Origin of the sequence: Paenibacillus apis (genome assembly GCF_018333295.1) — a bacterium.
Taxonomy (GTDB): Bacteria; Bacillota; Bacilli; order Paenibacillales; family Paenibacillaceae; genus Fontibacillus; species Fontibacillus antibioticophila.
Window position 1 is genome coordinate 1 of sequence record NZ_BORS01000020.1, and the last position, 57671, is coordinate 57671.

Annotated in this window: 56 protein-coding genes, 1 riboswitch and 1 other annotated feature (1 of these 58 running past the window's edge); of the genes, 17 read left to right on the plus strand and 39 right to left on the minus strand. The window is 49.8% G+C overall.

Annotation, left to right across the window (positions count from 1 at the left end; genetic code table 11):
* The 13 genes from KI362_RS21820 to KI362_RS21880 form a co-directional block, all read right to left on the minus strand.
* Positions 1-181 (minus strand): hypothetical protein (locus KI362_RS21820; protein ID WP_301630478.1); only part of this gene is annotated, 181 nt, incomplete at its 3' end.
* A 14-nt stretch (positions 182-195) separates the two neighbouring features.
* A complete protein-coding gene (locus tag KI362_RS21825; protein WP_301630480.1) occupies positions 196-681 on the minus strand; it encodes a nitroreductase family protein in 486 nt (161 codons plus the stop codon).
* A 126-nt stretch (positions 682-807) separates the two neighbouring features.
* Positions 808-1347, minus strand: coding sequence for a CueP family metal-binding protein (locus tag KI362_RS21830; RefSeq protein ID WP_301630482.1), 540 nt, complete (start codon positions 1345-1347; stop codon positions 808-810).
* Positions 1348-1407: 60 nt separating this feature from the next.
* Positions 1408-2493, minus strand: coding sequence for an aspartate-semialdehyde dehydrogenase (gene asd, locus KI362_RS21835; RefSeq protein WP_301630484.1), 1086 nt, complete (start codon positions 2491-2493; stop codon positions 1408-1410).
* A 176-nt stretch (positions 2494-2669) separates the two neighbouring features.
* Positions 2670-2936: a binding site (T-box leader), on the minus strand.
* A gap of 47 nt (positions 2937-2983) precedes the next feature.
* On the minus strand, positions 2984-3898 hold the full coding sequence (locus KI362_RS21840) for a DNA-3-methyladenine glycosylase family protein (RefSeq protein WP_301630486.1): 915 nt from the start codon (positions 3896-3898) through the stop codon (positions 2984-2986).
* The gene (locus KI362_RS21845; RefSeq protein WP_301630488.1) at positions 3864-4424 is read right to left on the minus strand and encodes a methylated-DNA--[protein]-cysteine S-methyltransferase; all 561 of its coding nucleotides are present in this window, start codon (positions 4422-4424) and stop codon (positions 3864-3866) included. The genes KI362_RS21840 and KI362_RS21845 overlap by 35 nt, the downstream gene beginning before the upstream one ends.
* Positions 4424-4996 (minus strand): bifunctional transcriptional activator/DNA repair enzyme AdaA, encoded by a 573-nt coding sequence (locus KI362_RS21850; RefSeq protein ID WP_301630490.1) that lies wholly within the window; start codon positions 4994-4996, stop codon positions 4424-4426. The genes KI362_RS21845 and KI362_RS21850 overlap by 1 nt, the downstream gene beginning before the upstream one ends.
* Positions 4997-5144: 148 nt before the next feature.
* Positions 5145-5603 carry a GNAT family N-acetyltransferase gene (locus tag KI362_RS21855; RefSeq protein ID WP_301630492.1) on the minus strand — a complete coding sequence of 153 codons (459 nt, stop codon included), beginning with the start codon at positions 5601-5603 and terminating at the stop codon, positions 5145-5147.
* Positions 5604-5646: 43 nt separating this feature from the next.
* Complete coding sequence (locus tag KI362_RS21860) at positions 5647-6975, minus strand: hemolysin family protein (protein ID WP_301630494.1); 1329 nt, start codon at positions 6973-6975, stop codon at positions 5647-5649.
* Between the two features lie 255 nt (positions 6976-7230).
* Positions 7231-7410, minus strand: a complete 180-nt coding sequence (locus KI362_RS21865; RefSeq protein WP_212939768.1) for a transcriptional regulator — start codon at positions 7408-7410, stop codon at positions 7231-7233.
* A 91-nt stretch (positions 7411-7501) separates the two neighbouring features.
* The gene (locus tag KI362_RS21870; protein ID WP_301630496.1) at positions 7502-7987 is read right to left on the minus strand and encodes a DMT family transporter; all 486 of its coding nucleotides are present in this window, start codon (positions 7985-7987) and stop codon (positions 7502-7504) included.
* 24 nt (positions 7988-8011) lie between these two features.
* Positions 8012-8707, minus strand: a complete 696-nt coding sequence (locus KI362_RS21875) for a Crp/Fnr family transcriptional regulator (protein ID WP_301630497.1) — start codon at positions 8705-8707, stop codon at positions 8012-8014.
* A 7-nt stretch (positions 8708-8714) separates the two neighbouring features.
* Positions 8715-9143, minus strand: a complete 429-nt coding sequence (locus tag KI362_RS21880; protein WP_044478546.1) for a DMT family transporter — start codon at positions 9141-9143, stop codon at positions 8715-8717.
* A 256-nt stretch (positions 9144-9399) separates the two neighbouring features.
* Here KI362_RS21880 and KI362_RS21885 point away from each other — a divergent pair, with 256 nt between their 5' ends.
* The 3 genes from KI362_RS21885 (at position 9400) to KI362_RS21895 (ending at position 12817) form a co-directional block, all read left to right on the plus strand.
* Complete coding sequence (locus tag KI362_RS21885; protein ID WP_301630499.1) at positions 9400-10752, plus strand: ABC transporter substrate-binding protein; 1353 nt, start codon at positions 9400-9402, stop codon at positions 10750-10752.
* Positions 10753-11065: 313 nt separating this feature from the next.
* Positions 11066-11923 carry a carbohydrate ABC transporter permease gene (locus KI362_RS21890; RefSeq protein ID WP_306432853.1) on the plus strand — a complete coding sequence of 286 codons (858 nt, stop codon included), beginning with the start codon at positions 11066-11068 and terminating at the stop codon, positions 11921-11923.
* A 21-nt stretch (positions 11924-11944) separates the two neighbouring features.
* Positions 11945-12817 (plus strand): carbohydrate ABC transporter permease, encoded by an 873-nt coding sequence (locus KI362_RS21895; protein WP_301630503.1) that lies wholly within the window; start codon positions 11945-11947, stop codon positions 12815-12817.
* A 57-nt stretch (positions 12818-12874) separates the two neighbouring features.
* On the opposite strand, the gene KI362_RS21900 is transcribed toward KI362_RS21895, so the two are convergent.
* From KI362_RS21900 to KI362_RS21940, 9 genes are all read right to left on the minus strand, one after another.
* Positions 12875-14707: a UbiD family decarboxylase gene (locus tag KI362_RS21900; protein WP_301630505.1), complete on the minus strand. Its 1833-nt coding sequence runs from the start codon at positions 14705-14707 to the stop codon at positions 12875-12877.
* Positions 14708-14744: 37 nt separating this feature from the next.
* Entirely contained in the window at positions 14745-15467 is a 723-nt protein-coding gene (locus tag KI362_RS21905) for a YebC/PmpR family DNA-binding transcriptional regulator (protein WP_044478542.1), read from the minus strand.
* Between the two features lie 122 nt (positions 15468-15589).
* The gene (locus KI362_RS21910) at positions 15590-16015 is read right to left on the minus strand and encodes a hypothetical protein (RefSeq protein ID WP_301630507.1); all 426 of its coding nucleotides are present in this window, start codon (positions 16013-16015) and stop codon (positions 15590-15592) included.
* Between the two features lie 33 nt (positions 16016-16048).
* Entirely contained in the window at positions 16049-16735 is a 687-nt protein-coding gene (locus KI362_RS21915; RefSeq protein ID WP_301630509.1) for a YjjG family noncanonical pyrimidine nucleotidase, read from the minus strand.
* Between the two features lie 878 nt (positions 16736-17613).
* Entirely contained in the window at positions 17614-19164 is a 1551-nt protein-coding gene (locus tag KI362_RS21920; RefSeq protein ID WP_301630511.1) for a serine hydrolase domain-containing protein, read from the minus strand.
* A 201-nt stretch (positions 19165-19365) separates the two neighbouring features.
* Positions 19366-21297 carry an FtsX-like permease family protein gene (locus KI362_RS21925; RefSeq protein WP_301630513.1) on the minus strand — a complete coding sequence of 644 codons (1932 nt, stop codon included), beginning with the start codon at positions 21295-21297 and terminating at the stop codon, positions 19366-19368.
* A complete protein-coding gene (locus KI362_RS21930) occupies positions 21294-22049 on the minus strand; it encodes an ABC transporter ATP-binding protein (protein ID WP_301630515.1) in 756 nt (251 codons plus the stop codon). Before KI362_RS21930 ends, KI362_RS21925 begins: the two co-directional genes overlap by 4 nt.
* Positions 22050-22159: 110 nt before the next feature.
* Positions 22160-23167, minus strand: coding sequence for a sensor histidine kinase (locus KI362_RS21935; RefSeq protein WP_301630517.1), 1008 nt, complete (start codon positions 23165-23167; stop codon positions 22160-22162).
* A complete protein-coding gene (locus KI362_RS21940; RefSeq protein WP_301630519.1) occupies positions 23164-23853 on the minus strand; it encodes a response regulator transcription factor in 690 nt (229 codons plus the stop codon). The genes KI362_RS21935 and KI362_RS21940 overlap by 4 nt, the downstream gene beginning before the upstream one ends.
* Before the next feature lie 122 nt (positions 23854-23975).
* On the opposite strand from KI362_RS21940, the gene KI362_RS21945 reads away from it, so the two are divergent.
* Positions 23976-24848, plus strand: coding sequence for a YitT family protein (locus KI362_RS21945; protein ID WP_374705700.1), 873 nt, complete (start codon positions 23976-23978; stop codon positions 24846-24848).
* Positions 24849-24959: 111 nt separating this feature from the next.
* Here KI362_RS21945 and proS read toward each other — a convergent pair whose 3' ends face one another.
* The 5 genes from proS to KI362_RS21970 form a co-directional block, all read right to left on the minus strand.
* Positions 24960-26225: a proline--tRNA ligase gene (proS, locus tag KI362_RS21950; protein WP_301630522.1), complete on the minus strand. Its 1266-nt coding sequence runs from the start codon at positions 26223-26225 to the stop codon at positions 24960-24962.
* A 383-nt stretch (positions 26226-26608) separates the two neighbouring features.
* Positions 26609-28327, minus strand: coding sequence for an assimilatory sulfite reductase (NADPH) hemoprotein subunit (gene cysI, locus KI362_RS21955; protein ID WP_301630524.1), 1719 nt, complete (start codon positions 28325-28327; stop codon positions 26609-26611).
* 46 nt (positions 28328-28373) lie between these two features.
* Positions 28374-30215: an assimilatory sulfite reductase (NADPH) flavoprotein subunit gene (locus KI362_RS21960; protein WP_301630526.1), complete on the minus strand. Its 1842-nt coding sequence runs from the start codon at positions 30213-30215 to the stop codon at positions 28374-28376.
* 217 nt (positions 30216-30432) lie between these two features.
* A complete protein-coding gene (locus KI362_RS21965) occupies positions 30433-30867 on the minus strand; it encodes a VOC family protein (protein ID WP_044478529.1) in 435 nt (144 codons plus the stop codon).
* 38 nt (positions 30868-30905) lie between these two features.
* On the minus strand, positions 30906-31175 hold the full coding sequence (locus tag KI362_RS21970; RefSeq protein ID WP_301630528.1) for a hypothetical protein: 270 nt from the start codon (positions 31173-31175) through the stop codon (positions 30906-30908).
* Between the two features lie 344 nt (positions 31176-31519).
* Between KI362_RS21970 and KI362_RS21975 the strand changes: the two genes are divergently transcribed.
* Positions 31520-32752, plus strand: a complete 1233-nt coding sequence (locus tag KI362_RS21975; RefSeq protein WP_301630530.1) for an aminopeptidase — start codon at positions 31520-31522, stop codon at positions 32750-32752.
* Positions 32753-32869: 117 nt separating this feature from the next.
* On the opposite strand, the gene KI362_RS21980 is transcribed toward KI362_RS21975, so the two are convergent.
* The 3 genes from KI362_RS21980 to KI362_RS21990 all read right to left on the minus strand — a co-directional run bounded on the left by KI362_RS21980 (position 32870) and on the right by KI362_RS21990 (position 36421).
* Positions 32870-33637, minus strand: a complete 768-nt coding sequence (locus tag KI362_RS21980) for a GNAT family N-acetyltransferase (protein ID WP_301630532.1) — start codon at positions 33635-33637, stop codon at positions 32870-32872.
* Positions 33638-34112: 475 nt separating this feature from the next.
* The gene (hemG, locus tag KI362_RS21985; protein ID WP_301630534.1) at positions 34113-35522 is read right to left on the minus strand and encodes a protoporphyrinogen oxidase; all 1410 of its coding nucleotides are present in this window, start codon (positions 35520-35522) and stop codon (positions 34113-34115) included.
* A gap of 140 nt (positions 35523-35662) precedes the next feature.
* Entirely contained in the window at positions 35663-36421 is a 759-nt protein-coding gene (locus KI362_RS21990) for a MerR family transcriptional regulator (RefSeq protein WP_301630536.1), read from the minus strand.
* Between the two features lie 176 nt (positions 36422-36597).
* On the opposite strand from KI362_RS21990, the gene KI362_RS21995 reads away from it, so the two are divergent.
* The 3 genes from KI362_RS21995 (at position 36598) to KI362_RS22005 (ending at position 38240) form a co-directional block, all read left to right on the plus strand.
* The gene (locus KI362_RS21995) at positions 36598-36777 is read left to right on the plus strand and encodes a hypothetical protein (RefSeq protein WP_301630538.1); all 180 of its coding nucleotides are present in this window, start codon (positions 36598-36600) and stop codon (positions 36775-36777) included.
* 49 nt (positions 36778-36826) lie between these two features.
* Positions 36827-37744 (plus strand): helix-turn-helix transcriptional regulator, encoded by a 918-nt coding sequence (locus tag KI362_RS22000; RefSeq protein ID WP_301630540.1) that lies wholly within the window; start codon positions 36827-36829, stop codon positions 37742-37744.
* Positions 37745-37820: 76 nt separating this feature from the next.
* Positions 37821-38240 (plus strand): VOC family protein, encoded by a 420-nt coding sequence (locus tag KI362_RS22005; protein ID WP_044478520.1) that lies wholly within the window; start codon positions 37821-37823, stop codon positions 38238-38240.
* A gap of 487 nt (positions 38241-38727) precedes the next feature.
* Here KI362_RS22005 and KI362_RS22010 read toward each other — a convergent pair whose 3' ends face one another.
* On the minus strand, positions 38728-39708 hold the full coding sequence (locus KI362_RS22010; protein WP_301630541.1) for an aldo/keto reductase: 981 nt from the start codon (positions 39706-39708) through the stop codon (positions 38728-38730).
* Between the two features lie 187 nt (positions 39709-39895).
* Here KI362_RS22010 and KI362_RS22015 point away from each other — a divergent pair, with 187 nt between their 5' ends.
* Entirely contained in the window at positions 39896-43186 is a 3291-nt protein-coding gene (locus KI362_RS22015; protein WP_301630542.1) for a DEAD/DEAH box helicase, read from the plus strand.
* A 104-nt stretch (positions 43187-43290) separates the two neighbouring features.
* Positions 43291-43476, plus strand: coding sequence for a hypothetical protein (locus KI362_RS22020; RefSeq protein ID WP_301630543.1), 186 nt, complete (start codon positions 43291-43293; stop codon positions 43474-43476).
* Positions 43477-43512: 36 nt separating this feature from the next.
* On the opposite strand, the gene KI362_RS22025 is transcribed toward KI362_RS22020, so the two are convergent.
* On the minus strand, positions 43513-44223 hold the full coding sequence (locus KI362_RS22025; protein WP_306432852.1) for a succinylglutamate desuccinylase/aspartoacylase family protein: 711 nt from the start codon (positions 44221-44223) through the stop codon (positions 43513-43515).
* A gap of 153 nt (positions 44224-44376) precedes the next feature.
* Positions 44377-44973, minus strand: a complete 597-nt coding sequence (locus KI362_RS22030) for a nitroreductase family protein (protein ID WP_301630545.1) — start codon at positions 44971-44973, stop codon at positions 44377-44379.
* Positions 44974-45097: 124 nt separating this feature from the next.
* Between KI362_RS22030 and KI362_RS22035 the strand changes: the two genes are divergently transcribed.
* Together KI362_RS22035 and KI362_RS22040 are read left to right on the plus strand one after the other, a co-directional pair.
* Positions 45098-46252, plus strand: a complete 1155-nt coding sequence (locus tag KI362_RS22035) for a DUF4062 domain-containing protein (RefSeq protein ID WP_301630547.1) — start codon at positions 45098-45100, stop codon at positions 46250-46252.
* The gene (locus tag KI362_RS22040; protein ID WP_044478510.1) at positions 46249-46437 is read left to right on the plus strand and encodes a hypothetical protein; all 189 of its coding nucleotides are present in this window, start codon (positions 46249-46251) and stop codon (positions 46435-46437) included. Before KI362_RS22035 ends, KI362_RS22040 begins: the two co-directional genes overlap by 4 nt.
* Positions 46438-46705: 268 nt before the next feature.
* Here the strand turns inward: KI362_RS22040 and KI362_RS22045 are convergent, their stop codons facing one another.
* Positions 46706-47020 carry a DMT family transporter gene (locus KI362_RS22045; protein ID WP_301630550.1) on the minus strand — a complete coding sequence of 105 codons (315 nt, stop codon included), beginning with the start codon at positions 47018-47020 and terminating at the stop codon, positions 46706-46708.
* Positions 47020-47361 carry a DMT family transporter gene (locus KI362_RS22050; RefSeq protein WP_044478508.1) on the minus strand — a complete coding sequence of 114 codons (342 nt, stop codon included), beginning with the start codon at positions 47359-47361 and terminating at the stop codon, positions 47020-47022. The genes KI362_RS22045 and KI362_RS22050 overlap by 1 nt, the downstream gene beginning before the upstream one ends.
* Before the next feature lie 91 nt (positions 47362-47452).
* A riboswitch (guanidine-I (ykkC/yxkD leader) is annotated at positions 47453-47551 on the minus strand.
* Between the two features lie 135 nt (positions 47552-47686).
* Between KI362_RS22050 and namA the strand changes: the two genes are divergently transcribed.
* The 3 genes from namA to KI362_RS22065 are packed head-to-tail and all read left to right on the plus strand — an operon-like array spanning position 47687 to position 50272.
* Positions 47687-48697 (plus strand): NADPH dehydrogenase NamA, encoded by a 1011-nt coding sequence (namA, locus tag KI362_RS22055; RefSeq protein WP_301630553.1) that lies wholly within the window; start codon positions 47687-47689, stop codon positions 48695-48697.
* A 37-nt stretch (positions 48698-48734) separates the two neighbouring features.
* On the plus strand, positions 48735-49439 hold the full coding sequence (locus tag KI362_RS22060; protein ID WP_301630555.1) for a futalosine hydrolase: 705 nt from the start codon (positions 48735-48737) through the stop codon (positions 49437-49439).
* Positions 49436-50272, plus strand: a complete 837-nt coding sequence (locus tag KI362_RS22065) for a 1,4-dihydroxy-6-naphthoate synthase (RefSeq protein WP_301630557.1) — start codon at positions 49436-49438, stop codon at positions 50270-50272. Before KI362_RS22060 ends, KI362_RS22065 begins: the two co-directional genes overlap by 4 nt.
* A 106-nt stretch (positions 50273-50378) precedes the next feature.
* On the opposite strand, the gene KI362_RS22070 is transcribed toward KI362_RS22065, so the two are convergent.
* Positions 50379-51260: a radical SAM/SPASM domain-containing protein gene (locus tag KI362_RS22070; protein ID WP_044478503.1), complete on the minus strand. Its 882-nt coding sequence runs from the start codon at positions 51258-51260 to the stop codon at positions 50379-50381.
* A gap of 230 nt (positions 51261-51490) precedes the next feature.
* Between KI362_RS22070 and KI362_RS22075 the strand changes: the two genes are divergently transcribed.
* Positions 51491-51904: a DUF4183 domain-containing protein gene (locus KI362_RS22075; RefSeq protein ID WP_301630558.1), complete on the plus strand. Its 414-nt coding sequence runs from the start codon at positions 51491-51493 to the stop codon at positions 51902-51904.
* A gap of 71 nt (positions 51905-51975) precedes the next feature.
* On the opposite strand, the gene KI362_RS22080 is transcribed toward KI362_RS22075, so the two are convergent.
* Positions 51976-53310, minus strand: coding sequence for a voltage-gated chloride channel family protein (locus KI362_RS22080; protein ID WP_374705701.1), 1335 nt, complete (start codon positions 53308-53310; stop codon positions 51976-51978).
* Between the two features lie 84 nt (positions 53311-53394).
* Here KI362_RS22080 and KI362_RS22085 point away from each other — a divergent pair, with 84 nt between their 5' ends.
* Positions 53395-54492: a hypothetical protein gene (locus KI362_RS22085; protein ID WP_301630559.1), complete on the plus strand. Its 1098-nt coding sequence runs from the start codon at positions 53395-53397 to the stop codon at positions 54490-54492.
* Between the two features lie 44 nt (positions 54493-54536).
* Here the strand turns inward: KI362_RS22085 and rpoD are convergent, their stop codons facing one another.
* Both rpoD and KI362_RS22095 read right to left on the minus strand, forming a co-directional pair.
* Positions 54537-55433: an RNA polymerase sigma factor RpoD gene (rpoD, locus tag KI362_RS22090; RefSeq protein ID WP_044478500.1), complete on the minus strand. Its 897-nt coding sequence runs from the start codon at positions 55431-55433 to the stop codon at positions 54537-54539.
* A gap of 1784 nt (positions 55434-57217) precedes the next feature.
* A protein-coding gene (locus KI362_RS22095) for a bifunctional 4-hydroxy-2-oxoglutarate aldolase/2-dehydro-3-deoxy-phosphogluconate aldolase (protein WP_044478499.1) crosses the window boundary here: on the minus strand, positions 57218-57671 show its 3' portion. It continues 197 nt past the right edge of the window; only the last 454 of its 651 coding nucleotides appear in the window; its start codon lies beyond the right edge, outside the window; its stop codon occupies positions 57218-57220.

Consider the following 57671-nt stretch of genomic DNA (forward strand, 5'->3'; position numbering starts at 1 on the left):
CCTCCTGTTGTTCGATAAATTCGGTTGGCGAACCAAATTTATTGTAACATCGGGAGGAATTTTTTTGGTACATCGCTGGAAGCTCTCCTGAACCATACGCATAGCGTATGGTTTTCTTTTGACAAAAGAAAAGAAAGCGGAAGAATGGCTGCCCATTTTCCCGCTTTCTCTTCTTTTCCAATATCGAACTTAGTTTTACGGCATCTCAGTTACTTTGTCTGCAATGGGCGTTCTTGGCTTCAACGCCGGAATCTCAGCTGGATAACCGACTCCCAGCACGCCGATGACCTCCGCTCCGTCAACTGCGCCAAGCAGCTCACGGTTTTGCGGCTGAGCGCCGATCGAGCTCCAGAACACACCCGCTCCCGCCTCTTCGGCCAGCAGCATGAAATTCTGGATGAAGCACGACACCGCCATTACATTCTCGTCTCGCTCCAGCTGCTTGGAGGCAGGCTTCGAGAGCACCGCAAGCGCAATCGGGGCTCCGCCCAGATCTGTTTTATGATTCAGCTTGGCCCGGGTCTCCGGCCCGAGGAATAAAATCTCCCACGGCTCGTTCATTCGGTGATTTGGTGCATAGCTGGCTGCTTCCAGCCAACTCATTACGTCATCCCTATTGATGGTTTCCTTCTTGAAGGATTTGATTGTACGGCGTCGTTGAATCACTTCTTTTATGCTCATATGCGTATCTCCCCTCTAATCCTTGGTCACAACTCTACCATAATTAAAACCTATGCAGCAATTTGCAATACAATTATAGCAACAAAAAACCGCCATTCGATCTTCATCGGAATGACGGCATGCAGCTTACGAAAGCTGCATAGTCGAAATACAGGTATTGTCCCCTTCAAAGGTTGAGATTTCTTCCTTGCCGGATTTATCGCCGTGCCCGATCTCCACCTCATACTTACGATCGCGCGGCAGCCAAATATCAATAAATCCATTATTATGAGCCTGCAGCGTATCATCAATGATGACATTCCCGTCCTGATCCGTTACTTTGACTTCAAAGGACTCGCTGCTCATTTCTCCTTGACAGCCGGTCAGGCTATGAATCGCGCAGGGATGCGTCTCGTTGATGTAAGGGGCGATGGAGACAAAGAACTCGTCCTTAGGCAATTCATAAGTAGTCTTTGACTGATCCAAACTCGTTACAATCAACTGATGGGAAGTGATGGATGCACCTTCGGCAGACAGCTTGTCCGTACTGAAATCATTCACCATTTGCTTGATCTCTTCCGCGGATTGGGCAGCCCTCTCCTTGCCCTGCTTCCCGCCCGTACAGCCTGATAGCAGCAGACTTATCGAAGCGATCAATAACAGCCAGACTAAATATCTGTTTCTCATCGTTTACCTCCATATTATCCAAGACGCCCCGAAGGGCGTCTCGCATCTTGCCTGCAAATATTACTTGGATTGGATATAGCCCTCAGCTTTGAGCAACTCCGCGATCAGCACGGCTCCGCCGGCTGCGCCGCGCAGCGTGTTGTGTGACAATCCTACAAACTTGAAGTCATAGAGCGAATCCTCACGCAGACGTCCGACCGAAACTCCCATTCCGCCTTCGATATCCCGGTCCAGCTTCGTCTGCGGACGATTATCCTCTTCAAAATAAGTGATGAACTGCTTCGGCGCGCTCGGCAGCCCCAGCTCCTGCGGACGACCGGAAAATTGCTTCCAGCGTGCAAGAATCTCTTCCTTCGATGGCTTATTGTCAAAAGAAACAAAGACCGTTGCCAAGTGCCCGTCCGTTACAGGGACCCGGATACATTGAGTCGTAATGAGCGGGGATTCCGTCTTGATAATCTGGCCGTTCTCCACCGATCCCCAGATCCGCAGCGGCTCCTGCTCACTCTTCTCTTCCTCGCCGCCGATGTAAGGGATCACGTTGTCCAGCATTTCAGGCCAATCCGTAAAATTCTTCCCTGCTCCGGAAATGGCTTGATAGGTCGAGGCCACCACTTGCCGCGGCTTGAAATCCAGCAGAGCATGAAGTGCCGGGACATAGCTCTGGATCGAGCAGTTCGGTTTAACCGCAATAAAGCCTCTCTCCGTGCCGAGACGTTTTCTTTGCGCCGCGATAACTTCGATATGTCCCGGGTTGACCTCCGGAATCACCATCGGTACGTCCGGTGTCCAGCGATGAGCGGAGTTATTGGAGATAACCGGCGTGCCGGTCTTGGCATATGCCTCCTCCAGCGCTTGAATCTCATTCTTCTTCATGTCTACGGCGCAGAAAATGAAGTCAACGTCCTTCGCGACCTTTTCCACCTCGGAAGCATCCTGAACGACAATCTTCTTCACGCCCTCCGGAATGTCTCCCTCCAGCTTCCATCTTCCCTGAACCGCTTCTTCATAGGTCTTCCCTGCGGAATTGGCGCTGGCTGCGATCCCCGTTACCTCGAACCACGGATGGTTCTCCAGCAATTGAACAAAGCGCTGGCCCACCATTCCTGTTCCGCCAACAATACCTGCTCGTAATTTTTGTGCCATCGTATATTCAGATCCCTTCTCTTTATATTTATGTGAGATGAATTAATAATCGAGGTTGTTCAATAAGCCATCTTTCAATCACGCTGAAAAGCCGACTTTTTGAACTCGCAATAATAACGTATGTCAGTACAGCCTCTTAATGTAACAAAAAAATCCCACCCCCAAGACTACGTAGTCCTAGGGACGAGATTGCTTCTCGTGGTACCACCCTACATTTACTAATACGTCGCCGCACCAGCCTCTTCAAGTACGGCGCTGCCTTGGGCAGGCGCGTATACTCTAGCTCTGTAACAGGAGCTCCTGTCGTGCCATCTCCAGTAGATCAAGGTTCCGGCGCGCTGCTCGGAGTCTTTCTTCAATGAACGCTTCCTTACTCCCTTTCAGCAACCGGGAGCTCTCTGCAAAGGATCGCCGTCATTTACTTCTCTCGTCATCGCATTTGATATTGTAGCTATATTATCAAATAATCGCCGCAAGATAAACCCCAAATTTAATACAACGTCCGCCATAAGTAAAAAGTCGCATAAGCTTCCCAGCCTTGCCAGCTGTTGAACATTTCCCGCAGCATGTCAAGTGACGGCTTCTTCTCCATGCTTAGAAGGTTCTTGACGGCATTATGAAGACCGACATCTCCGATGGGAAAAGCTGTAGGATCGCCCAAGCAGCGCATCCTGACATAATGGGCCGTCCAGGGACCGATGCCCCGGATCGAGACCAGCCGCTCCTCCATGGCATCAAAGCTATCCATAGCCAGCAGCCCCTCCCGGGACAGCTTGCCCGCTGCCATCAATCCAGCCACTTCCAGAATCGTCGCACTTTTCATTCGGCTCAGCTTCAGGGCCCCGAGCTCGTCAGCGCTCACCGCCAGCATTTGCTCCGGGGTAGGAAAGCGCCGATATACGTTCCCTTCCCATTGCACGGAATCGCCGTAAGCGGATGTCAATCGCTCCTTTAAGGTATAGGCAAAGGCCAGATTCACCTGTTGTCCGAGAATCGCCCAGCAAAGCGCTTCAAACAGATCGGGTATGCCCATAAGTCGAAGTCCATTCAAATTCCGAACTACGCCAGCCAGCCTCGCATCACTCGATGCCAGTCTATAGAACGGATCCAGATCCCGGTTTAAGTCAAACCAGGTGGTTACGTAAGCCGCTGCTTCCAATTGCTCGGCCTCATTCAATGGTCCGCCGTAAAGCGCCGTAACCACAAGCTCAAGATCATCCTTACTGCTTACTTCGAGCAGCACGTCTCTCCCAGCCAGAGATACCAGCCTGCGAATGCGATCCTCATGCACCGCATACAGACATTCACTGTTTGAGCCTGACAGATAATCCAGACATAAACGAAAGGAAAAGGGTACGGGAGCAGGCAATTTAAAACTGAAACCGGGCATGTCCGGACATTTCAACCGGCTTCACTCCTTCCAGCCTGAGCAGCATGTCTTTGATTTTCAAGCCTCCCCGGTACCCGACCAGTGTCTGATTAGACCCGATCACCCGATGACAGGGAACAATAACTGGAACCGGATTGGCCCCGTTAGCCGTTCCAACAGCCCGTACCGCCTTAGGACGTCCAATCGCAGCAGCAATGTCACGATAAGTCTGCACCTCACCATAAGGGATCATCAGAAGGGCCGACCAAACCTCCTTTTGAAACGGTGTGCCGAACAAATCTAGCGGAACCCCTGAAAAATCAACTTGCTCTCCCAAAAAGTAGCCTTTAAGCTTCTCGACAACCCCCATGCCGTCAATCCATTCATCGTTCTCCTCCAAAGTCGTTCCCGGCCTGAACCGCTCAAGCCATGCGGCCGCACCCTCCAACGTATCCTGCGGATACATCAGCCGGCAGACCCCCTGCTCGGTAGCCAGTATTGTCCATACCAGACCTTCCCGACCGAACGCCTCCCTGCTCCAATAGACCCTTGAGTCATTCATTAGATTCTATCCCCTTTACTGTAAAGTGCTCTATAATCTCGCGGCGAGCATCCCGCTTCCCGTTTGAACCATACTGTAAAATGTGACGGGCTTCTGAATCCGACTACTCTGGAGATCATGCCCACGGTCGGTTCATCCTGCGCCAGCAGCTTCTTTGCTTCCTTCATACGAACCCCTTGCAAATATTCAGCAGGAGAATAGCCCTTCACCCGTTTATATACTTTTTGCAAATGAAATGGACTGACCGCTAACTGACCAGCCAGTATATTTAATGTCACCGGTCTGGACAGATCCTGTTCAATCAAGTGATCTACCCTGGCAGCCATCATCTCGTCAGGTCCAAGTTCCCCCGCTTCCTCCGGCTTGCAGCGTTTGCAGGGGCGAAATCCCAGCTTTATTGCTTCCTCTGGAGAGTTCACAAACCGCACATTTTGCGGATAAGGCGTTCTGGCCCGACAGGATGGACGACAGAAGATGCGGGTCGTCCGGACACAAGTATAATAGATTCCGTCATAGGTATGTTCCTTGGCGAGCACCGAAGCATAGATCAAATCAAAGAGCTTCTGTTCCACTGATTATCGCCTCCTATTGCAAGTATAACCCGAACACCCGTTTCCTTAAAGCCGTCTCGGCTACGATAGCAACAATTCGACATTCCGGTAACATGATGAGACCCAAAAAAAACAAGCCCCCGCAGATCGATCCGGGAGCTTGTCAGTATTATAAATCCAAGGTCATAAATACGCTATTAGGATCCTCGGAATAATCCGAGAAAGGTTCACAGTACTGAAAACCGAAAGCCTCATACAGTCTGCGGGCCGGGTTAAAGGCTGCCATCGAGCCTGTCTCAAGACTGAGCTTGTGATAACCCCGCTTGCGCGCCTCATCAATCAGGTATTGCAGCAGGCTTCGAGCCACCCCTTTTCGCAAATAGGCCGAGGAGGTCTTCATCGATTTGATCTCCGCATGTAAGGCATCCAGCTCCTTCAGCGCCCCGCAACCTGCCAATTCTTCACCGTTCCACGCGCTCCAGAACGTAATTCCCGGGCCCTTTAATTTGTCTAGATCGAGGGCATGCACGCTTTCAGGCGGCGAATGAAGATACATGCTATGCAAATGCTCTCCGATCAATGCTGCTATTTCACTTCCAGACAGGTCGTCCCTCTTGATCTCGTACATCATATCGTCTCCTTGCTCCCTAACTTATTTTTTCTCTAAGTTATTACTCCAGTATGGTATCAAGCTCCTCAGGAAGATCGGATTTTTTCGTCACCAATAGCCTATGAATCCGGTGATGGCCGACCTCTTTTACAGCAAACACATACCCGTTATATTCAAAAACCGGCTTCTCCTGAATCGTAGGAATCCGGTGAAGCATTCCGATCATAAACCCGCTAAGGGTCTCATATTCATCATCCGGCAGCGCAATCCCCAGCACTTCCCGCGCATCGTGCAAAGCCATCGTGCCTTTGAACAGATAACCGCCTTCCGGGGTCATTTCATATTCCTGTTCATCCTCGTCATGCTCGTCAAAGATATTGCCTACGATCTCCTCAAGCAAATCCTCCATCGTAACAATCCCCGCCGTACCTCCGTATTCATCCACGGCAATAGCCATGTGTACGCGGTTCTGTTGGAGCTCTTCAAATAAATCCCTGGCATTTTTCGAATCCGGCACGAAATAGGCCTTGTTCACATGATCTCTCAGATCCCAAGTCTCTGTGTCCGGCTTCCGGAAATAACCCAGCAAATCCTTGCTGTGGAAGATGCCGATGATATTGTCGATAGTATCTTCATACACCGGGAAACGCGTGTACTGTTCCTCGTCCGCCAGCTTGGCGACCGAGACCATATCCAGATTGACCGGGATCGCTACCACATTGAGACGATGAGTCATAATATCCGAGACCGTCCGGTTATCGAAATCAAAAATATTGTTGATCATCAGCTTCTCGCTGGCTTGAATCGTGCCGAGCTCTGTCCCTGTATCCAGCATCATGCGGATTTCTTCCTCTGACACCTCTTCATCATCGGAATTGGGATCCAGCCCGAAGGCCTTAACGAGCAGGTTTGTTGATACCGTAAGCAGCTTGACAAAAGGAGCTGTTATCTTCGACAACACCGACAGCACATCTGCTGCCAGCATGGCCATGCCCTCGGCCCGCTTCATGGCAATCCGCTTAGGCACGAGCTCCCCAAGCACCAGCTGGAAGTAAGACAGTACCAACGTAATCACGATGAGAGACAAGGTGCTTAACAGCGACGGGGACAAAGGAACGCCCCACTTAATCAGTAATGCCGCCAGGTCTCCGGCAAAGCTCTCGCCGGCAAAGGCACTGGCAAAAAAGCCTGCCAGCGTAATCCCGATCTGAATCGTTGCCAGAAAACGGCTTGGTTCTCCCAGCAAGCTGACCAGCAGCTTGGCCTTACGGTGTCCTTGCAGCGCCATGTTTCTAATTTTGTTATCGTTCAGGGAGATTAATGCAATTTCGGATGCTGCGAAAAAAGCATTAATTAGAATGAGTACAAGGATGATGAGCAATTCAAACATCGTTTTCGTCCTCTCTGCGGAAGATATGTACGTTGCCCTTAACCTCCCCCCCATTCGCGGCAGGAGTATGCATCTGACACTTTCGCATTCTATAAGTCAGGGCCGTCAATAAAAATATTATATCATCTGGCGGAGCATTCACAAAGGACGGCGGATGTCTTCTTCCTGCGCCAAAACCAAAAATAAGCCTCCGCTCCAGGTCCTATTGGCCTGAGTGGAGGCTTATCCTCTCTTTGCATTAATCATGCGCAGTGCTTAGCTTGCCGGCTCCCATTTACAACGAACCGGTGAAGTAATCGCTGCTTCCGCCTTCAATTCCTTGAACGCCTTGTCAATCTCCTTGCGGTCAAGCCCGCTCAGCTTCTCAACCTCTCCTGCGCTGACCGGCTTGCCGGCTTCCTTCATTGCAGCCAGAACTTGTTCCTTAATGCTCAAGCTTAAGTCACCTCATTTCCCGAATATTATCTTTACCATATCAGAACAATAAGAGGGATTACAGCTTGTTCAACAAATGTTCATCAACCGATTAGATAGGGTCATGAACCTGAACCTTTTCTGCCGTCTTCGCATTTCTGCCGCCCAGCTTGAACACCAAAATTCCGCCGATCAGAATCAACACTCCGGCCAGCTTATTCCAGGAGAATGGAACCTTTTCAAGGCCAAGCCAGCCCATCGTGTCCCAGATCATCGCCGTTACCAGTTGGGTAATCAGCACAATAGAGATCGCGAAGGTCGGTCCGAGACGTCTGACACCCTGCACCACACAAGTGACCACCCCTACCCCGATAATTCCGCTGAACCAATACCAAGTCTGCATAGAGCTCAAATCCAGACGGAACATATCTCCGCCTTCGAACACAACGCCCAGCAGCAAGGATGCCGCAAATCCCAATCCAAGCACCAGCGTCGTAGTCATCCATGACCCGGTATTCTCATTCACCTTGCTGTTGAATATATTTTGCAGCCCGACCAGCGCACCCGCTGCAATCGAGAATAACAGTCCCATTAGCATTTTGCTTTTCCTGCCTCTCTATCCTCAAGATTCATAGCTTCCATATTTGGACAGCTCCTTCAGCTCCTCCCGGTTCCGCAGTGTAATACCGTCCAGCTCGCGTTCGACAAGCCCCGCTTCCGTCCATTGCGACAATATCCGGTTCATGTGCCGGTAGCTGACGCCAATCATGCCTGCCGCATCCTTTAGAATCTCCAGCTTGATCCGGCTGTTCACCGCTTCTTCCGTGCCATCATCAACAACGGATAACAGATAGCTGGCTAACCGGACCTCCGCTGGATACAGCAAATTGAAGCTGAGCGAGCTTGACTTCATAAAGAACTTTTTCGTAATGATATCCAGCATGAATCTCAAAAATGCGGCATTCTGGTCCCCAAACCGATCCAGCCACCGGTATTGGACGGCAAGCATCTGAACCGGCGTCACGGCTTCGACCGTATTGAGCGTTTCGCAGCGCTGGATATACTCAATGTCTCCTACCAGATCAAGCGGGGTTTTAAAAGAGAGCACCAGTGTCTTTCCCTCGGATGAGGTGGTGTAAATTTTGATTTTTCCGTGGACCAGAAAATAAAGCGTATCGGCTGCTTCTCCCTGCGAGCAGACCCATTCTCCGGGCTGATAGCTCGAGAGTGACATATAAGGCAGAATCTCCTCCGGAACTACCTTGAGAAGTCCAAAATCCGTTAAATAATCCTTGATCGTTCTCTGCTTCTCTTCCATAAACGTCTTACCTCCATCCCATCACAACAACACCTGCGATCATCATGCCGATGCCGATAAATTGAGGCAGCTTCATCTGTTGCTTCGCCAGTCCGAACCAACCGAAGCTGTCTATCAGGAAGGTAACGAGCAATTGGGCGATTAAGACCGAAGAAGTGCTGAAGGTGACGCCGACCAGCTCAATCGCTTTTACATTGCTGAAAATAACGATTGCCGCGAAGGACCCGCCGGCTAAGTAAAGGGGCTTCACCCGCTTGAATTGACGAGGATGTCCATCCTTGAATGCCAACAATACAAGCAATGCAACCACAAATCCGGTGCATTGCGTTAGGGCTGCCGCCTGCCAGGTCCCAAGATCCTGACTGATCCGGGCATTGGCAACCCCTTGAAAAGTGATAAATGCTCCGCCAAGAATGGCAAATAAAATTCCTCTCATCCTCTATCGATCCTCCAAAAGTTCTGCTAAAGCTACTTTAAAGGCATATCGTCAAACTTGAAAGGACATATGTCCTTCATGTGATTAATTATTAATGATATTACTTCTCCTTATAGCCTGCTGACATGACATGGGAATTGGACTATTTTACCCCTCGTTTATAAGATAATCCCCCTATTTGAAACCCTTTTCTTACGTTACTATTTTGCTAACAGCCAGATTTCGCGCACAACAATCAAATTTGGGGGGAATTCTGTTGAAAAGAACTTCTATCGTTTTACTGAGCATCATGATGTTGTTCTCCATGTTTATCGCCGCCTGCGGAAATAGTAATAGCAATGCAGGCAACAATGCACCGGCATCCGGCAACACAGACACCAACACCAATCAGCCCGTTGCCGAAGAACCGGCAAAAGATGCCGAGAAGGTTACGCTGCGCGTATTCTCCACTTTTGGCGGAACCGACGCTGCACGCGATGCGTTCCAGGCGGTCATTGATGAATTTACAGCAAGCCACCCGAACGTAACGATTGAAAATGACACCATGTCGGCAAATGATGACGGATTCCGTACCAAGGTAAATACGGATATGACCAGCGGCAATGAGCCGGATCTCCTCTTCTACTTTATCGGCGCTGATGCCGAGGGCTTTGTCAATGCCGGTAAGGTCGTTCCATTAAACGAGATTCTGGACGCGAATGCGGACTGGAAGAACGGATTCATTCCAGATGCACTGGAACTGGCCAGACAGGCGGATGGAAACATCTATGCCGCTCCATTGACCGGCTTCTACGAAGGTCTGTTCGTGAACAAGAAGATCTTTGAGGATAACGGACTGGAATTACCTACGGATTGGACAAAGCTGACTACTGCCGTCAAGGCGCTTGCAGCAAAGGATATTATTCCTCTCTCCGTTCCATTCGATCAATCGCACTATTTGATCGAGCACACCATCCTTTCGGCTGCCGGACCGGCTGGACAGGACAAAGGACTGGCCGAAGGGATTGAACCGAATTGGGAGAAGGCCTATGCAGCAATGAAGGAGCTTTACGAGCTCGGCGCCTTTCCGAAGGATGCTGCGACCATCGACCTGAATATGACCGGCAACTATTATAGTGAAGGCCTTGCAGCCATGACCATTGAAGGCTCCTGGGCCATCGGCGGCTGGAGTGATGACACGCGTGCCAACACAACGGTAATACCTTTCCCTACTGTGCCTGGCGGTGCAGGCAGCGGTAACGATATTGTCGGCGGCTTCGGCTCCGGATTCTATCTGTCCAAGGCCACTTACGACAATGCAGCCAAGAAAGACACGGCGATTGAGCTGTTGAAACATCTGACATCACCAAACAGTATTAAGACTATTGCCAGTGCGAATGGCGGAACGCCTGCAGCCGATGTGGAGGTCACAGGTCTACAGCAGGTTCAGCTTGACGGCTTCGCAATGACAGCCAAGGCCGATTCAATCAGCGCACCTGTGGACAGCAAGGTAGCTCCTGAGACCTTCTCCGATCTTCGTGCCAGTGTTCAGCAGGTTGTAACAGGCAAGAAGACGCCAACCGAAGCGATTGAAAGTGCCAAAAAAGTTGAGGATGCCAATAAGAACTAAACTGTTCACTGGCGAACTTCACTGCTAGGAACGCTTGCGCCGCCCCCTTCTCTTCCATTCGGGCGGCGCACCCGTTTGCCTAAGCTATATAAGTTGAATGATTCTAAGCAGTACCCGGGCAAAAGTGTGAAATGAATCTTATGAAACGACAGTGGTCGCCTTTGTGAGCGGATTTCCCCCTTGTCATGGCTTAGTGCAATCAAAGAAATCCGCGAACAACAGCGATCGTAAGATCATTTCACACGGCTGCCCCATTACGCATAAGTATTTGTCCAATTTATATAGCCACTACTTTACAGCAAGGGTGATGATGATGAAGGGTGATCGGAAATACATCTTCCTGTTCCTCCTCCCGGCAGCAGTCCTGATGAGTGTATTCATGTACTACCCTTTCTTTAAGAGCTTGTACTTAAGCTTCTTCCGGACCAAGGGCTTTTTCGACAAAAAATTTATCGGCTGGGATAACTACACTCGGCTGTTTACGGACGATCTGCTCGGCGCTGCCACGCTGCACACACTTGAAATCATGCTGTATGTCATCTTGTTTCAAGTCGGAATCGCGCTTGTCCTTGCAGTCATGGTTGATCTGATCGGCAAGCTGAAGGGCTTTTACCGTACCGTCTTTTTCTTCCCTGTCGTCATTTCGGGAACGGCAATCTCGCTTTTATTTGTGCTTTTTTACAACTACAATTTCGGTCTGCTTAACAGCGTGCTTGCCAATTTCGGAATTGACAAGGTGTTGTGGCTGGATGAAGGCAACGCGCTCAAAGCCGTATCCGTGCCAACAGTATGGCATTATGTCGGGTTCTATTTCGTGCTGTTCCTGACAGCGATGTCCAAGATCCCTTCAGACTATTATGAGGCTGCCAAGCTCGAGGGCATTTCTGCCTTCAAACGAACGACGATGCTGACCATTCCGCTGATTATGAGCGATATTAAGGTCGTCATTACGCTTGCCATTACCGGGACATTGAAGGTGTTCGAGTTCATCTGGGTTATTACCAGCGGGCAGAACGGAACCGAGGTGCTCGGTACGTATATGTACAAAAAAGCGATGGTTGACCAGAACTTTGGATATGGCTCCGCGATTGCCATCTACATGGTCGTGTTCGGCGTTCTGCTGTCCCTGCTGGCCAATCGCCTGCTCAAGCGTGATGAGATTACATACTAAGCGATATAGGGGTGTACCGTTATGCAGCCAACAATATCTGTAGATCGTCGGGTTCAGCGGAGGGAATTCAGACGCTTCCGATGGAGCAGCGTATTGATCTATTTTTTTCTTAGCGCTTGGGCGATGACAACTATCTATCCGCTCTTCTGGATCGTGAACAACTCCTTCAAGGTGTCGAGGGATGTCATGAATAATTCCTTCGGACTTGCGCTAAATCCGGATCTGATCAATTACCAGAATGCCTTTGACCGGATGAATATCGGGAAGAGCTATATCAACAGTCTGATCATGTCGGGGGCCACCGTCCTGCTCGTGCTGATCTTTGGCGGGCTTGCTGCCTACGTGCTCTCCAGGTTCAGCTTTTCCGGTAAAAGAATTATCTTCTCCATCCTGTATGCGACGCTGCTTATTCCGGCCTTTGCCACCGTCGTTCCGGTCTATGAGCTGCTGATCAAGACCAGCTTGGTCAATACGTATTGGGGGCTCATTCTGCCGCATACGGCCGGTAATCTGACCTTTGCCATTCTAGTTATGGCAGGCTATATGCAGACGATTCCCAAGGAGCTTGAAGAAGCGGCATTCATGGACGGGTGCAACCGCCTGAATATGTTCAGCCGAATTTTCGTACCGATCTCCCAGCCTGTCTTCGCATCAGCCAGTATTTTCGTCTTTCTCTGGTCCTATAATGACTTGTTCTCGGCGTTAATCTTCGTGAATAAGGAAAATGTGCGCCCCATCGTTGCGCTCTTGAATGAGATCAGTTCACAGTACGGCACCGACTTCGGGTTAATGGCAACAGCCGTCTCCCTGACTGTCATTCCCGTGCTCATCGTCTACCTTTTCATTTCGAAATATATTCAGAAGGGCCTGACCGAAGGTGCCATCAAGGGGTAATCAAAAGAGCTTTCCCGTTCGTCTGCTTAGACGGATAGGAAAGCTCTTTTGCTCCATTTATAATCGGATCGAGCTGAGACTGCCATTTCGGGCAAACAGCTCATCCACTCGCTTCTCGACCTCGGGATCATGCAGAAGCGGGGGGGCCTGATGCGGCTTGGAACGAGCATCAATGATGACATTATCGCAAGACCAGTGCTTATGCTCCACATAGCTGTTTACACCATAAATATCATGAGAAGGATTGCTGCGGGTAAATGTGACCCACAAAAAATTGCTTAAGGATTCACTTAAGAAGAAGCTGTCATCGCATACCACCAGCATCGGACAGGATTCGATCGTTCCCTGCTCCCGGATAGCATCGCTGATCTCCTTCATTTGCCCGGCAGCTTGTTCATACGACTCAAATGTTCCGGCTTCAACAGCAACGACTCCCGGGAATACCAGACGCGGATTATCAAGTCCGCGAATATTCTTCAGCAGCTCGGGAACCTCTCGGCAGAGCTCCCGCTTCACATCGCCGTAAGCAGCAAATACAACCTTGCTCCCGGTATTTAGACCCGTACCGGAATAATCGAGGGTATCGATGGTCGTATTCGTCTGAAAATGAATGTCGCGCTTCAGATCCATCCGTTCCAGAATATACATCAGGAACTGCTCGATCTCATGCGTATCCAGCGGCTGCCGATCCTCTGCCGTAATGAACAGATACTTGGCAAGACTCAGTTGTCCGGTTCCAAGAATCCGGTTGGCAAGCGTCAGCAGCTCGGCAGGCTGCTTCACCTGCTGGTAAGGCGTATAGCGTTCACTGCCAATGGCGAATAGCAACGGATGAACCCCGGCCGCATCGACAGCATGAACCTCTTTAACCCCCGGAATTTCCTGCTTGATGGCATCCCCGGTCAATTCATGAATCAGTTCTCCGAACGCTGTATCCTCTTGAGGCGGTCGGCCGACCACCGTAAACGGCCAGATCGCATGTTCCCTGGCATACACCTTGCGCACCTTCATCACCGGGAAAGGATGAACCAGACTGTAATAGCCCAGATGATCCCCGAATGGCCCTTCCGGCTTCGTATCCTCAGGATAAATCTCGCCGGTAATGACAAAGTCAGCATCATGGCTTATACAGAAGCCATCCTCGTAGCTGTACCGGAACCGGCGGCCGCCAAGCATGCCGGCAACCGTCAACTCGCTCAGACCCTCCGGCAGCGGCATGACCGCGGCCAGCGTATGTGAAGGGGGCCCGCCGACAAAGATACTGACCTTGAGGGGCTCCCCCCGTTTCGTCGCTTTGGTCTGGTGAATCCCGATTCCGCGATGAATCTGGTAATGGACGCCTACCTCGCGATCCTGCTCATAGCTGTTGCCGTTGAGCTGAACCCGGTACATCCCCAGGTTGGAATTCATAATTCCCGGCTTGTCCGGATCCTCCGTATACACTTGGGGCAAGGTCACAAAGGCCCCGCCATCCATCGGCCAGTGCTTGATCAGCGGCAGATCGGAGATCGCGATCTCCTGCGCAGCAACCGGGCGAGAGCTCATCCCCTTCATCGGAAGCGCCGTCAGGGCCGCTAACCCGGTTCCGACGCTCTGCAGCGGATGCTTCAATGCAGAGAGCGGATTATTGCGCAAAGCGATAATTCGCTGGGTGACATCCCATGTGTTGCGAAAGATAAACTTGCTGCGTTCGATCGTTCCGAACAAATTGGAGACCGCACGGAATTTGGAGCCTTTTACCCTCTCAAATAACAGTGCAGGGCCGCCAGCCTCATACACTCTCAGGTGGATCGACGCCATCTCCAGATGGGGATCGACTTCCTCCCGAATCCGGACCAGATGTCCGTGCTTCTCCAAATCCATCAGACATTCTTCCATACTACGATACATAATGTAAGCTCCATTCTATGGGCATGGGGCCGCAATCTTATTCTTCGTCAAACTCCACGTTATGATAAACCTGCTGCACATCCTCCAGATCCTCCAGAGCGTCGATCAGCTTCTCGAATTGAGCAACAGAATCCGCAGGCAAGGTAATATAGTTCTGGGCAAGCATCGTCAGCTCGGCGACCGTAAACTCGGTAATTCCTGAGGCCCGGAATGCTTCCTGTACTTCATGGAACTGGTCCGGTTCAGCATAGACGATTACCGTGTCTTCTTCCTCCACAATATCGCGCACCTCGACGTCGGCCTCCATCAGCAGCTCAAACACTTCATCGAGGGTCTTTCCTGCCACACCGATCACGGCAGTAGAATCAAACATATAGGATACCGAGCCATTTACCCCCATGTTGCCGCCGTTTTTATTGAAAGCAGCGCGTACCGCCGAAGCTGTCCGGTTAACATTGTTGGTAAGCGAGTCTACGATGACCATCGAGCCGTTCGGTCCGAAGCCCTCGTACCGCAGATCCTCATAGGTTTCTTCTCCGCTCCCCTTGGCCTTGTCCAAAGCGCGGTCGATAATCGCCTTCGGGACATTGTATGTTTTCGCGCGCTCCAGCACGACCTTCAACGCACGGTTGGATTCCGGATCAGGCTCGCCTTTCTTGGCAGCGACATAAATTTCTACGCCAAACTTGGCATAAATCCGGCTTGTATTCGCATCCTTCGAAGCTTTCTTTTCCTTAATATTGTTCCATTTACGACCCATCGGTGTACCTGCTTTCTATTTGAAATTTTCGCACTCTATTATACCATCAATTCCTGATAGTAAAAATGGTCGATCAAGTGACCATACCGGGTGATTCTCTAAAGGCCTTCCGCCTCCTGCGTCTATTCCCCTCGAAGTACTGGCGGAGCAGTCACCCAGGCATCACTTAATCCGTAGTGTTCATTGAGGTCTTGAAGGTAAATCGAGAACCTGGTCAAGTCGCGGGAAGCCGTAATATTTGCTGTTGTAATCGGTGACTTGTCCTCTCCCCATTCCGTCATCGTGTAGGAATACATGGATCCGTCGAACTTCAGCGTAACGGGATAGATAAACTGTTCATCTATACTAAGGGTTCCTTTTATGACCGGCTTTCCGAGCAAATTGGGATACTCTTTTCCTGTTAGTAAAACTTTTGATGCCCGTTCAAAGTTCTTTTGTTCGGAATAGATCGCTCCCTGAAGCTCCTGCCGAATCTCTCTTGGTGTATGGTAGAGCACGCCTGCTGCAATCAAAAGAACAACCACAACAAGAAAAATCAGTTTCTTCATCAAAGTCCTCCCTCGTAATCGTTACTGCTCATATCATCCGATAATATCAAAAAGCTCGTGAAGCGCATGGATCTCGTATGTCGGTTGTATATTTGTCTTGTTGGCTGCCCGGCGGGGATTGAACCAGCAGGTTTCTATGCCGTACCGGTTGCCGCCCTGGATATCGCTGCTTAAAGAATCGCCGATCATGAGGACTCCATCTTTGGCTTGAAGGCCCAGCTTTGCAAATGCAACTTCAAATATTCCTGACTCCGGCTTCTGGGATCCAGCTTCCTCCGATACAATGACCTGCTCAAAGGTGTTGCTGAGCGGAGACCTCCGAATACGTTCATGCTGTACCTCTTTAATCCCGTTGGTGATGATTGCAAGGCGGTATCCTTGAGCGGACAATGCTGCACACAGTTCTTCTGCGCCATCCAGCAAATAAGCCCCTCTGCCCAAATTCACCAAATATTCGCCGCTAAAAGCGACAGGATCCAAATCCAGCTTGAACGCCTGGAACAGGCGGGAGAATCGTTCTGTACGCAGCAGTTGGCTGCTGATTAGTCCCGCTTCCAGCTCGCTCCACAGTTCATGGTTAATTTCTTTATATCGTTCGAAGTGCATCGGCAAGAACTCCATCTCATGGGCGAGAAAAGTATCCTCAAGCGCCGCTGTCTCCGTCCGGGAAAAGTCAAACAAGGTTTCATCCGCATCAAACAATAAAGTATGGTATTTCATCTCTCTAGACCTCCTTATGAACTACGTAAGTTGAACTAATGAGTTTACGTTCTGGGCAACGTATGAAGGGTGCTTACGATCACTGTTGAATTTCACTCACAAAGGCGAACGCTCTCGCTTTATGCTTCCGAAGTAGCTTTCTTACAGAAAGCTTTTAACCCTTCACACTTATGCCCTTTCTACGCAGCTTATTTAGCTCAACTTATATAGCTTCCTCTTGATTGTAGCGATTCAAACCGTCTTTGTCATGCGCGAATGTCCTGACAAGCAGATGCTACCGTAACCAGCGCTTTCGCAAAATCTGATTTGATAGGATTCTTTCTCCCAAAAAAAAGAACCGGTGTCCAACGGCGGACTGCCGGTTCTTAACAGCGTGGCTAGCCTATAAAACCAAAGGCGCCTGCAACAAGTACGATAATCGCGAAAACCATTCGATAGTACACAAAGAGGCAAGCGTTGACGGCAGGATGCTGGATTTGCTCTCCTTACTCCAACCAACGATCTAATGGGAGGTCTGCTGTGTTCACATCGGGTGATTGGGAAGCTTTTTGCGGGTTAAGCAGCCGTTGTCTTGCCTTTAGCATGGAATTTGCTCGTGAAGGAAGCGTGCCTTGGATGTTCTTTCGTACGGTTTGAACCGCTTCGACCACATAGCCGTGGACATGAGAACGATCTGCAACTCGAAGGGCTCAGGAAAACATTCTCTCACCCATGTGTGGTAATACGACGGCTTTAGGGCGTAACGAGCTAAAATCAGGGTGCTGGCGACACGGATCTCTGGTAAATCAAGCAAAATATCGGTATACAGGTTGTGCATCTGTCATTCCCTCAAGTTGGATTGGTTGCACAACCATCTTACGGAATGTACAGATGTTTTTCTATATTTTCGGCTTAAAGCCTATGAATTCGTTATTTTCAAGCACTACGTTTTGTATAGATCCACTTCTGATAATCCACATTTTTTTAATGCTAATTATTACCGATAAAATACAATTAATAGAAGTAAGCCCCATCCAAATTAACATTGAATACGACACCCACACCTTTATCATTAAATAATTATTGTCTAATAGATAAGGCAAGATCAGTACCAATACCAAAAGCATAATGCTTAGGACTAGTGCGATACTACTTCCTATCATTTTTCTGAGCCTTGTCTTTTCATCTTTAATATTTAGTTGTATTCCCTTAACGAGTTTTATTGCTTGGACACATAAGATAACGACGGCTATTATTACTAAGAATGAAAATACCAAATCAATGAATAGATACGCATCATCATAATTGAATTTATTCATAGGATTTCCATTCATATTCTCATAAATGTTATTAGCAATTAGCGATGATGCAGTTGAATTCAAATTAGCCAGAACAAATATGGCCTGCTGCTTTTCTAAATCAATAAGAACTTGTGAGGAGTAATTAGGATTAGATCCATTATGACTAATGACTCTATTTTTCGTATCAATACTCCATCCGAATGAATAGTATTTATTCTCAACTTCGTCTCCCGCCGTTTGGATGCCGACTTGATGAGATTGTTCGATCGCTTTCGATAAATGATCTGGCATATCTCCTATCCCCATTTGGGCATTAATCCAGCGTTCCAAGTCTTTTGAATTCGTGACCAAATATCCTGCAGCGATATTCCCATAATATCTAGGGGCATCATATTCTAAGCTTCTTCCAAAAAATACACGATATCCTTTGGTAAGTTTATCGGATTCCTTTTCCTGACCTGTTGAAAAATAACTATCGGTCATTCCTAAAGGAAGCAGTATATTTTCAGTCATGTAATCTTGATAACGTTTGCCTGTAACTTTTTCAATTATCATCGCTAAAATATCATAATTAACTGTAGCATAATTATAGGCTGTCCCAGGATATGTATCTAATACAATGTCAGACACATTATGTATCGTTTTTTCAAGCATATCGTCCGTGGTACCTTCAGGAATTAACCGAATACTCCACGGTGGAATTCCACTTGTATGGGCTAACAACTGATGAATCGTAATATTAGCTTTCTCACCCTTAATGGTTGGCTTAAACGTTGGAATATAGTCTGTAATAGAATCTGAAAGAGATAAGTAGCCCTCATTTTCTAATAAAATAACGGCCAAAGCCGTAAATGCCTTTGTCGTCGATCCCAACTCAAATAATGACTCTTCAGTTACCCTCTTCTTATTATTAACATCTGCATATCCGAAATTCATATATTTTGTCTTGCCCTGCTCTGATACTACTATAGCCACCCCTGGAGTCGCTGATTTAGCCATAATGGTCTCCACCATATGATCCGTATTATCATAATTCCCCGTCCTTATTAAACTCCCAAGTTCATCCCAACACGCAATAGTAGTAATAATTGCGATAAGTAGGATGACACATCCTGTTGATGCGCCTGTTCTACTTAGTATTTTCTTCATTGTGGTTCTCCCTATTATTAGTCTTCTAAAAAAAATAATGAAACCCTGAACTGCCTCTCTCGATGAACTTCACATTAAGCGGGCCGAGGCGGCTTGTCCAATGATGCAGGTGAACACATTGTTCACCTGCATCATTGGACTACTTTCAATTCAATTTTATATCCCTAGATACACCTTCTTCATACTCTCCATTTCCCATAATTAGATGGAATCCTTGACCACACGTTTGTAGTAGAGTACAGACAAAAGTCCGAAAATGGAATAGAGCACCGTGTAGAGCAGCATGACCAGCAGCATGGGGGCCAGCATTTCCGTACCGAATAAGAACCAGCCTGATTTTACAGCAAAATAACTATGGCTAAGCCCGATCACAAGCGGAATGCCGAAGTTGAATAGCTGCTTGTAGCGAATTCCTCCAACCAGATCATCCTGAGTAAAGCCCAGCTTACGGAGAATGGTATATCCCGGCCTTTCTTCTTCACTTTCATCCATTTGCTTGAAATAGAGAATACAACCCGAAGTGACTAAGAAGGTAAGCCCCAGGAATCCGACGATGAACATGATCAACCCAAAGTTTGCACGCTGCCCCATCTCATATTCGTATTGGGAATTTGCGCCATATTCATCTTTAAATGAATTCATGCCTGCGAATGCTTCGTTAGCGTTTTTCAGTTGGGAACGGTCTGTTATATCTACTCCGTAGTACACCGTGAATTCCTGATCCGGACTTCCCCCCACCTTAAGCTCCTGATAGATCGACTCGTCCACAATCACTACAGGGAAGCTAAAATTGAAGCGGGGCGGCAGCACCGTTTCTTTGTCCATGCCGACCACATCAAACGGGTATGACTTCTCGGCAGTTAACAGCGTGATGCTATCCAGCGTATCCATTTGAATAATACTCATGAATCTCTTGTCCAGACCGCGAAATAATGCCTCTCCGGCCTGAATATCCTCTCCGATAGCTGAATCGCCAAGCACGGCTACGTTTAGGGTATCGGATTGAATATCAAGCAAATCTTTATTGATGAATGATTCTGCGTCCATGCTGACCCAGACCGGTTCAAGCACATTCTCCTTATAAGCAATACCTTCCGATTCCAGAACTGCTGTAAACTTGTCGAGCAATTCGCTCTCATAGAAAGAGAAGTCGTTCGGGACATTATTTTTTGCCATGGAAGCGGCTGAGTAGTACGAAATGTAGCTAAGCGACAGCATCCCGATCGCCAGCGCGGATAGCGTCGTGATGACGGTAAGCAGCAGTGCGTTCGACTTCATCCGGAACATAATTGAAGACAGCGAGAGCACTTCCTTGATCGTTAAATATCCCCTCTTGCTTCTGCGGATCAGATTGAAGATAAAGCTCACGGAGCCTTTATAGAAGAAATACGTTCCCGCGATTACCGATCCTAGGATAAATAACATCGCCCCCATTAATTGGGCCATATCTGTGAATTTCCCGCTGAACAGCTGAGACGACACTTGATATCCCAGCAAAATAAGCGCGATCCCCGCGACCCCCATCAAAATGCTCCAGACCGAGAGCTTTTCCACCCGCTGCTGGGCCAGCGACACAACCCGGAACAGACTGAGAATACTCTGTCCTTTGATAAACAGATAGTTCATCAGCATAATCAACAGATAGATGCCTGAAAACACAATCACCGTCTGAACCAACGCTTGGGGAGAAAAGCTGAGACCGACTATGGCATCAACCTGAAGGATCTTGAGTAGTATCATCAGTATGAGCCTTGATACCGCGAAGCCTGCAAAAATCCCGACGGCCATAGAGCCGAAATACAGCATCAAATTTTCGAAGGTGAGAATCTGGAAGATCTTCCCCTTTGTCAGACCGACCAACTGAAATAACCCGATCTCCTTGCTGCGCCGCTTGATGAAAATGGTATTCGCATACAGCAGAAAGACAGCGACGATCACGACCAGCAGGACGGAGGAAGCGCCGATAGCTGCTCCTCCTTTGATGGTCCCTTCCAGGACGTCAATCGAAGGATTAAATTGCAGGGTCACGAACGAGAAATATAAGGCCACACTAAAAATCAAGGCGAAGACATACAGATAATAATTTTTAATATTCTTCTTCAGATTCCTTAAAATGATCACTCGCAAACTCATGGCTGCACCCCGCCCAGCACACTTTGTGTTCGGATAATATCATTGTAAAATGCCTGACGGCTCTCATCGCCCTTATTCAGTTGGGAATAAATCTGTCCGTCCCGAATGAAAATAACCCGGCTGCAATAGCTTGCCGCTGCGGCATCGTGCGTCACCATCACAATCGTTGAGGCGAGCTTGTTATTCATTTCACTGAGCTTCCCCAACAGATCACTCGCCGATTTCGAATCCAGCGCCCCGGTGGGCTCGTCCGCAAATATAATGCTCGGCCGATGAATGAATGCACGCGCAGCGGAGGTTCGCTGCTTCTGCCCGCCGGAGATCTCCGCAGGATACTTGTCCGCAAGCTCATAAATGCCCAGCTCGGAGGATACCCGCTGATATCTGTTTTGTGCTTCCTGCCGGCTTACACCGGTAATGGACAGCGGGAGTAATACATTCTCCTTCACCGTCAATGTGTCCAGCAAATTATAATCCTGAAAAATAAATCCGAGATGCTGTTTGCGGAACTCGGCCAGTTCCTTTTCCTTCATGCCCGTAAAGTCCTTGCCTTCGATGAGGATCGAGCCCTGACTGACCCGGTCGATCGTCGAAAGTACATTTAAGAGCGTTGTTTTGCCTGAGCCCGACGGCCCCATGATCCCTACAAACTCTCCCTTTTCCACCTTCAGATCAATCCCCTTGAGGACCTCCTGACGATTGAATTTGTTCCCGTATACTTTAACTATTTTAGCTGCTTCCAAAATGGTCAAGACGACTCACTCCTCCATGTATCCTTGTTTATGGCATTATTATACCCTGCCTGAGAAGCTGCCTTCCTGCGAATCAACGAACAAAAGCAAACCGGCATGTGACATTCCTGTCACATGCCGGTAAGATGCTGCAGCTCATTTTCCCGGGGGAAAATAAGGGTAAATGTCGAGCCGGCTCCAGGCACAGAAGCTGCCTTCAGTTGAATACTCAAGGAGTCTGCGGCCTGCTTGGCCAGATAGAGTCCCATTCCTGTCGCCGCGCTGGACTGATGGTTTTGCGTGGAGGTAAAGCCCTTTTCGAAGATTCTTGGTAAATCTCTGGCCGTGATTCCCTCCCCCGAATCCTTGATCGAAAGCATCAGATGCCCCTCTGCCTCGCCGCTGATAATCTCAACGTCTGAGCCTTCACGATTGTATTTAACCGCATTCGTTAACAGCTGACGAAGAATGAACGCCGTCCATTTGGCATCCGATACGACGAGCTTCTCTTCCAGCATCAGGTCGAATCCAATGCCTTTACGAATACACCAGGATTGCAATGCTTTGATCTCGCCGTGAAGAATGGCTTCCAGATCGAGCTGCTCAAAATACAGGTCCTTCTCCATAAAGGGAATGCGCTTCTGATGCAGCTGGCGATCAAGCAGGTGGTGAATACGAAGCCACTCGTACATCATCTGCTGCCTCAAGGCTTCCTCCGGCAACCGTTCAATCATCAGCTTCATCGCGGTCAGAGGTGTCTTCATCTCGTGAATCCAGGCCAGCATATCGTCCTTTTCCTGCTCCAGAAGCAAGAAATGCTCATCCGTCTCCTTGCGGAAGCGTTCACTCTGGCGGGTAACCGCACTCTGTACTCTCTGCTCCAGCGGGCTGCCAGCCTCCTTTAAACCAGTCAGGTCATAAGCATGATCCCAGGCATCGAGCTCCCGATAAAACGAGGTCTCCCGCGAATATCTTAATATAACGAAACCAATGCACAGAAGTGTATTCAGGCCGACAGCATACAACACGGGCAGAAATGGAATCGCGGAGTCTACAAAGGCTATAAGCAGCAGCATGAGCTGCATGCTCAGCAATAACAGCAGCCAGCTTCGTCTCTCTCTTATAAAATCCCTGATCATAAGTCAACCTCTTCCGTGGCAATATATCCCTGTCCTGTCCGGGTCTCGATATATTTCTCCAGCCCCAGCGGCTCCAGCTTCTTGCGCAGCCGGTTCACATTGACGGTGAGCGTATTATCGCTGACAAAATGCTCGTTGTCCCAAAGACTGCGGATCAGCTCCTCCCGGCTAACAATCGTATTTTTATGCTCGATCAGAATTTTCAAAATCAGCATCTCATTCTTGGTCAACAGGACACTGGAGTCTTGAAGGGTAACAAGGTTTTTAACGAATTCAATCGTTGCGCCTTGCCATGAGCGAAGCTCGACCCGCTCTGTACTGTAGTCGTACACCCGGCGAAGAATCGCCTGGATTTTGGCGATCAATACTTCAAAATGAAACGGCTTTTGGACGAAATCATCGCCCCCAAGCTGCATAGCCATGACCATATCCATGGGATGGTCGCGGGAGGAGAGAAAGATGATCGGCACATTGGAATGAGCCCGAATTTGTCTGCACCAATGGAAGCCGTCGTATTGCGGAAGCTGGATGTCAATCAAAATCAGCTCGGGCCCAAGCTCGTGAACCTCTTGAAGCACCCGGCCGAAATCAGACACTCCATACACCTCATACGACCATTGCGACAAGCGGGTCTTGATCTCCCCGAATAAGGTTGTATCGTCCTCAATGAGCATAATTTTAAACATGATTCCACCTCGCAAAGGTCAAAAAATTTAATTGGTGATCATTATCATTGTCGGATATACTGATAGAAAAGATAATTTAAGCCGATAAACAATTTTTATTACTACGGAAAGCAGGCGCAGTCATGAAAGTCGATTCTGGCTCAGCACTTTTGAGCAAACCTATCAAATCAAGCTTAAGACCCGCAAAAGAAATTGCAATTATTCTTCTCTCCTCCCTGTTAGTCGCGGCAGGTCTCAATTTCTTCCTTATTCCTCACCAGTTATTATCCGGTGGCGTTGCAGGCGTAGCTTCAATCATCGGATATGTATCAGACTGGAATATCTCCATCTTGTATTTTCTGATCAATGCCCCCTTGATTATATGGGGCTGGAGAGCGGTTGGCAAAAGATATATAGTGCTAAGCCTGATTTCTGTCGTTAGCACTACCTGGTTTATGGCTATTATTCCCCAGGTTCGATTAACCAAGGACCCGATTCTGGCAGCCGTGTTCGGAGGCATCATCTCTGCCATCGGTATCGGCATTGCGCTGCGTGCCGGCGGATCAACTGGCGGATTCGACATTGTCGGCTCCATTGTAACGCGCAGAAGAGATATCGCAATGGGCAACATTCTGTTTGTTATGAATGGTCTTGTCATCCTGCTGCTCGGTTTCTATAAGAGCTGGGATTTGGCGTTATATTCCATGCTATCTACCTTTGTCAAAGGCAAGGTTGTTGATATGATTCACGTAGGCCACATCAAGGTAACCTGCTTCATCATTACCAAAAAACGGGACGAGATGCTGTGCCGGCTCCGCAAGCTCCATCACGGAATTACCTGCCTTCATTCGGAGGGCGGCTATAGTGAGGAACGGAACTATACGCTGATGACCGTAACTACTCGCTATGAGCTGGCAGCGGTACGGCAAGCCGTGACCGAGACGGATCCCAAGGCTTTTATGAACGTTGTCCAATCGACTGAAATATTGGGACGATTTGCGAGACCGAAGAATTAGGAGCCTACAGGCTGCAGAATACATAAGAGATGGCTGCAAGTGAAGGTGTCCTTACGACCGCTGTTGTCGCAGGGGCATCTTCACTCTTTTCTGCCACACCCAGGATCCCAGCTAACCCTCCAAGACTGCTATCGCTTCCGCTATGGCTTCTTCTACGTTCATCTGACGCCTATCGGACAAAGCGCTGCGTTCCGAGAATTCAACCATCCCCTGTCCTGCCTCCTTGCCGATTGTAATTCTAACCGGCAGCCCCAGCAGATCGCTATCTTTAAATTTGACGCCTGCCCGCTCATCTCTGTCATCAAGCAATACATCCGCTCCGGCCTGCCTCAGGCGGTCATACAAATCGCGGGCAAGCTGCATTTGCTGCTCATCCTTGACGGACACGGGAATGAGATGAACCTGGTAAGGCGCCAGGGACAAAGGCCAGATAATCCCATCGCTATCATGATGCTGCTCGATAACTGCAGACAGAAGCCTGGATACGCCGATCCCGTAGCAGCCCATAATGACCGGCCTGCTGACTCCTTTTTCATCCAGGAAAACGGCACCCATGGCCTCGCTGTATTTAGTCCCCAGCTTGAATACATGCCCGAGCTCAATTCCGCGAAAGAACTGCATCGTTCCTTCTGAGCAACGCGGACAGCGGTCACCTTCGGCAATACCGGTCAGCTCCAGATTCGCTCCATAGGTACAGCAGTTGCACGCAGCAATAGTGTCCTCTCCGATCTCGGCCAGCGCCATAAATTCATGAGTTCCTCCTTCACCGCCAATCGCGCCCGGGTCAGCTTCCACCGCACGAAATCTTAGCCCACAACGAGTGAAGATCCGATGGTACGCTTCATACATCGTCTGATAAGAGCGGTCCAATCCGTCCAGGTCCTTGTCAAAGGAATAAGCATCCTTCATGACAAATTCCCTGCCCCGGAGCAGCCCGTATCTAGGACGCCGTTCATCCCGAAATTTCGTTCCGATCTGGAACAAGGTTATCGGCAACCGGCGGTAGGAGCTGACCTCCTGAGCAACCAAGGAAGTGATCACCTCTTCGTGGGTAGGACCAAGCGCAAACTCCCGGCCATGACGGTCGCTTAGAGAAATCAGCTCCTGTCCATAGACGCCATAACGTCCGGATTGCTGCCATAATTCGGCAGGCTGCATCATCGGCAGCAGTACCTCTTGCGCGCCAGATCGCTCCATCTCTTCTCTGACAATCTGCTCTGCCTTTCGCAGCACCTTTCTCCCTAATGGTAAAAACGTATAGATTCCTGCGGCGACCTGCCTCACCAATCCGCTGCGAAGCAGAAGCTGATGGCTGACCGTCTCCGCCTCGGCCGGAGCCTCCCGTAACGTACCTTGCAACAACCGACTTTGAAGCATACTCATCTCTCCTACTATAAAATAATGGACTTAATAACTTTTGAACGACCTCTATAACGCAAAAAGACACATTCGTCAGGGACGAATGTGCCGTGGTACCACCCTAATTTGATTGCATAGCAAATATAAGCAATCCTTCTCGGAGTTAACGGCGCCAGCCGGTGACTGCTTACTCCTCATCCTATCGGAATATCGGGTAATCGGTCACTGCTCACAAGGCAGGATCGAAATTCCGGTGCAGGGCAGCCTTTCAGCAATCGGCTTCCTCTCTGGACTGCACCCTTTGAGCTCGAGACCTTGGTCATAGCATTTTAGCGATTTAATTATTGCTAAAAATACTGTATTCCGGTTCATTAGTCAAGCCCGTTTCCGCACATATCGGCTTACGCGTGGAAATCCTGTCCTGAGGCCACCTGCTGAATATAGCCGGCACGGATCGTAAAGTCTCCGAAATGCTCCTCCGGATTTCTGTCCTTGGCATAATGAGACAGCAGCACCCGCAGCGAGTCAAGAATCTCGCCTTCGCCGATATTTTCCTTATACAGCTTGTTCAGGCGTTCTCCGGCGAAGCCTCCTCCAAGATACATATTGTATTTCCCCGGGCCTTTCCCGATAAAGGAGAGCTCGGCCAGCGCCGGTCTTGCACAGCCGTTCGGGCATCCCGTCATTCTGATGACGATATTCTCTTCAGAAAGTCCGTTCTCCGCCAACAGCGGCTCAATCTTGCCAAGCAGCTCCGGCAAGTAACGCTCTGATTCCGCCATGGCCAGCCCGCAGGTCGGCAGGGCCACGCAGGCCATGGAATTGCGGCGAAGCGCCGAATAGCGCAAGCCGTCAGTCAAACCATATTCGCCGATTAAGGCTTCGATTTTCTTTTTCTTCGCGGTCGTCACATTGGCAATAATCAAATTCTGATTCGCGGTCAGACGGAAATCTCCCGTATGAATCTCGGCAATTGCCTGCAGGCCCGTCATTAACTGATAATCCTGTTCATCCTTAATCCGTCCGTTCTCGATAAAGAGCGTGAAGTGCCATTTGCCGCCCGTACCCTTGACCCAGCCATAGCGGTCGCCGTGATCCTCAAAGCTGTAAGGCCTTGCTTCTGCAAGCCCCCAGCCAAGCCGGCTGGTTAGCTCGGAGACAAACCATTCTACCCCGCGGTCATCAATCGTATATTTGAACCGGGCGTGCTTCCGTACAGAACGATCCCCATAATCCCGCTGAATCGTCACCGTTTTCTCGGCAATCTCGATCACCTGCTCCGGCGTACAGAATCCGATCACCTTCGCGACCTGCGGATAGGTCAGCGGGTCGCCGTGCGTCATGCCCATGCCTCCGCCGACAGCCACATTAAACCCGGCGAGCTTGCCGTTCTCGACAATGGCGATCAAACCGAGATCCTGGGAGAATACATCCACATCATTGGATGGGGGAACCGCCAGACCAATCTTGAATTTCCGGGGCAAATACACCTTGCCGTAAATCGGCTCCTGCTCCGCTTCCTGACTGTCCAGCACCTTCTCTCCATCCAGCCAAATCTCATGGTATGCCTTAGTCTGCGGCTCAAGGTGCTCGCTCAGACGGCATGCCCAATGATAGACCTCGGCATGAACATCGGATTGATGCGGATTCGGGTTGCACATCACGTTCCGGTTCACATCTCCACACGCTGCCAGCGTAGTCAACAGGGAATCATGCACCTCCCGGATCGTCTTCTTCATATTCCACTTCAAGACACCATGGAGCTGAAACGATTGCCGCGTAGTTAAGCGAATCGTTCCGTTGCCATAAGCCTTGGAAATCCGGTCCATCATCAACCACTGCGCAGGCGTAACCACGCCTCCTGGCGCACGCACACGCAGCATGAACTGATATGCCGGCTCCAGCTTCTGCTTGCTCCGCTCATTCCGCAAGTCCCGGTCATCCTGCATGTAGCTGCCATGGAACTTCATCAGCCGGTTCTCATCCTCCGGGATCGATGCCGTAATCCGGTCCTCCAGCACTTCTTCAAGCTTGCCTCGCAGGTAATTGCTTCGTATTTTTATATCTTCTACATCACTATGAGGTGCACTGTTCTTGGATAATAAATGATTCTCGGACATAGTAAGCTTCTCCTTTCAATCACGGGTTCTTCTCTTCCCTGCCGACCTAGTAGACATCCCGCTGATAGCGCTGCTGCCGCTGCATTTCTGTCAGCCGCTCTGCCGCCGCTTCCGGCGCAAGACCGCCTTCCTGAATCAGAATTGTCGCAAGAGCGGCGTGAACATCATGCGCCATGCTTCCTTCATCACCGCAGACATAGACCACGGCTCCTTGTTCAAGCCAGTTGAACAGCTCCTTGCTGTGCTCCAGCATACGGTGCTGGACATAAACCTTCTGCTCGGTATCTCTCGAGAAAGCAACGTCCATTCGTGTCAGCACCCCATCCTTCAGCCAGCGCTGCCATTCCACTTGATATAGAAAATCAGTCGTAAAGTGCTGATCTCCGTAAAAGAGCCAGCTCTCGCCTTGTGCGCCGCTCTCTTCCCGCTCGCTCAAAAATGCCCTGAAAGGAGCTACACCTGTACCCGGACCAATCATAATAATTTTGGTATTCGGGTCCTTTGGCAATTTAAAGCTCGGGTTATGCTGAATGAACACAGGCAATGTGTCCCCCGGCTGCACACGTTCTGCCAATTGCACCGAAGTTACACCTCTGCGCTGCCGTCCATGCGCTTCATATCTCACGGCTCTAACCGTCACATGCACCTCTTCCGGCGTTGCCTTGGAGCTGCTGGCAATCGAATACAGCCGTGGCGGCAGCTTGCGAAGCAAGCCGGTCAACGCATCCGGACCGATGCCCTGAAGATGATAGTCCTGCACCAGATCCAGGAGATCTCTTCCCTTTAGATAACCTTTCAATGTCTCTTCCTGACCAGGTGATATAAGCTTTACCAGTTCCTCATGTCCGGTGATTTCCGCCAATCGGGCAAGGAGCGGCTTAGTCAACACCGTGATCTCAAAGTGTTTCAGCAAGGCTTCCCGCGAGGGGAGCAAATCGCCAGATTTGGATACCGGAACCTCCTCCGCACCACTCCAACCCAGTGTTGCAATTAACGCATCCACAAGCTGCGGGTCATTTTCCGGATAAATGCCAAGGCTGTCCCCTGGTTCATAATCCAAGCCGGAGCCTTCCAACGAAATTTCCAGATGCCGCGTTTCCCGCGCCGAGCCGCGGCCGTTCAAATTCAGGTTTTCCAGCACTTCTGCCCGGAAAGGATTATCGCGTGAATAAGACGACTCTCCCGCTTCCACTTGAGCTGTAAGATCCTCCGTCTTTAATGCCGCAGACCCCGATCCGGCGGAAAGTGCCGCTGTAACCTGCGAGAACCATGCGCCAGCGTCATCGCTGAAATCCACGTCGCAATCCGCTCTCGGTACAAGCCTGTGTCCGCCTAATTCCTCAAGCCGTTTGTCAAAGTCCTTGCCGGTTTGGCAGAAAAACTCATAGGACGTATCCCCCAGCGCAAGCACGGAGAACCCCAGTCCATCCAGCTTCGGAGCCCGCTTGCTGTTCAGGAACTCATAGAACGAAATAGCGCTGTCAGGCGGTTCTCCTTCCCCATGGGTACTTACAATTACTAATAATTGACTCGTCTTTTTTAAATTCCCTGTCTTATAATCACCCATCGACGATAGCGTCACTTGATACTGCTCGGCTTCCAGCGCTTTTGCAAATTTCTTGGCCAAGCCGCTGCTGTTGCCGGTTTGCGAGCCGTACAGAATCGTGATCTCTTTCGATGCCGCAGGAACCGGCGCAGCTGCGGAAGGAGCGGCTGACTGAACTGATACCGCTGTGCTTGCTAAGCCTCCCGAAATACCTGCACTAGCAAGAGCTGTCAAATAACCGCTTAGCCATACCCGCTGCGAATCCGTTAATGTCGGAAGCAACCGGTTCAGCAGCTCTGTCTGTTCCTGATTAAAAGGGCTGTTCGATACTTGTAATTCCAAGCTCATCCACCTCACCAAGCCTACATAGAATTCTGCATTAAATTCCTAGTAACACACTAAGAATTATACTCTCTTGAAATTAGCACAGCTCCTGAAGCTGGTCAATTATAATGATTTTATAGATACTATTAATATTACTGATAGTTAACATAATATATATTACGTTTATTATACAAAAATAAAAAAACCGGAAGCATCAACTGCCCCCGGTTCTTACTTACTTATATTCACTTGCCCCTTTGGTGAAGATCTGGAACATGATGCCGAACTTGTCCGTCACCATGCCATATCCCGGACTGAAAAAGGTCTTCTGGAAAGGCATCTCGATCTGCCCACCCTCTGCCAAGGCATCAAAGATGCGCTTTGCCTTTGACTCCTCATCCGTAGTCAGGCAGACAGACAGCATACCGCCCAATTTGGGAGGATTCCCAGGAAAAGCATCCGAGAACATCATTTCCGCACCATCCACATTCAATGCGGCATGGGATATTTTATCCTTCATTTCTACCGGCAACGGAAAGTCCGGATTATCAGGCATTTCTCCAAAGGTCTGCAGAAACAAAATCTCAGCGCCAAGCGCCTGCTGGTAAAATGTAATTGCTTCTCTCGCATTCCCATCCATTGTTAAGTAAGGTGCCAGTTCTATTGCCATGATTGTCAACTCCTCTAATTTTGTTCATGGCTATCATACTAGTTATTTAATTGATTTTCCACTTCCGTCAGAAATCCGCGGTCTGTCTCCAGGCTTTCTTTGGCCCGGTCAATGGGCTCCTGGTTCATCCGGCCTTCTGCCTGGGCGATTGAACGCTCCGCTTTCTCAAGCGCATTTCGCGCATTCTGCACGGTCTCCTCACTGGGATGAGATTGAGCCTGCTTCACCGCCCGGTGCACGTTCTCAACGGATTGTTGGGCAAGTGAGATGGGATTTTGAGATTGCAAGCTGGAAAATGGGTTTTCCATATGATCTGCCTCCTGTCTGACTGAACGATACATGTACTAATCTGAGACAATAAGCTCAAAATTATTCCCGCTTTGCACCATTCTCATGCCGGGACTATAATAGAACAATAATTTATAGCTTTATAAGTTGAACTAATGACTACACTTCTAGGGGCAACGTGTGAAGTGTTCTTATGATCGCCGTTGTTCGCAGATTTCTCTGACTGTACTAAGCCATTATAAGGTAGAAATCCGCTCTCAAAGGCGAACGTTAGCTCTTCTGTCAGAACACTTCACTCTTATGCCCTGCCAAGCAGCATCTTATAGTTCAACTTATAAAGCAGTCAGAGAAGGAGAAACAGCTTATGTCAGATTTCAGCACACTACTTAACAGCTACGCCGATCTGGTCGTCAAGGTCGGGGTGCATATTCAGCCCGGACAGTCCTTGATCGTTCAGGCGCCGTTAGAGACAGCCGAGTTCACACGACTGGTCGTAGCCAAGGCTTATGAAGCCGGTGCGAAGTATGTACAGGTAGATTGGGACGGTGAAGCGATAACCCGTATCCGTTATGAAAAGGCTGCGGACGATTCGTTCGACTATTATCCGAAATGGCATGCCGACATGCTGGAGCGCTTTGCCGAAGAAGGCGGAGCCCTGTTACATATTAAAGTGCCCGATCCAATGCTGCTTAAGGGCATTGACGGCAGCAAGGTTTCCCGGGCTGTCAAGGCCGCAGCCATTGCGCGTCAAGGCTTTCAGCAGTATACCCGCAACAACCGGATCACTTGGTCCCTGATCAAGGCGCCAACTCGGGCCTGGGCGGATAAAGTATTCGCCGACCTGCCGGAAGAAGAGCGGGTGCAAGCGATGTGGGATGCTGTGTTCCAGATGAACCGGGTAACGGACGGCGAGGATGCTGTGGCTGCATGGCAGGATCACATTGCTCATCTTAAAGAACGCCAAAACGCCATGAATGCTAAGCGATACAAAAGCCTGCACTACCGCGCTCCTGGAACCGACTTGAAGGTCGGCTTGCCGGAGGGGCATCTGTGGCTCGGCGGCGGCGATTATAATGAAGCCGGCGTTTATTTCGTAGCGAATATGCCGACAGAGGAAATCTATTCCATGCCGCTGCGGACGGCTGTAAACGGTACGGTCACCAGTACCATGCCGCTGAACCTGAACGGCCGCCTAGTTGAAGGCATTCGTCTTACCTTCAAGGACGGCAAGGTGGTATCTTATGAAGCATCTTCCGGTGAAGAGCATCTGGCATCCCTGCTTGAAACCGATGAAGGTGCCAGCTACCTCGGCGAGATTGCTTTGGTTCCCCATGATTCACCGATCTCACGGATGAACCGGATATTCTACAATACCGGTATAGACGAGAACGCCTCCTGTCACTTCGCACTTGGCAGTGCCTATCCTGTGAACATCGAAGGCGGCGCTGCCCTCAGCAAAGAAGAACTGCTGTCGCGCGGCGCCAACGTCAGCCTGACCCATGTCGATTTCATGGTGGGCTCCGCGGAGCTGGACATCGACGGCGAGCTTGAAGACGGCTCGATCGAACCTGTATTCCGTCAGGGGAACTGGGTCTGATGTCACTGTAAGTTAATAGAAAATGCCGCTAAGTTATATTGAACGGATTGCTCCACGCTTGGGGTAACGTGTGAAATGTACTTCATTAGCAGCATTTTCTTTTTCTCCCGATATTCTCTAAGCGTTCATCCCCTCCACAAACTCCGCTTCCTTCGCAGTCATCTCCACCCATGCCGGTTTGAATCCGCTGGTAATTGCGTTGCGCACCGATTTGATGTTGGACCATGCTGCACAATAAAACGGCACTTTCCCCCGCTGGAGGACCTCCACAGCCAGACGGCTAGTCAATGCAGAAGCAATCCCTTGTTTCCGATATGTCGGTAGAACATCCACCCCAATCTGCCACATGGTGTCGCAATCTGCCGAGCAGCCAGCCAATCCGATGAGCTCTCCCTCCTCATAAGCTCCGATAGCGAGTACGTCCAGATGCTTACGTTTTTCACATAGGGCATTGCCCCATTCGCTTGTGTACAGCCCGCCGAAGCTCTCCGGTGTCAACAGCTTCAGCTCATAGCTGCAATCTAGCGCACGAAGAAGCTTCAGATCGGGAAGAAAATATTCCGCCATAAAGCAAATACGCCGATTTCTTTTGCGCAGCTCCTCATCCAGAACATGCAGGTTCGGTGTCTCAAAACAGTGCTCTATAGGATACTTATTTATGTAGTCCTGTACGACAGCGGCGATCTCCTCATCCACAGACGCAACAATGTTATGGCCGTAAGAAACTAAATTGCAATAAAAGGGCAGCGTCAAGTATTTTCTCGCATTCGGGTCAGCTGCTGAAGTAACGACCTTATTTTCTTGTTGGCAAAAATCACGTTCATGACAATTCAAATCCAAGGCCGATTGCCGCATAGCGACTTTCAATATATCTTGATTCGTCACGTATAAGTGCCTCCTACTTAGATCTTTTCGATGTATGACATATACATATAATAACAGGCGGGAGCATAAGTTCAATCTTCACCTAATTTGCATACATAACATCATTCCTCAGGAAGAGAGCACGAATTACTTTGGATGGGTGAGTGCGGTAAAAAAAGAAGACTCGCGCGATTCCGTTTCGCGCAAGCCTTCCGGGGTGGGAAGCGATATTAAATATGGTTAAGCAACTTTCCAATTGCTAGGGAACTTTACCAGACAAGAGACCAAGCAACAGCTTCCGTCTCTTTCTTCTTTCACGAGGTTTCATGGTGAATCAACTGCCTTTCCGGATGAGCTTGAAGCATCATCCCGTTGTGCTGTATGATCATTACCACTTCCCACTTACTTATAATATACCCGTCTCACAGAAAATAAATCACCGCGCTTGGCCCTAATAAATGAACAAATCGTGACTTCGTGCCATGCCACCCGAAAATTAAGACTGCGGCTCTTTAATGTCTTGAGCAATTCGCTTGGCTGTAGCCTCACCATTAGCAATGCAATCAGGGATACCGACACCATAGTACGAGCAGCCCGCCAACAGAACTCCAGGATAAAGCTGTTTCATTCTTTCTTCCAAGGAACGCACCAGCTCCGGATGCTGCAAATGATAATTCGGCATCGCATCCAGCCATTTATAGATAACGCAGGATACCGGCTTTGCCTGAATCCCCAAGCTGCGTGCCACATCGGAAAGTGCCAGGTCCAGCAGCTGATCCTCCGTCATGTTCGCCAGCTCTTCAAATCCGGGACTGGTGCTCTTGTAAAAGAGCCTGGTAAGAAGCTTGCCTTCCGCTGACGTATGCGGCCATTTTCGGCTTGTCCATGTACATGCATTGCAGCGGACATCCTCTGAGCCTGAGACAATAAATCCTGTTCCGTCCACAGGCAGCGCATCGTCATCCAGGTCAAACCCGAGGTACACACTGAGCATCGAGCTGCCGCGAAGCCTGGAGAAATCCCGGTTCAGATCATCACTATTCAGCATGGACATTGCAGCCTGATGCGGTGCGCTGAGCACAATATAATCCGCTGGCAAAATAGACCCGTCCCCCAATTGTACCTGGTAGCTTGGAGAAGAATCCGAGGATTTTTGAATGCCGTTCACCGGAACTCCCTTGATGAATTCAACATTCTTCAGCTTCTCTTCGAACCGGTCAACCAAACGGCCAAGCCCGCCGTTAAAGGAGAAAAACTTCTTATTTCCGTTCCCCTTAAAGACGTGCCGATTTGCCTCAAGCCCCAACATAATACTGCCATATTCATTTTTATAATCCAGCAAATAAGGCATCGTGGAAGCCAGCGTCAAATCCTTCAAGGAGCCGGAATATACGCCTGACAACACCGGAGCAATTTGCTTGCGAACCAGTTCTTCCCCAAGAAAAGCTTCCAGGAATACTCCCACCGAGTCTTCTGCGGTATAGCTTTCGTTCGGTGTGTAGATGTCCCTGAGCGCCTCCACCTTCCCCTCTGCCGATACCAATTCGCTCTTTGCCAAGGATTCAAGTCCGATCGGGATGCCGAATACCGCCTCTTCCGGAATCAGCTTAAGCTGTCCTTCCGTGTAAATGTATGATTTTCCTGTAGCATTATAGACAACTTCCTCAGCCAAGCCCAGCTCTTCAAGCAATGGAACCGTATTCTGCTTGCGCGTAACGATAGAGTCCGCCCCAGCCTCCATAATAAAGCCCGATTCATGAATCGTATGTATTTTCCCGCCCAGCTTCTCCTTCGCCTCAACGACCACGATTCGAAGCTGCCCCTGTGCTTCAGATAACTCCCGCTCTAAATAATATGCCGCTGACAGGCCGGTAATTCCCCCGCCAACAATGACAACCGTCTTCAATCGTTTCCACCTCAATCAGAGAATTGTTCACCTTTCTTGCCTAATCTTCATGATACCTTAATCAACCCGGACGAACAATGCAAGCAAAAAAGCTGCCTTCAGACCGTTGATCTGAAGACAGCCTTGAGGCCCGTATCCCTTTACTTAGCTGTATAATACAATATTGCATCCCTAAGCATCAATGCCGCTCCTTCGTAGTGCGAATCGTAGTAGGCTTTGAAGCGCTCATCGTCTACATACATCCGGGCAAGGCCTGCATGAGCCTCCTTGGAGTATTGAGGCCAAGTAAAGCTGAGCCAGTGCTTGTGAAGGTCAGCCGCACGCTGTGCCGCTTCTCCTGCCGGGTCTCCGCTTTTCATCGCTTCCTTCAATGCTGCAAACAATTCCTTTTCCGTCTGCTGCATATCATTGTACTGCGCTTCACTCAGGCTGCGAAACTTGGCATTTGACTGCTGCACGGCTTCTTCCCCATATTTTTCCCGAATCTCGGCACCATAATTCTGTTCGTTTTCCTCCAGCAGCTTCTGCTTGAAGCCTGCAAATTTATCCTGATCCGTCATCGTCGTTCTCCCTTCCCGCGCATCAAGCGTCTGATCAATGCTCGCAATCAGCGCATCGAGTTGTCTTCTTCTGTCCAGGAGTTTGCCACGATGCTCACGCAGCGCATCTTCTCCGTTGAATGCCGGATTATGCATGATCTCGCGAATATGCTCCAATGGAACGTCAAGCTCCCGGTAGAACAAAATCTGCTGCAGCAGATCCACCTCGTTCTGACCATAGATGCGATACCCGGACGAGTTCGTTCTCGCCGGCTTGAGAAGGCCGATCTCGTCATAGTACCTTAACGTTCTCGTGCTGACTCCCGCGAGCCTGCCGAGCTTTTGAATCGTGTATTCCATATGCTTCCCTCCTGACAAACCCAGAGTACACCTTAACGTAACGTAAAGGTCAATACCTATTTTCAAAAAAAGTATATTCATGCTTCAGAATTACATATGGACAGCGTGATACCCTAAGGAGATAATTTATTATACGATTGCTGCCAAATTTGATGGAAATCCAGGAGGACCATACCGTGGACAACTTTACGAGCGAAGAATTAAAAGAAGCGTTACGGGCGCTTGAATCGACGATAAGTAAATGTGAGAAAGCCCTGCCGAAGCTGAAAGAAGGCACACCCCAGCACACTCTGCTAACACGCAGGATCAAGGCGCTCCATATCTCAACAACACTAATTAAAAGAGAATTGAATTAGGGACCCAAACAAAAAAATGTCGTATCTCTAATGTTATTATCGCCTAGAGGTGAGCTTTGTGAAAATAGACCGTCTCATCGGAATTATTACCATATTACTACAAAAAGACAAAGTAACGATTCCACAATTAGCAGAAAGGTTTGAAGTATCAAGCCGAACGATTCAGCGCGATATCGATGATCTGTGCAAAGCAGGCATCCCTATCGTATCCATGCAAGGATACGACGGAGGAATTTCTGTTGCAAAGGGTTATAAGCTGGATAAAACCATCCTTACAACAAATGAATTGCAGGTCGTATTAGCCGGAATCAAGAGCATCGACAGCATTTCCAAGACCTCCTATAGGCAAACCATAATTGAAAAATTCTCCACGGATAAAAATACCCTTCGGGCTGAGCAAGACGTGATTTTAATTGATCTGGCAGCATGGGATCAGGAAGGGATTACGGATAAAATAGAGCAAATCAAGCAGGCGGTCCTCCATCAGGAGGTCATTTCATTCCTTTATCATTCGAATAAGGGCGAATCGAAACGCCGAATTGAACCCTATTTCATCGTCTTCAAATGGGCTGCCTGGTATGTTTACGGATACTGTCTTTCTCGGCAGGATTATCGTCTATTCAAATTAAATCGTATATGTCAATTAGCGCGCACGGCAACTCGATATGAGCCCCGAAGACTTCCCGAGGGAAAATTGGACCTCGAACGATATTTTCGGACCGAAGAGATAACCTTAGTTGCTTTGTTTGAAGACACTGCCAAATATCGGTTGATCGAGGAATATGGACCGGAATGCTTTACAGCAACCGAATCCGGTAAATTGTTGTTTCAAAAGTCCTTTACCAATCCGGACTATGCAACACAATGGATTTTGAGTTTTGGAGATAAAGTAAAAGTGATAAGTCCTTCTGAATTAGGAGCAGCCATCTATGCGCAAGCAAAAAACATTTTAAAGCAATACGAGTAACCTGACATACTGTTGTCGTGTTCCTTGTACCATACTAAACTTATTAATCCAAGCTGCAGCTTAAGGAGGTAATTTAATGAACAGGATAACGATCATTTGTTTAGGTGTTGAAAATATGGAACGGGCCATTCGCTTTTATAAGGATGGATTAGGCTTTCAGACGAAAGAAACCCGGTACGACCCTCCGGTCATCTTTTTTGACACCGACCAGGGGATCAAATTGGAGTTGTTTCCGGTTGATTTGCTGGCTAAGGATATTAATGCAGACAATCCTCCGCCGATCCGCCCCGGATTTTCAGGGATAACGCTGGCCTACAATGTGAACAGCAAAGAGGAAGTTCATCAGATTATTGCATTAGCAAGAGAGTCCGGAGCTGTCATCGAGAAGGAGCCGCAGGATGTTTTTTGGGGCGGATATCATGCTTATTTCTCCGACCCGGACGGCTACTATTGGGAAGTCGCCTACAATCCGGAAATGATCGTTGAGGAAGACTGAATGGCCCCAATTCCATGGACATAGGGATAGCTAATTTTGCTCGTTTCCTAGAAAGAAGAGCATGAGCAGGAGCAGGAACAGTAACAGTGCCACTCCTATCATAATCATTAACCAAAACGTCTTACTATTCTTAAAAGTAAATCCGGTCAACTTGGGACTGAATTTTGTTAATAAAGCCAGTAAGATTGTTGTTATAGAAATTGACAGACAAAAGTAATCGAAACTACGCGTAAGAAACAAGACGAAAAGGTTCAAACAGATATAAATTAGAATAGATACAATTTTATGCATCATCATTACTCTCCTCTCATTTTTTTAATTGTATAATAGAATCCTTTATTTACCAATATATACATGCGCAGTCCCTGCTGTTGCCAAGTCTGCAGCGGACTTGCACCGCCAAATTATCGCCCTGCCGGGCGTACCAAAAAAAGCCCCTGGCTGGACAGAGTCGTCCAACCAGGGGCTCTATGATTATAAGGAATGATTACCAGGCATATGCCTTCGGAGCGGCTCCTCCCGGTCCCGGGAAAATTTCATCCAGCCGCTTAAGCTCGCTTTCACCCAGCTTGATCTCGACGGCGCGCAATGCGCCCTCTAACTGCTCCAGTGTGCGCGGCCCAATAATCGGAGCCGTCATCGCCGGGCGGGTCAGCGTCCAGGCCAAGGCCACATTTGCCTCGCTCTCGCCCAATTCCTTGCAGAATGCCTCGAAGGCTTCCAGCTGGGCGCGGTGACGTTCTACTCGCTCCGGATTGTTCGAGCGTCTGGAGCCTTCTATCGGATGCAGTGCATGTCCGCTAAGCAGTCCGCCGTCGAGAGGACTCCAGGCGATAACCCCGATGCCGTGCTCCTCTGCCGCCGGAAGCAGCTCCAGCTCCGGCAAGCGGCACAGCAGACTGAGCTTGTGCTGCTCGGACACCAGACCAAGCATGCCCTTGGCTTTGGCTTCGTACTGCGCCTTCACCAGATCAAAGCCGGCAAAATTACTGGAGCCGGCATAGCCGATCTTGCCTTGGTACATCGCAATTTTAAAGCCTTCCCACAGCTCGTCCCAACTCACATTACGATCCACGTGATGCATCTGATACAGCTCGATATGGTCCGTCTGCAGTCGACGAAGCGACTCCTCCAGATGGCGCCGCAGCTTGTACGAAGACAATCCGCGTGCTTGATTGGGGCCGTCATGCTGGTTCGTCTTCATCTCTCCAAAGAACTTGGTAGCAAGAACTACTTTTTCCCGACGTCCACCGCCCTGAGCGAACCAGCGACCGATAATTTCCTCTGTTCGTCCGGAATTCTCCCAGCCGTACACATTGGCCGTATCAAAAAAATTAATACCTGCATCCAATGCCGCATCCATAATTTTGAATGCTTCCTTCTCTTCCGTTACTGTGCCGAAATTCATGGTGCCAAGACAAAGCTTGCTGACCTTCAGACCTGAACGGCCCAAACGGGTAAACTCCATTCTTTCACACACCTTCCGAAATGAATTAGGATCTATCAACTGTTATTCTATTCCTATCAAATACTTGATGCAAATCCATTACTCCTACGCAGCATTTATAGTTCAACTTATATAGGTTCTATATATTCACTCATCTTCTGGTATGATAAATGATATCTATAACAAAGATAGGAAAGGTCAACCGTTTATGAGTGCAAAATTAACGCGTCAATTTATCAAGCTTCTTTGTGGCCGCATCGCTTATGACCGAGGAGAAGCTTATTACCGTCACAAGAAGGTCGATCTCACTCCTGTGGGACAGGACGGGCAGCAATTCCATGCTGTCGTACATGATATCGATACCTGCTTCGTGCATATTGATCTGTCTGCAAAAGGAAATGTCGCCGCACAGTGCAGCTGCGATGTCTATACCTCTCTTCATAATTACTGCAAGCATATTGCAGCTGTTTTGCTGGCTATCTTTGATGATCAGCAGCTTAAGGGAAGAGAGATTGAGCATGAGCCTGTGATGGATTCAGGCGCTTTAAGCGCCTCCCCTTCCCGGCCCGATTCCACCGGCAAGGACGTATGGCTAACCCGCGACCTGATCGGCTTGTTCGATCCTCGCTCCCATCGCCGAAAGCCGGCAGAGGTGCGGTTTGACTCCCGTATGCGACTCCAGGTCGAGTTCATTCTAAGACCCTATGCTTACAGAGCCCATCGGCGATTGCTTGCCGTGGAGATGAAGCTGGGAGTCTCGAGGCACTATATCGTCAAGAATATTCTGGCCTTTCTGGATTTGGTAGACCGTGGGCAATCGTTCTCGTTCACACCCCAGTTCGCCTATGATCCGGAGAAGCACAGCTTCGATCCTCAGGATTACGAGATCCTTCGCGAGCTGATTGCTATTTCAAAAAATGAACAGATCTATTCCGGTGCGATTCCGAGCCAGCCTCACGGAGCCGGACGTCGCCAGGAAGAACGCTTGATGGTTCTCCCGCCTTATGCCTGGAATCGGCTTCTTTCCCTGTTCATGAACTCCTCCTCTGTGAAAGTGGAAGATCGCCAAGGCGGGGCTATTCCGCTGCAGCTCTCCTATCATCCCTTGCCCTTACGCTTTGAGGTTCGCCCGTCCGAGGACCATGGCAGCATCCTGGTGATCCACGGTCTGGAGGAGCTTGAGCTATATGCGGATTACGGGCTTGTCCGATATGAGGATGCCTTTATCCGCCTGGAAGAGGAGGAATGCCGAAGACTTGCTGAAATGAAGGGGATGATGGATGCCTCGCGGAGAGATTATGTCCATGTTCCCGGGGAGCAAATGGAGCCCTTCATGCGCAGGGTCGTGCCCGGCCTGGCCAAGCTCGGCAAGATCCAGGTTGCGGAGGAGGTCAGCAACCGGATCAAACGGACGCCCTTAAAGGCCAAGCTGTTTCTGGACCGGCTCCGTGAACGGCTGCTCGCCGGGCTGGAGTTTCATTACGGCAATGTGGTGCTGAATCCCCTGGAAAGCGCAGAACAGCAGCGCGGAACGGAGCATATCCTGCTCCGGGATGATGAACAGGAGCGGCTTATTCTGGAGCTCATGGAGGGAAGCGGCTTTACCAAGACGGAAAGCGCCTATTATCTTGACAACGAGGAAGCCGAGTATGATTTTCTCGTTCATATGCTTCCCCGGCTGGAGCAACTGGTTGAGGTCTATGCCACTTCAGCAGTGAAGGTCCGGGTCAAGCCGGCACCTGCGCCGCCAAAGGTTTCCCTTGCTCTTGGAGAACGAACAGATTGGCTGGAGCTGACCTTCCGGCTGGACGGGATCTCGGAACAGGAAATCCGGGAGGTCATCCAAGCGCTCGAAGCCAAGCGGAAATATTACCGTCTGCCTGATGGGGCCCTGCTGCCGCTTGAAAGTGCCGAATTCCAGGATATTGTCCAGTTAATGAATGATGCCGGGCCCTTTCTCCCATCGGAAAAGAACGGAGCGAGCTTCAAGCTGCCCGTTGCCCGCGGACTTCAGATGTTGGAAGAAGAACGATATGGAGGCCTTATTCATTTGGATGGCGACATTGGAAAAATGATCTCGCTGCTTCGGCATCCTGAAAAAATGCAGGTTCAAATACCGACAGGACTTGCCCCGGTATTGCGGGACTATCAGCGGCTTGGCTTCCAATGGATGAGCATGCTGGCCTCTTTCGGCTTCGGCGGCGTACTCGCAGATGATATGGGGCTGGGAAAGACCCTGCAGAGCATTGCCTTCCTGCTATCCAAGCTGGACGAGATTCGTACGGACCGCTTGCCTGCTTTGATCGTGGCTCCTGCTTCTCTGGTCTATAACTGGCGGAATGAGCTTGTACGGTTCGCCCCGGATATCAGGTGCACCATTATTGACGGAGCCAAGCCTGACCGCGTCCGGCTGCTCCGCGACATGGAAGAGAACGATGTCCTGATTACGTCATATCCTCTTCTTCGGATGGATGTCGAGCTGTTCGCAGACGCTTCGTTCCATACGCTGATTCTCGATGAGGCCCAGAGCTTCAAAAATTATGCAACCCAGACCGCCAAGGCCGTCAAGACCCTTCGGGCCCGGCATCGATTCGCCCTGACCGGAACTCCTATCGAGAACTCGCTTGAGGAGCTATGGTCGATCTATGATGCCGTCTTCCCGGCGCTGTTTCAAAGCCGGACTCGCTTTAATGACCTGCGGAGGGAGCAGATTGCGCGGATGATCCGCCCCTTCATGCTGCGCAGATTAAAGAGCGATGTTCTGAAAGAACTGCCTGAGAAGATCGAATCGCTGCAGTCCAGCGCCTTGCTTCCGGAGCAAAAGAAGCTGTATGCCGCTATGCTGGCCCAGCTCCAGCAGGATACGCTCAAGCATCTCAATGATGACAGCTTCGAGAAGAACCGGATTCAGATCCTTGCCGGAATTACCAGACTGCGGCAGCTCTGCTGTCATCCTGCCCTGTTCGTTGAGGGTTATCAGGACAGCTCCGCCAAATATGAACAGCTGCTTGAGATCATTGAGGAAGCATTAAGCGCGGGAAAACGGATGCTTATTTTCTCCCAGTTTACCGAGATGCTAAGTCTGATCGGAAGAGAATTAGGCTACCGGGGAATTCCCTTCTTCTATCTTGATGGCAAGACACCGCCTGAGCAACGGGTTGAGCTATGCTCCCGCTTCAATGCGGGCGAGAATGATGTCTTTTTGATTTCCTTGAAGGCTGGCGGCACAGGCCTGAATCTGACCGGCGCAGATACTGTGATTCTCTACGATCTATGGTGGAATCCCGCCGTCGAACAGCAGGCGGCGGACCGGGCCCATCGCATGGGACAAAAACAGGTTGTCCATGTGCTCCGGCTTGTTGCCGAGAATACGGTGGAGCAGAAAATGTACGAGCTTCAACAGAAGAAAATGCACCTGATCGACGAGGTTCTCCATCCGGATGAAGAGTCATGGTCCAGCCTGAATGAACAAGATATCCGCGAAATCCTGAGCCTCTGACAAGCTGGCTTCCGTACTGGAAAAATTCATGTTTTTATTTACCTGTATCGGGTAACTATAAGTATGGGTTAACTACAGTACAGTCAGAAGAAGGAGGAAGTATCATGCCGCAGCATAATCAGAGCAGTCATACCCAGGATGAAGCTGAACTTCGCAATAAACGGGATCACGATGGAGATTCACTTGCGGAGAAGAAGAAGCTGGAGAATGGTGTGGATATCGAGCCGGAAGCCGATGAATGGGTGGCCAAGCCGGTTGCCTATAAAGATTCCGATTCTCAAGGCAAATAACGTTCCCCCCGCCGCCCGGGTAACCGGGCGGATTTTTTACTTTAACAGCCCCGCCTCCTGGAGGAAACCTCGCACGATTTGCTTCTGATACCTGATTCTGGACGCCCGCGAAAGACTCCAGCATGTTTCGACCGTTACCGCTTTAGCTCTAAGCAGGCGTGCTGCTGCCGTTCGTGCGGAGCCCGGAAGCTCATGCAGGCGCCGGTTAAAATGATGGTTTCTGTTCGGGATAGCTGCATTCACTTTCCGAATTTGCCTTTGAACCGCAGGAATAGCCGGGCTGCGTGGATTCGTGATCAATGTCTGCCCGAGCACACGCGAGCTTAACTGAGACAAGCCGTTAGCTTCGTGCAAATCCAGGAACCAGCTTGGGGATACCTGCCGGGCCAGCCCGAATACCGCTCTGGCAAGTCCGTTTCGTCCTTTGCTTCCGGAATGTCTAGGAAATTGCCGGTTAAGATCGGGTCGTCCCCGCACCTTTCGGCGATAGGCCTGCTGATTGACTAGGGGCACAATCACAAGCCTTCCTTTCATAAGTCGCAGCTCTCCCCTTTTCAACTGTTTAACAAGCTGCTGCGCAGCGGCGATGCTGGCGGTCTCGTTCCCATGAACACCGGAAATAATCATGGCAGCAGGGCCCGATCGGTCAGCTCGAAAGTCATAATAGGTAGTAGCGTATCCGGATCCCGGAGCGAGCTGCAGGGTCAGAAGCTGCATTTTCACCATCTCCTCCTTATTTCTACACAACCGCGCTTCTCTCTGCGTCAGGTTTTATCCTATGCATTTGGCTGCATTTCTGTATGGACTCTTGTCTCTTTCCTGGCTGCTTTATAAATCTGCATGAAAAAACGCCTCCGGACCGTTTTATACGGGTCGAAGACGTTTTGAAGATACATTTTATTATTTTGCGACTCTGACTCGGACCTCGAGCGGTGCGAATTCTTTGTCTCCGGCTTGAGCCGCGATCCCGCCGAACGGCATTTGTGCAATCAGCTTCCAGGAGGACGGCACATTCCATTCCTTGGCAACCTGCTCATCCACAAGCGGATTATAGTGCTGTAATGAAGCCCCCACTCCTTCGTCGGCCAAAGCTGTCCATACGGCCAGCTGCAGCATGCCTGAGGACTGCTCCGACCACACAGGGAAGTTATCCGCATAGAGCGCAAATTGCTGCTGTAGCCCCTCAATGATAGCCTGCTCTTCAAAGAACAGAACCGTCCCGCGGCCGCTGCGGAAGGAATTCATCTTATCCTCGGTGGAGGCGAATTGGCCTTCTGGCACCAGTTTCCGAAGCGTCTCCTTCGTCAGATCCCAAAACTTATCATGCTGCTCATCAAGCAGAATAAGTACTCTTGCACTTTGCGAATTGAAGGAGCTTGGCACATACTTGACCGCCTGACCCACAATCTCCTCAATCCGCTCCTGCGAGACCGGAATCTCCTTATTAATAGCATAGATACTGCGGCGTTTCTTCAGTAAATCAATCATACTGCTCATCTGTTTTCTCTCCTTCTACCTGAATTACGTTTATTTTACCCGAACGGCCAAAATTAAACCACTGACTATCTATTAACTAGAATTGGGTTATAATGGTAGTAATAGACGCTTGAGGAGGCTGCGGATGCCCAAGACGAAAATTTTTATCAGTTCTGTGAATGAGGACGGATTAAAGCCCCTTCGCCAAAAGGTGTACCATCAGCTTAAACAGCTTGGCCACGAGCCCCTGATGTGGGAAGAAAATCTGGGCCCTTGGCTTGGACATGTGGATCCGGTGCACCGTTGCCTGGAGGCCGTAGAAGAAAGTGATATCTATCTGCTGTTCATCGGAAGTCAAGCCGGCACTTATTACGGGAATGCCATGAGAACCGTCACCCATATGGAATTCATAAAAGCTTGTGAGCAGGGCAAGCTGATTCTTGTCTTTGCCGATATCGAAGTCAAGCAATGCTATTTCGGCACGGTAAAGCCGATACTTGAGCAGTGCATTGAGAAATATGTGGCATCGGAGTCCCGCTTCCCCCCTCCGACCCAACTGATTGAGCTGCTTCAAGCTGACTTCAGAATTCCATCCGGCATCGACCCTTATGTATGGTATTTTTACTATGATATGACACAGCGCAAGGTGTACATTGATGATTTGACCTTAGGAGTGCCGATCGACTGGGAGATGTACTTCAGCGATCTGCTGCGCAGAGGCTCCCTGCTGTTGCCGCTGGAGGATTACATTGAACAAACATCAATGCGGCTGGAGCAATACGACGATGCATTTGAGCTCATTACTTCACTCCTTCCTTCTATGCAAATTACAGGATTGGAGCAGCCTGAGGGTGCGCTTGAGAAGATCAGGCGCATGCTGAAGGGCGGAGATATTGAACAGGTTTACGGGCAATATATGACGGAGTGTATCGGTTACTATCGCGATTGCTGTGCAGCAACCTTATATACGCTTCGAGAGGATAAGCTCGATCTGGATGCTGCCGCAGGCAATGCGGTTCCCGTACCCGAGTTCAAGCTGGATGATCACAGCTCTTACATGGCCCTGACGGTCCAGATGGGCAATCCGGCCGAACAGATCTATTATAAGGAAGCCAAAGCCATGTTCTACCATTGCATCTTCTCGGGTTCCAAAGTGCTTACCCTTCACTATCCGGCTGATCCGAATTGGAACGCCAGGAAATTCATCCATTACAAAGAAAGCGTAAATCGTGCTATACTAAGTAAAAATCCTTTAATTATCGAGTGGATCAAATTATTTCTGGGAGGGTTGAAGCGATGAGTAGTGTATTTGTATCTAAAAACGGGAAGGTTAGCAAAGCGGTAGGCCTTCAGCCCAAGGATGCCCTGCTATTTGTTCCGGAGGAGCGGAATTCCTCGCATATCTTGAAGGAGCAGCGCTCAGCCATGAAGCGAAGCAGTAAACAGATCAAGGACCGGTTCGCCTTGGCGACCAAACGGGCCTGAGCTTGATAAATACGAACGTCCCCGTTGAAATCCGGCAGGGACGTTTTTTTAATATAAAATTTCACTATGTAAGTTGAACTATAAAAGCTACGTAGAAAGGGCATAAGTGTGAAGTGTGTTGAAGAAGCGTAAGCGTTCGCCTTTGTGAGTGAATTTCTACCGTATAATATCTTAGTTCAATTAGAGAAATCCGCGAACAACAGCGATCGTAAGCACACTTCACACGTTGCCCCCAGAACGTAAAATTCAGTAGTTCAACTTATATAGTCTAAGATACCAGTTTCAGGCCGACAGCTGCGCATAGCACCATACTGATGAACACGATTCTTCTCCAATCCTTGGATTCATTGTACAGAACCATTCCCAGAATTGCGCCGCCTGAAGCGCCTATCCCTGTCCATATAACATAGGCGGTTCCCATCGGCAAAGTCTCCATCGCATAGGCCAGGAAGATAAAGCTCAGCCCGAATCCGACAACCAGCATGACTAACGATTGCCATTTTTGATCCTTGTGCCACTTATTGATCATCGTAACACCAAACATTTCGCAAAGTCCGGCCAACACTAATGTAATCCAGGCCATCAGGATTCAGCTCCTTCCTGTGCTTGATCCTTCGTAACCAGCTTCAGTCCGATCACGCCTGCCAGTAAGAGCAGGATTAGCAGAATCTTGGCCAATTTAAACGGCTCGCCAAAAAACAACACTTCCGACAAGACGGTACCGGCTGTACCCAATCCGACAAATACCGCATATACCGTTCCTACAGGCAGCTTCTTGCCCGCCATAATCATGCCATAGAAGCTAATAACAATCGCAATAATCGTTCCGCCCCATGTCCAGAAGCTGTCCGCATGCTTCAAGCCGATGACCCATAACACCTCAAAGAATGCGGCCGCAAATACCTTAATCCAATCCTTGTTCATGAAAAACACCTCCGGTTTGTATGATAATCTGTTCCGGTCTTCCGTCGGCTTGCATGGAGCCAAAAAAGCCCGGAAAGATATCAAAAAGATATCCTCCCGGGCTTTTATCCCTCCGTGTCCGCAGCATGGCTGCGTGTTCTCTCTCGGACCATGGACCGGCAAGCGCCGCGGAACCCTAGAGAACAAACTGGAATTCATATTAACCCGTACGGGCCCGGATGTCAATAGTGGACTTGCGGCAACTTGTAACTCTCGAAGCTTTGTTCTAACATAGATAACGAGCAATTTAATCTGTTCAATCGATATAGAGATGAGGAGTGGAAGAATGAACACCAAATTATTTTCCCCTTATACGATCAAGGAAGTAACCTTCAAGAATCGGATCGTTATGGCGCCGATGTGCATGTATTCTTCCCCAAATAAAGACGGTAAAGTCGCAGACTGGCACCGGACTCACTATGCAACCCGTGCCGTAGGCGGCGTTGGTCTTATTATACTGGAAGCTACAGCCGTTACACCGGAGGGCCGCATCAGCGACCAGGATCTCGGGATTTGGAGCGATGAGCATATTGCAGGACTCAAGGAAATCACCGACCTGATTCACCAGCATGGGGCCAAGGCAGGAATCCAGCTTGCCCATGCCGGACGGAAAGCGGACCTGGAAGGAACCATTTATGCTCCTTCTGCTATTCCTTTCCCCGATATGAAAACACCAGCCGAAATGGACAAGCAGCAAATAGAGCGGACTGTAGAAGCCTTCAAACAGGCGGCGCGCCGCGCCCGGGAGGCCGGGTTTGACGTCATTGAGCTTCATGCAGCGCACGGTTATTTGTTGAACCAGTTCCTCTCCCCGCTAACCAATCATCGTCAGGATGAATATGGCGGGAATCCGGATAATCGCTACCGTCTGCTGGGTGAGGTGATTGAAGCCTCGAAGTCCGAATGGAGCGGTCCAATCTTCGTTAGAATCTCGGCGGAGGAATACGATGAGCAAGGCAACCATCTGGATCAGTATCTAGCTTATTCACAACAAATGAAGGCACAAGGCGTCGATTTGATCGACTGCAGCTCGGGCGGCGTGGTCCCTGCCAAAATTAATGTCTTCCCTGGCTATCAGATCGGCTTGTCCGATGCAATTCGCAACCAAGTCGGTATCCCAACAGGAGCTGTCGGCCTGATCACAACAGCAAACCAGGCAGAGGAAATCCTGGGCAATGGCCGGGCGGATCTGGTGCTGCTCGGTCGTGAACTGCTGCGGAATCCGTATTGGGCATTAAATGCGGCGAAGGAATTTGGGGCTGACATCGGGGGTCCAAGACAGTATCTTCGCTCTTAATACAGCCCTATTCTGGAGATGGAGTGATTTCGAATTGATGGAGAATCAACCTAGCACAAGCATAGAACCCGCTGTTATCAGGCGGGTTCTGATCATGACTGCGGTGGAGGCCGAGCGCGAAGCGGTGCTGCGAGGCCTCCACGCGGCCCGGCCATCGGCAAGCGCACCGGAATTCACGGTGCGCCTTGCCGGGGTCGGGCCGGCGATGGCCGCTGCATCCACAGCGGCCGAGCTGGCTGCCGGCGCGTATGATCTGGTGATCAGCGCCGGCATTGGCGGCGGCTTTGCGGAGCGGGCGCCGGTCGGGTCTGTGGTGATCGCGAGCGAGCTGATCGCCGCGGATCTGGGTGCCGAGACGCCGGACGGGTTCACCGGCGTGGAGGAGCTTGGCTTCGGATCCGCCAGGATCGAAGCCGAGGTAGTGCTTGCAGGCCGCCTGCTGGAAGGCCTGCAAGCCGCGGGCATGGCGGTGTGCCGTGGACCCGTGCTGACCCTGTCCACCGTGACCGGCACCGCCGCTACCGCGGCCCTGCTTGCTGCGCGCATTCCCGGCGCAGCGGCCGAAGCCATGGAAGGCTTCGGCGTGGCCGTCGCAGCCCGCAGACTGAATTTGCCCGTCCTTGAGCTAAGGACGATCTCAAACCTCGTCGGTCCGAGGCAGCGCGAGCTGTGGAAAATCGGCGATGCCCTGCAGGCGCTTGAAGCGGCCTGCTCTTATCTACCGGAGGTGCTGCACTCATGAAAATTGCTTTTTCCCCGTGTCCGAACGACACCTTTGTCTTCCATGCTCTGGTTCATGGTCTGGTTCCCGGTGCACCGGAATTTGACGTGACCTTTGCAGATATTGATATCACGAACGGGCTTGCTGCCAGTGGACAAGGCCCAGATGTATTGAAGATTTCGTTTGCCGCCCTCCCCTGGGTCCTGGAAGAGTATGCGCTGCTCCCTTGCGGGGGCGCATTGGGCCGCGGCTGCGGCCCGCTTGTTCTGACCGCCGGAGGCATTGCCGGTCCACAGGACCTGTCCGGTCGTAAAGTTGCCGTACCCAGCGAGCGTTCAACCGCTTATCTTCTGTTCCGCTTATGGGCTGCGGCTCACATTCCCAGCGGCATAGGAGAAATCGTCGTCATGCCGTTTGATGAGATTATGCCTGCCGTACAGAATGGAACCATCGATGCCGGGCTCGTCATCCATGAAGCACGCTTCACCTACCCTGCTTACGGTCTTCATTTGCTGGCAGATCTCGGCAACTGGTGGGAAACAGACACCGGGCTTCCGATTCCGCTAGGCGCGATTATCGCGCGCCGTTCCCTTGATCTTGAGGCTCTTAGCGGCTGGATTCAGGAATCGGTGCGCTATGCCTGGCAGCATCCCGAGGCTTCCGCCGAATTTATTCGTTCTCATGCCCAGGAGATGGCTCCTGAAGTAACCGAAGCCCATATCGGGCTCTATGTGAATGATTTTACGGAAAATCTCGGAGCCGACGGATATGCTGCGGTTCATGCCCTGCTGGACCGGGCGGCGCGCGAGGGCATCGTACCCGCTGTAAATCCCGAATTGTTGAGCTTCAAGTAACTTCAATTCCTATAACATTTGAAAGAGCAGACCTTCAGGTATTTCGACCTGTAAGTCTGCTCTTTTTTTAACATTTCATCGTTCTCTTCTATGTTGTTTCCGTTCGTTACGCTCCGCCAAACCGTTGCCGGTACCCGCATTTCCTGCAGAGCTCTTCAACTGCTGTGCGGCGGGAAAAACCATCATAGAGGCGGTTTGCCCGCTCCCCTTCAATGATCTCGGAAAAAGGAGCTTGGTGCACGTTGCCAAGATTGATGATCCCTTCTCCATCCAGACAGCAAGGTACCACCGTTCCATCCACAAGGATACCTGCCTGATTTCGCAACGCGTGGCAGAAGCCCCTTCCTTCGTCTTCCTTTGCATGCAGGCTTGGCCATTCGAACTCATGATCCTGATTCAGATAGATCCGTTCAGCCAGCTTGACTCCACTGCCGGGAACTACTCTCTCTTCGATCTTATAATCAAGGTTAAACTCCTTTTCGATCATGGCTAAAGTCTCCCGGTTACGGCTGCGTTGAAGATTCGTTTCATTATCCTGTGTCAAATTCCAAAGCCGGAAGGACACCAGCATGTCCGAAATCGAGGTGGCTTCGCGGACAAAGGACAGTACGCTTTGGATGTAGCCTTCCCGGTCCACAGAGCCTTCATGTCCATCAAAGCTGTGCAGCGAGAAGTTCATTTGCCGCAGTGCCGGCTTGCCTAGCAGCTTCGGAGCCGCCTTACGGATCAAGGTGCCATTTGTCGTAATGTTCACCTTAAATCCCTTTTCCTCGCTGATATCCAGCATTTGATCAATCTTCGGATGCAGCAGCGGCTCTCCCTTTAAGTGAAAATAAATATAATCTGTATGAGGCTTAATCTCGTCAAGAATATGCTTGAACTCCTCCAGTGCGATAAATCTGGCCTGCCGCTGCGTCGGTGGGCAAAAGCTGCAAGACAAATTGCAAATACTTGTTGTTTCGATATAGAATTTTTTGAACTTTTTCATAGATCCCTAACCTGCTTTATCCCGTAGTTATTCTATTGTAACTGATTTATCACAAACTCCCAACTTCCAATTTCAGCGCAACAAGCTCCCTTGCTCTGGACGAATTCCCCAATTAGGGGACACAGATTTACAGGCAGTGGAGAATCGCCGTTTCAGTCTCAAGGTAAACATATTACATTATAGAGGATCGATATAATTCGATTCTATTTGCTAGGAAGGAGGTGAGAGAAATGCCTGTTATTAAACCCTACTTTACTGCTGTATCCTCTGCACCTGTTGCCACGGGAGGAACAGTGACCACGGTGATCACACCGGATTCCACCCGCTTCTTGGCCATTATTGACGCCGGGATGATCGGTGCAACAGACACGACGATTGCTGCCGCCAGCTTTGTTGACGATGCGGATGCTCCTGTTACAGCCTTGCCGGAATTGGGTACCAGCGACTACTTCAACGTATATATTAACGGCACTATTCAGCAAGCTTCATTATCGACGGTTACGACAGCCTCTCTTGTACTGGCTACCACGGATCTCATTGCCGGTGTGCCGGTCGTACTTGAAATTGTTAGTCTTGCCGGAGTCACCTCTGATATGACAACACCTCCAGACATTTCGGCGCCTACGATCACAATTATTACCTAACTCATTGCCCTGCATCTATGCCATGAACAGACCTGAGGCGCTGCCTGGTTCAGACAGCGCCTCAGGATCACTTAATCTTGCTTCGAACGCTTCCGCTGCTTCCACTCTTCCAGTGTATAGCTTTCGCCGGGCATGAGCAGCATGCTGCCCTTCGGGATGCCAATCTGCTGTGAACTGTAAATCCCGGTATGTCCCGAGAAAATATAGCTGATAATGCAAACAATCATCAAATAAACGGCTCCCTCGGAGCCAAACAGCTCAATACCCATGATGAAACAGGCCAGCGGTGTATTGGCAGCTCCGCAGAATACGGCAATGAATCCTAAGGCAGCCAGAAATGGACCATACATATGGAGCAGTGTCGCTAAAGAAGATCCGAGAGCAGCTCCGATAGCGAATAGCGGTGTCACTTCCCCTCCCTGGAATCCTGCGCCTAGTGTAACGGATGTAAATAACAGCTTCCAAAGGAAGGCGAATGGCGATACACCTCCTTCTTCAAAGGAGTCTTGAATCAGCGGAATGCCTAATCCCAGATAGTCCCGGGTCCCGGCCACAAATACCAATACAATGACAGCCACCCCTCCTGCCGCCGTCTTCAGGACCGGATTTGGTAACAACCGGGTGAATGCTTTTTTAAAAGCGTGGCAAAGTTCACTGAAGAGACGGGCAGTCAAGCCAAACAAAATGGCGGCAAAGCAGACCTTTAACAAAACCAAGCCGGACAACCCCGGGACTTGTCCCATACCGTAATGGAGATGTCCAACCTTCCAGACGTAGGTCGCTGTCAAGTTCCCAACAAAGCTCGCTGTAAAGCAAGGCACAAGCGAACGGTGGCTGATCATGCCGATCGCTATGACCTCCAGACCGAAAATCGTTCCGGCAAGCGGCGTCCCGAAGACGGAACCAAATCCTCCGCTGATTCCGCACATCAGCAGCAGCTTGCGATCCTCCGCATCAATGCGAATCAGCCTGCCAACCCCTTCAGCAAGACTGCCGCCCATTTGAACCGCTGTCCCTTCTCTTCCCGCAGACCCGCCAAGGAGATGGGTGACCAGTGTTCCGAATAACACCAGGGGCGCCATCCGCAAAGGGATGGTCTCTTGTCCGCCCCGTACCTGCTCCAGAATCAGATTGTTGCCCCGACCGCTATTTTTGCCATACTTCATATAAAGAAAACTGACCAATGCTCCGCCCAACGGAAGAAGATATAATAGCCAAGGCTGATCCATGCGATACGCTGTCACTGCATCCAGCCCCTTCAGGAACAGGGCGGATGCGCTTCCCGTTAAAATACCGATTAGGGCTCCAAGCACCACCCATTTTAAGAATGAAGCCATCAATCCGGAATAGGATTCCTTGCCGGCCCACTTGGCTAATTTTCTTTTCATATCCGATGCTTTTATCATGCCAATTGCTCCTTATTTCAGCCTTAGGAACATACACCCTTCTTCCCCTTTGCATAGTATAAAGCAATCCAAGAAGAAAAGGTGATGTCATTGGTCAGTTTTAAACGTGCCTATCTGGTGAAACAGCGTCACGCGGCATCCATGCTCAAAAAACGGGGAATTCACGGCGTAGGAGTGGGATACAAGGACCCTGCCAAGCCCCATAAAGGGGCCGCCCTCATTGTATACGCCGACAAAGCCGTGACTACCGCCGCTCCTCGAACCAAATCGGGCTCTCCTGTGAGAAGAAAACCGCCGCTCCTGCCTTCTGCAGTTAAGAAGCAGGTTCCTGTCCGAATCGTCGGAACAGGGAAATTTCGAAAAAACGCCGTCGACTGCTCCGGCGGTCGTTTCCGGCGCAGAATTCGCCCGGTGATAGCCGGGTATAGCGTGGGAACACCGGAGGGTTCGGGTACAGCCGGACTGATTGTCAGCGATAAAGGTCGCCCGCGGTCCAGATATATCCTGAGCAATAATCATGTGCTTGTAAATGAGAACAGCAGCCGCTATTCTCCAACGATTCAACCGGGGGCGGCTGATAACGGAACACTGCGGAAGGATCAAATCGGGATCATGACCCGATTTATCAAGCTCCATAAAAACAAACCCAATTATCTGGATGCCGCGCTCTCCGCACCGTTACGCCGCCGCCTGCTAGCGCCTAAATATGCAGTGTTCGGAAACGTTCCTGGATATGTAAGCACCTATAAAATCGGAGATCGAATGAAGAAGGTAGGCCGAACCACAGGCATTGTCTCCGGGCGCGTTGAGTCCATTCATACCGATATTCAGGTAGATTACGGCAGTTACGGCAATCTGGGAACCATCACTTTCAAGAATCAAAGTGTAATTCGCGGCAAAAAGCCCGTCTCTCTCTCCGGGGATTCCGGCTCCGTCTGGCTGACCAAATCCGGCAACCAAGCCGCCGCCGTTAATTTTGCCGGTTCCGATGAAGGCCGGCTTTCCATTGCCTATCCAATTGACTGGTTCATGAAGGTGTTCGGGACCCGTGTTGCCCGTTCAGGCCGATCCGCATTGAACACACCCGCCAGAGGGAAGCGAAAATCCTACATGTGTGTCCGACCATTAAATTCACAATTACGCAAAAGGCTGACTCCGTATCATTGCCATCATCAGCGATAGACCAATAATAGAAAAAGAGGAAAGCGAATGCTTTCCTCTCTGCCCTATTCCATGAAATCCTTCAACCGCTTGCTGCGGCTTGGGTGTCTAAGCTTACGCAGAGCTTTGGCTTCAATCTGCCGGATCCGTTCTCTTGTGACCCCGAACTCCTTGCCGACTTCCTCGAGGGTACGGGTTCTGCCATCATCCATACCAAAACGAAGACGAAGAACATTCTCTTCCCGCTCGGTCAGCGTATCAAGCACTTCCTCCAGCTGTTCCTTCAATAACTCATAAGCTGCTGCTTCCGCAGGAGCAGGAGCATCATGATCCTCAATAAAATCACCAAGGTTTGAGTCATTTTCCTCACCGATTGGAGTCTCAAGCGAGACTGGCTCCTGGGCGATCTTCATAATCTCCCGAACCTTCTCCGGCGTCAGATCCATCTCCTGCGCAATTTCCTCCGGTGTAGGCTCGCGGCCGATCTCTTGCAACAGCTGTCTGGATACCCGTATCAGCTTATTGATCGTCTCTACCATATGAACCGGAATCCGGATCGTTCTCGCTTGGTCAGCAATCGCTCTTGTAATGGCTTGGCGAATCCACCAGGTGGCATAGGTACTGAATTTAAAACCCTTGGAATAATCGAACTTTTCGACAGCCTTAATTAAGCCCATATTGCCTTCCTGAATCAAATCAAGGAATACCATTCCCCGACCGACATAGCGGCGAGCAATACTAACAACAAGTCGAAGATTCGCTTCGGCCAGACGTCGTTTAGCTTCCTCATCCCCTTGCTCAATCCGCTGGGCCAATTGAATTTCTTCATCAGCAGACAGAAGCGGAACACGGCCGATCTCCTTCAAATACATCCGCACCGGATCATCAATTTTCACGCCCGGAGGCAATGACAGGTCATCCGCAAAATCAAGTTCATGGTTCTTGGTCAAGTCTTCTGTCATGGTTACAGACCCCCACCCTAATATATGGAAAAATAAATGGCTGCTCTCTCTCTAACTTCGATACACTTTATTTGACAAATCGGCGGTAATATGCTAATATATAAGCAATATTGGTTAGAAATTATATGTTTTGACTATCCGTCATTGTAGCATATTTTAATATGTTTAACAAGGATAATTTCTGTCATTTTATGAAGCGTCGACACGTGTTGTTGACGCTTTTTTCATGTTTTTTTCCTTATTCCGCCATTCTCGACACATTGCGTCTTTCTTCTAAACAAGTGAATCGTTAAGAGAATACAAAGAATCACCGATTACTAAAATCTTTCGCTCCCCGACTAACGAATTCCTTCTTTTGAGAAGAACTTTATTTGTCCTCGGATATAATCCCCTTTATGAACTGTTGAACAGCCTGATCAAAGTATCCATCATCTTCGGCCATGCTATGCAAATTTCTTGGTTAAGGATGTGCAGCACAAAAAGCTGGCTGTCTCAGAAGTTAATGCCAGCGCTCCATTCGCCGCAGTTTCCTGCAAGAGCGCAGCAGTATAAAGCAGAGAAAAGAATCTGCGTTCTGGGGGTAACGTGTGAAGGTTGCTTTCGATCGCTGTTGTTCGTGGATTTCTCTGATTGTAATAAGTTCTGACAAGGAAGAAATCCGCTCGCAAAGGCGACCACTCCGTTTCTGCACCAACCTTCACACTTATACCCTTCCTACGCAGGCGTTTCAGTCCGGCTTTATAGCTGCCAGGTGCATGTTAGTAGCTCTCACATGGGACTGCCCTCCCTGTGTGCTAACTGCTATTGCACAGTAAACAGTAAACAATAATGTGCAACACCGCCTCATCATTGGATATGCCCCAATATCAACACTCCCGCAGAGCAAGGGTTATTCCTGTAGATTCTGAATATCCCTCCCAAGTAAGCATGCGTACACCTCTCACAGAGCGCACCGCTCCCAGGCCGCGGTGTTTCGCAGCATGACGGTGGTCGGTCGACCGCATGAAAATAGGGTCTTACGCATGCAGTGAAAAAACTTACCTTAAATTCAGTGGAAATGATAGAAATGCGGATATAGTGAAATTTTTGTACTTAAAGTGGACTAAAACACGGGTTTGGCTAGTTACTGGCGATCTAAGGTAAGTTTTTTCACTAAATGTGGGTTCGTGCGTCGAATGAAGATTTTAAGGGAAGGAATTTCATTAAATCACGACCGGAAGAGCATGAGCAGAATAAGGTTGGTCAAGAAGAGCGGATAAGGTCTGAGTAAGGTGGAATGCCGGTGGGTTAAGTTAAGTTCGGAGAAAAACTTCAGTACTGGCAGGACAGGCGGAGTTGCGGTGCAAGACCGGAGCATCATTAGGTCGGAGCGAAACTCTAGCGGCGAGTGGTACCCTGCTTGCATGATGCCGCAGGCCGCAAGCTCATGCAGCACTGCTTATGGCTCAGCCATGTGCAAACTGCATTACAGTTAAACTGTAATGGCGAAGTAGTCAGGGCATAAGTGTGAAGTGTTACAAGCTTTCTATAAGAAAGCTTCTTCGGAAGCATCAAGCGTTAGCGTTCGCCTTTGTGAGCGGATTTCTCCCTTGTGAGAACTTATTCCAATCAAAGAAATCCGCGAACAACAGCGATCGTAGCAACCCTTCACACGTTGCCCCCTCTAACTCGCCCTCCGATGTTAGCTGTCCTTTGCTATTGCGCTTTTTCCTGTAAATATGCAGCATTGCATCTCCAACGGATAGGTATCGCAAGTGAAATTCGGAACAGGACCGGAATGCCAGTCAGACAAGCGAAGGTCCATAGGACTTGACGGCCCGAACCAGATCCTTGGCATTTTGCGCAATCCGCTCATAGCGGCCTTCCCTCACGAGCGCAGGATTCACCAGATACCCGCCTATACCGACTGCAACAGCACCGGCGGCGAGAAATTCGCGAATATTATCCATTCGTACCCCTCCGGTCGCCAGCATAGGGATATGATCCAGCGGAGCACGTATTTCCTTCAAATAGCTCACCCCTAATGTAGCCATAGGAAAAATCTTCACCGCAGTTGCGCCAGCTTTCCACGCCCGGATAATTTCGGTTGGGGTCATTGCACCTGGAAAAACGGATAAGCCCCGGCTTAATGCATACTCAACAACGGATTCGTCCAGATTTGGAGAGACTAGGTATTCGGCTCCGGCAGAAGCCGCTTCCTGAGCTGTCTTAAGATCCAGCACGGTACCGGCCCCGATC

Bases quoted from the DNA above. Each gene is read 5' to 3' on its own strand.
- KI362_RS21825 (WP_301630480.1), bottom strand. From the start codon at position 681: ATGAGCATAAAAGAAGTGATTCAACGACGCCGTACAATCAAATCCTTC.
- KI362_RS21830 (WP_301630482.1), bottom strand. From the start codon at position 1,347: ATGAGAAACAGATATTTAGTCTGGCTGTTATTGATCGCTTCGATAAGT.
- asd (WP_301630484.1), bottom strand. From the start codon at position 2,493: ATGGCACAAAAATTACGAGCAGGTATTGTTGGCGGAACAGGAATGGTG.
- KI362_RS21845 (WP_301630488.1), bottom strand. From the start codon at position 4,424: ATGAATGACTCAAGGGTCTATTGGAGCAGGGAGGCGTTCGGTCGGGAA.
- KI362_RS21855 (WP_301630492.1), bottom strand. From the start codon at position 5,603: ATGTACGAGATCAAGAGGGACGACCTGTCTGGAAGTGAAATAGCAGCA.
- KI362_RS21860 (WP_301630494.1), bottom strand. From the start codon at position 6,975: ATGTTTGAATTGCTCATCATCCTTGTACTCATTCTAATTAATGCTTTT.
- KI362_RS21870 (WP_301630496.1), bottom strand. From the start codon at position 7,987: ATGCTAATGGGACTGTTATTCTCGATTGCAGCGGGTGCGCTGGTCGGG.
- KI362_RS21875 (WP_301630497.1), bottom strand. From the start codon at position 8,707: ATGGAAGAGAAGCAGAGAACGATCAAGGATTATTTAACGGATTTTGGA.
- KI362_RS21880 (WP_044478546.1), bottom strand. From the start codon at position 9,143: ATGAGAGGAATTTTATTTGCCATTCTTGGCGGAGCATTTATCACTTTT.
- KI362_RS21890 (WP_306432853.1), top strand. From the start codon at position 11,066: ATGAAGGGTGATCGGAAATACATCTTCCTGTTCCTCCTCCCGGCAGCA.
- KI362_RS21895 (WP_301630503.1), top strand. From the start codon at position 11,945: ATGCAGCCAACAATATCTGTAGATCGTCGGGTTCAGCGGAGGGAATTC.
- KI362_RS21900 (WP_301630505.1), bottom strand. From the start codon at position 14,707: ATGTATCGTAGTATGGAAGAATGTCTGATGGATTTGGAGAAGCACGGA.
- KI362_RS21905 (WP_044478542.1), bottom strand. From the start codon at position 15,467: ATGGGTCGTAAATGGAACAATATTAAGGAAAAGAAAGCTTCGAAGGAT.
- KI362_RS21910 (WP_301630507.1), bottom strand. From the start codon at position 16,015: ATGAAGAAACTGATTTTTCTTGTTGTGGTTGTTCTTTTGATTGCAGCA.
- KI362_RS21915 (WP_301630509.1), bottom strand. From the start codon at position 16,735: ATGAAATACCATACTTTATTGTTTGATGCGGATGAAACCTTGTTTGAC.
- KI362_RS21920 (WP_301630511.1), bottom strand. From the start codon at position 19,164: ATGAAGAAAATACTAAGTAGAACAGGCGCATCAACAGGATGTGTCATC.
- KI362_RS21925 (WP_301630513.1), bottom strand. From the start codon at position 21,297: ATGAGTTTGCGAGTGATCATTTTAAGGAATCTGAAGAAGAATATTAAA.
- KI362_RS21935 (WP_301630517.1), bottom strand. From the start codon at position 23,167: ATGATCAGGGATTTTATAAGAGAGAGACGAAGCTGGCTGCTGTTATTG.
- KI362_RS21940 (WP_301630519.1), bottom strand. From the start codon at position 23,853: ATGTTTAAAATTATGCTCATTGAGGACGATACAACCTTATTCGGGGAG.
- KI362_RS21945 (WP_374705700.1), top strand. From the start codon at position 23,976: ATGAAAGTCGATTCTGGCTCAGCACTTTTGAGCAAACCTATCAAATCA.
- proS (WP_301630522.1), bottom strand. From the start codon at position 26,225: ATGCTTCAAAGTCGGTTGTTGCAAGGTACGTTACGGGAGGCTCCGGCC.
- cysI (WP_301630524.1), bottom strand. From the start codon at position 28,327: ATGTCCGAGAATCATTTATTATCCAAGAACAGTGCACCTCATAGTGAT.
- KI362_RS21965 (WP_044478529.1), bottom strand. From the start codon at position 30,867: ATGGCAATAGAACTGGCACCTTACTTAACAATGGATGGGAATGCGAGA.
- KI362_RS21970 (WP_301630528.1), bottom strand. From the start codon at position 31,175: ATGGAAAACCCATTTTCCAGCTTGCAATCTCAAAATCCCATCTCACTT.
- KI362_RS21975 (WP_301630530.1), top strand. From the start codon at position 31,520: ATGTCAGATTTCAGCACACTACTTAACAGCTACGCCGATCTGGTCGTC.
- KI362_RS21990 (WP_301630536.1), bottom strand. From the start codon at position 36,421: ATGGAATACACGATTCAAAAGCTCGGCAGGCTCGCGGGAGTCAGCACG.
- KI362_RS22005 (WP_044478520.1), top strand. From the start codon at position 37,821: ATGAACAGGATAACGATCATTTGTTTAGGTGTTGAAAATATGGAACGG.
- KI362_RS22010 (WP_301630541.1), bottom strand. From the start codon at position 39,708: ATGGAGTTTACCCGTTTGGGCCGTTCAGGTCTGAAGGTCAGCAAGCTT.
- KI362_RS22015 (WP_301630542.1), top strand. From the start codon at position 39,896: ATGAGTGCAAAATTAACGCGTCAATTTATCAAGCTTCTTTGTGGCCGC.
- KI362_RS22020 (WP_301630543.1), top strand. From the start codon at position 43,291: ATGCCGCAGCATAATCAGAGCAGTCATACCCAGGATGAAGCTGAACTT.
- KI362_RS22030 (WP_301630545.1), bottom strand. From the start codon at position 44,973: ATGAGCAGTATGATTGATTTACTGAAGAAACGCCGCAGTATCTATGCT.
- KI362_RS22035 (WP_301630547.1), top strand. From the start codon at position 45,098: ATGCCCAAGACGAAAATTTTTATCAGTTCTGTGAATGAGGACGGATTA.
- KI362_RS22040 (WP_044478510.1), top strand. From the start codon at position 46,249: ATGAGTAGTGTATTTGTATCTAAAAACGGGAAGGTTAGCAAAGCGGTA.
- KI362_RS22045 (WP_301630550.1), bottom strand. From the start codon at position 47,020: ATGGCCTGGATTACATTAGTGTTGGCCGGACTTTGCGAAATGTTTGGT.
- KI362_RS22050 (WP_044478508.1), bottom strand. From the start codon at position 47,361: ATGAACAAGGATTGGATTAAGGTATTTGCGGCCGCATTCTTTGAGGTG.
- namA (WP_301630553.1), top strand. From the start codon at position 47,687: ATGAACACCAAATTATTTTCCCCTTATACGATCAAGGAAGTAACCTTC.
- KI362_RS22060 (WP_301630555.1), top strand. From the start codon at position 48,735: ATGGAGAATCAACCTAGCACAAGCATAGAACCCGCTGTTATCAGGCGG.
- KI362_RS22065 (WP_301630557.1), top strand. From the start codon at position 49,436: ATGAAAATTGCTTTTTCCCCGTGTCCGAACGACACCTTTGTCTTCCAT.
- KI362_RS22070 (WP_044478503.1), bottom strand. From the start codon at position 51,260: ATGAAAAAGTTCAAAAAATTCTATATCGAAACAACAAGTATTTGCAAT.
- KI362_RS22075 (WP_301630558.1), top strand. From the start codon at position 51,491: ATGCCTGTTATTAAACCCTACTTTACTGCTGTATCCTCTGCACCTGTT.
- KI362_RS22080 (WP_374705701.1), bottom strand. From the start codon at position 53,310: ATGATAAAAGCATCGGATATGAAAAGAAAATTAGCCAAGTGGGCCGGC.
- KI362_RS22085 (WP_301630559.1), top strand. From the start codon at position 53,395: ATGTCATTGGTCAGTTTTAAACGTGCCTATCTGGTGAAACAGCGTCAC.
- rpoD (WP_044478500.1), bottom strand. From the start codon at position 55,433: ATGACAGAAGACTTGACCAAGAACCATGAACTTGATTTTGCGGATGAC.